This is a genomic window from Candidatus Njordibacter sp. Uisw_056, assembly GCF_047730085.1.
Taxonomy (GTDB): Bacteria; Pseudomonadota; Gammaproteobacteria; order Pseudomonadales; family Balneatricaceae; genus Njordibacter.
Genome location: NZ_CP159830.1, coordinates 987,501 through 1,045,040, shown reverse-complemented (window position 1 = coordinate 1,045,040; position 57,540 = coordinate 987,501). Strand labels below are relative to the sequence as shown.

Below are 57,540 nucleotides of genomic sequence, written 5' to 3'. Positions count from 1 at the left end.
GTTTGTGGATAATGAATATGGCAGTCTACAAACCCCGGCACCATGAGGTATTGACTGCAATCTTCTACCCTAGACACTTGTTTAGGGGTTAACTCTTTAACCATAGAGTCATAGTCTCCCATTTTGTGCACTAGGCCATGTTTAATCCAAAGTAAGGCATCCAACTGATAATCAACGGCGTTGGCATCCTTATCTGGTTCCCCTAAGCAATGTAACAATGGGCCACGCATTAAACGCTCAGACATACTCTAAACTCTCTTTAGTGAGGTTAGCAGAGCCACCTATAGTTGCCGTTTTATCACTCGTCAGTTTAGAATTTTGATATAAATCCATCACCTTAGCTGCAATAGCAATGGCCACTTCCATGGGTTGTTTACCCCTAATACCTTCTTTACCCATAGGGCAGTTCAAGTGATCAATATCCTCTTTAGAGTAGCCTTTAACGGCTAACCTTTGGCGAAACTTACGTCCCTTGGTGGCTGAACCGATGACACCCAAATAACTTGCATCTGCGCGGTTAAGCACTGCTTGAGTAAGGGCTAAATCTAACCCATGGTGATGGGTCATAATGAGGTAGCAACTTCCTGCCAAGCAATCCACTAGATGATCCTGTGGGTGTTCTTCATGCACACCCACCACACCCGAGGGCAGTTGTTTAGGCAACATATCGTAACGGCCATCAACCCACGTTACTTGAACAGGCAATTGCGCCAGCAATGGCACCAATGCCCGACCAACATGACCCGCTCCAAAAACAACCACAGGCAGTTTAATGGTGCTAAATATTTCGAACATAAGGCTTACCTTGCCACCACAACATTGGCCTAAGCTTGCACCAAGAGGGTAATCAATCATTTGTGTCTTGCCCCCATGGGACAGCATCTGGCGGGCTTGAGCAATCGCTTTATATTCTAGGTGCCCCCCACCGATAGAATCGAACTGGTTATTTTCAGTGACTATAATTTTACTCCCTACCCCTCGAGGCGATGAACCCTGCAAAGCAACAATACTCACCATTACATAGGCTTGGTTTTGTTGTTCACACTGCCACTGTGCAGCAAGCCATGTTTTCATGATGCTTCTACCACTATATTAGGTTTAATCGAATTAGCTGCTTTAAGTGCCCATAATACTCGCTCTGGCGTGGCTGGCGCATCCAACTGGGGATTCACCTGTTCCCCACCAGCAGCCCATACTGCATCGCGCAATGCAGACCACACAGAAATACCATGCATAAAGGGGGGTTCTCCCACAGCTTTAGAGTGAAAAATTGTGGCCTCATGGTTTTTACTGTCTTGCAACAAGGCCACATTAAACTGTTTAGGCGTATCACCAACGGCAGGTATTTTGTAACTTGCACCACCGTTGGTTTGTAGACGACCATCTTGCCCCCATACCAACTCTTCGGTTGTCAGCCAACCCATGCCCTGAATAAAACCACCCTCTACTTGACCTAGATCGATGGCCGGGTTAATGCTTTCACCAACATCATGCAGAATATCAACCCTAGGTATCGTATAAGTACCCGTAAAGGTATCCACTTTTACCTCGCTCACCGAAGCACCGCAGGAGTAGTAGAAGAACGGGTTACCTTTGGCCTGTTCGCGGTCGTAATGAATTTTTGGAGTGCGGTAATAGCCCGTGGCAGACATGGAGATCCGCGCCATATAGGCCTCTTGCGTTAACTGCGCAAAGGAGATGCTATGGTTGGGCCATGAAACATGACCGTCTTCAAATACCACATTTTCAGCATCAACCTGATGGGTGTCTACAATATGATCAATTAATCGTTGCTTAATGGCAAGTGCCGCATTACGGGCAGCCTGGCCGTTAAGGTCTGTGCCACTTGAAGCTGCAGTAGGCGAAGTGTTGGGCACCTTATCAGTGCGGGTTGAAGTCACTTCTATATGCTCTAAGGGTAGCCCTAACTCAGATGCAACAATCTGTGCAATCTTAGTATATAAACCTTGGCCCATTTCTGTTCCACCATGGCTTACTTGCACAGTGCCATCGGTATAGATATGTACTAGGGCACCGGCTTGGTTAAGGAACATCGCAGTAAAGGATATACCAAATTTCACAGGCGTTAAGGCGAGGCCTTTGATGTAACGGCCACCATTTTTTATGGACGCTTGATTGTCTTTTTTTATGGCTTCCCTACGAGCCCAATAGTCACTGGAATGGACTAATTCATCAATAATTCGAGTTAGATCCACACCCTTTACTGTCTGGTGATAGGGTGTAATGTTACGCTGATCTGAACCATATAAATTAGCTTGCCTTATTACCAAGGGGTCTTTACCAAGACGACGAGCAATGTCATCTAGCATCTGTTCTGCTAGCATCATTCCTTGAGGCCCACCAAACCCGCGGTATGCGGTATTTGAGGCTGTATTTTGAAACCAACGATGGCCTGTGATCGTTGCTGCTGGCAAGTAATAAGCATTATCAGTGTGGAACATGGCTCTGTCCACAATCGCATCAGATAAGTCTGCACTACAACCACACAAACCATGGAGATCCGCATTTAATGCAGTAATTTTCCCCTCTGAATCAAACCCTACCTGTGCTTGGTTTACAAAGGGATGACGCTTACCTGTGAGGGCCATATCATCACTTCGAGCAAGGCGCAGTTTAACCGCTTTTTGGTTACGCACGGCTAACAAGGCGGCAAGGCAAGCCCATTGTGCGGCTTGAGTTTCTTTACCACCAAAACCACCACCCATTCGGCGCATATCTACGACAACCTTGTGCATTGGCAAGGCTAATACTTCAGCCACTAACTTTTGCACTTCGCTAGGGTGCTGACTAGAACTGTGGACCAATACACCACCATTATCTTGGGGAATAGCAAGGGCCACCTGCCCTTCTAGGTAAAAGTGTTCTTGGCCACCGACGTGTTGCTCTATACTCAAAGTATTAATTGATTCGCTTAACGCTAGAGCACTATCACCCTTCACTAAGCTATGACTCGGGCGAACTTGCTTTTCAGCTGCTTGGGCTTGCTCCAAGGTTAATAAAGGCGGCGTCTGTTCTATATCCGCTTGGCCTAAGAGGGCAGCTCTGCGGGCAGCATCGCGGCTAGTTGCAGCAACGGCAAATAGAGGCTGGCCAAAGTAGTTGATCTGTTCTTCTACTAATAAAGGGTCTCCCTTAAAAACTGGGCCAATGTCTACATGGCCTGGTATGTCTTTTGCAGTAATAACGTCAACCACGCCATCTGCTGCGGTAACAGCCATTAAATCCTGACGTTTAAGCAGGCCACATGCTACATTGGCCATGCCTACATAAGCGTGTAAACACCCTTCTGGTGCTGCGATGTCATCGATATACAGTGCTTTGCCTGTGAGGTGCAGTCGGGCGCTTTCATGGGGAGTGGGCTTACCCATCACACTGGTATTGGGATGAGTTATATTAGTTGCGTTTTGATGCTTAATATCTGGTAGTTTTCTCATCTCATAGCCTCCTTTAAGAAGCCCTGAATGAGGTTAGCAGTCACTTGCTGACGGTAGGCAGCACTGGCTCTCATATCGTCAATGGGTTGATAGTCTCGGGCAAGCCATAAGGGAACTTGAGCAACAAGTTCCTGTGTTAAAGGTTGACCTAACAATTGGCTTTGAGTCTCATTAGCCATTTTTGGGATGGCGGCCATACCACCACAGGCAATATTAATCTGCGCAATAGCACCATGCGTCAAGGTGATACTCATGGCAACACACGTGGCAGAAATATCATCTTCGGCGCGTTTACTCACTTTCTCCACCGATACCTGTTGACGACTAAGAGGCAAAGGCAATACGACACTGTGAATAAATTCACCAATCTTTAAAGCGGTTTTCTTATAACCTAAGTTAAACTCGCTCAACGAAATAGTGCGTTGGTTTAAACCACACTGAAGGATTAATTTCGCACCCATTACTAGTAATAACGGTGGTATGTCAGCAATAGGAGAACTGTTAGCAATATTACCGACTAAAGTGGCACGGTTACGAACTTGACGGGAAGCAAAGCGTCCCAATAAATCACTCATGGCTGGCAATAGTGCCTGACAGAATGTTTCTACCTCACTTAGCCTCACCCCTGCACCAATATAAATATGGTGGTCGCGCTGTTCAATTGACTGGAGCTCTTTAACGCCAGTTACATCTATTAAACGCTCAATAGACTGAAGGCCATGGGTAATGCCTAGCGCCAAGTCCGTAGACCCTGCTACCAATCGTGTTTTTGGAAAGGCCTCATAGGCTAGGGCTAATTCTTCAAGGCTAGACGGCGCCATATAGGCTTGTGTACGCGTGTCGCGGGCATGAGATTGGGACGCAATACTTTTCAAGTGAGCAAGGCAGTGGTCATAGCCACCCATTTGATTAAACAGAGGATCCATTGTTCGATCCATCGGTGCTAATCGGTCAGCAGCTAGAAGAATAGGCAAATAACCAGTACAGCGGCATAAATTGCCTGATAATGCGAGCTCAACACCATGACGATGTTGCGCAAAAGCTTCAGGCGTAGTTAATTGATTGGCTGGTGTATTGAGCCACCAAACCACTAGTGACATTACGAACCCTGGGCTACAAAAACCACACTGGCTAGAGTGGCATTCCACCATGGCGCGTTGCACAGGATGTAGGTTAGAGTCCTGCAAAACATCAAGGGTGATCACGTGGCAGCCATGGAGGCTGGCCAAGAGTGCAATACAAGCGTTCACACTACGGTACACCGCCTCTCCATGCTCTAGCTCTCCCACAATAACTGTGCAAGCGCCACAGTCTCCTACGGCACAGCCTTCTTTAGTCGCTGTTAAGTGCTGAGACTCTCTTAACCATTGCAATAGGGTGATGTCTGCCGCTGGATCTACTATCTCAATAGCCATTTTGTTTAATAATAGGTGCATTCGCGCTACTCTAAGCTGTAATATACTGTACTAGGGGGTCATCTTCTCAATACCTGTCCACTTAGTCAACTTTTCATTTGACCCTGGATCATGGGTGATATACATTAGCATTATAGCAACTAATCTAGTCACTCATGGCACATCTTATGACCGAAAGCATTTTGAGAGGACCATATAAACCTGGCCGTATAAGGGAACAAAGCCGAGAATTAATTTTGCAAGCTGCCGAAGCAGAATTCGCCTGCCACGGTTTTCGTGGTGCAACTATGCAGCGCATCGCTGAGTCTGCTCAAGTGCCCAAGGCTAACATTCATTATTACTTTTCTAACAAACTGGGCCTTTATGGTGCAGTGTTGGAAAACACGCTCAACCTGTGGGACGCCATATTCAACGAGCTTGCTAGCCACGATGAACCAGCAGACGTACTGAGTTGCTATATTGACGCCAAAATGGATTTTTCCCGTACTCACCCTACGGCCTCACGTTTATTTGCCAAGGAAATGATAAGTGGCGCACCCCACCTAAGCGCATACCTGCAGCAAGATTATCGCCTGTGGTTTAAACAACGCATGAGTATTTTTGAAAGTTGGGTAGCCCAAGGAAAAATGGATGACGTAGAACCAGCCCATGTAATTTTTATGATCTGGGCAAGCACCCAATACTATGCCGACTTTGAGCCACAAATTCTCATTGCTACTCAGACACCAAGGTTAACAGAGCAGTCCTTCACCTCAGCAGCTGACTCTATTAAGCACATCATACTTAAAGGGTGTGGCATCTGTTAAAAGCACACACCCATTAAAAGTATCACTGCGGCTTAATCGCTTTCACCGCTCTCCATGTACTGACGATCGATACCAACTTGAGGCTTTTCATGCAACACACGCTCAAACGACTGTAAACGTTTATGAACAGAAATCAATTCAACAATAGTAGGCCAAGAATTGATCAAATACTGGAACGAGTTACTAACCTGTCCAAACGCCGTCAATATCTGCTGTAAAATACCAAAGGTAATGGTGCCAGCAACGATCGTTGGAATGAGGATAATGTAAGCAAATAAATTGTCTGCCTGTAAGTAAAAACTCCGAGCAACGTTAAAGTACATGTAATGAAAATATAGCCGAAAGTAATTTTTACGCACGTTACCAAACAACTCAGTTAACGTTAATGGCTGCGCACGGTCTTCGTGGTCCTCTCCATAGACCAACTCTTTACGATAGGCTGCTTCAACACGCTGATTGCGAAACTCTAACCCAGGCAGCTTAATACCCACAAACGCCATGAGCATGGTGCCAAAGATCGACCAAAAAATAGCCGCATAAAATAATGGTGAAGCAATAACACCAATAATAGGCAGTTCTGTAACATATTGAGACAGCGACCAGAGTACTGGTAAAAAGGCCACCAAAGTCATAAAGGCATCAACTAAAGACACACCCAAACCTTCCATAATGCCGGCAAAACGCATGGTATCTTCCTGCACTCGCTGCGCCGCACCTTCTACCTGCCTTAACTGAGCCCACCTAGAGGCATAAAATTGGTTCATCGCCATACGCCAGCGAAAGATATAGTGGCTAACAAAGAACCGGGTCATTACAAAAACAATAACCGCCAAAAATGCAATTTGACCAAAGATAATAATAAGGTCGTACAACTGTGTGGCTGTCACGCTGCCTGGTTCTGCAAGTGCGGCCTGAATGCTATCAAAAAATGGTCGCCTCCACGTGTTGATGGCCACTGACACCTGCACCGAAAAATAGGTGCTAAACAAGATAAGAGCCGTGCCAAAAATTGACCACAGCTGCCATTCGTGAGGCGAGATACGCATCCACACTAGGCCAAAGGCCATTAGGGTAGTGAAGTAATAAAGATAAAACCAGAGAAAGTCTGCGCTCACAAAATGGCCCAAACCAAGCACTGGTTCCGCGTCTTCTCCTGGTAGCTCAAAACCTAACAAGGTTCCCAACTGATCTCCCCAGCCATACCAAACACCAATACATAAACTTGCCCACACGATGAGCGTAATAAAAAACCATCGAGGATTAGGGAAAAAAGATTGAAACATAAGAGCCGCCTACAGAACGTTTTAAATGAGATAGATCTCGGTAACCTAAGATTAGACAATTGTACAAAAAATATCTACCTAAGAGTAAACTTGACATGTGAGTAAATTGGTGGAAAGATGCGGTTCGCATGCTTGGTATACCATAATACAAGCACAGTTTTTTGATTGTACGCATAGCTTACGGAGTCTTTGTTATGAAATTTTCTTTATTTGTCCATATGGAAAGATCAGACCCAACTAAGCCCCATAAAGAACTATTTGACGAGTTAGTCGAACTCACACTGATGGTGGAAGAGGCAGGGTTTGAAACTGTGTGGATCGGTGAACACCACATGATGGAGTTTACTATATGCCCAAACCCCCTTAACTTTATGGCCTATCTGGCCCCTATTACCAAGACGATTCGCTTAGGCTTAGGCACTATTGTTGCCCCATTTTGGAACCCTGTTCGTCTTGCTAGTGAAGCGTCACTTGTAGATATGATGAGTAATGGCAGGCTTGACTTCGGCATTGCTCGCGGTGCCTATCAATCTGAATTCGATCGTATGACGGACAAAATGACCGCGAAAGAAGGAGGCGGTCCATTGCGCGAAATGATTCCTGCATTGCAAAAACTCTGGACTGGTGACTACGCCCATGATGGTGAACACTATTCCTTCCCTACTTCTACGGCTATTCCACGTGTTACACAGAAGCCGTTTCCACCAATGTGGGTGGCTGCACGAGAGCAAGAGTCTCATGATTATGCGGTGGAAAGTGACTGTAATGTTATGATCACACCGCTTATCGCTGGTGATGCATCCATAGAACTGGCTTGCGAACGTTTTAAACAAGCCTGTATTAATCACCCAGACAAACCCAAACCACAGCTTTTGGCTTTACGTCACACATGGGTGCATGAAGAAGATGAAGATTGGCATAAAGGAGCTCAAGCCCTGCGCAACTGGTACGCTTATTTTTATGCATGGTTTAAAAATGACCAAGTTCCTGTGGACGGATTTATAAACCCCTTAACAGACACCCAAATGGATGAACTGCCTGGTTTTGGTTTAGATGACTTACATAAAAATCTACTCATTGGCACCCCTTCAGAAGTGACAAAGCGAATTAAGCATTATGAATCTTTGGGTGTGACTCAATTTAGTTTCTGGACCGATAACGGCCTGCCCCATAGTGAAAAGAAAAAATCTCTAAAGTTGTTTATAGACAAAGTTATGCCTAATTTTAATTAACAGCAACACGTCATTTGAATGAAGCGTTAACGCTCGATTTAGTCAGGAATAAAATATGCATTTTGAAGTACGTAAAGTGGTTACCAGCATTGAAGAGATCCGCATTGAAGGTGGTAAATCCACTTCCACACCTATTAAAATGGTAGGCGTAGCTTATGTCATTAAAAACCCATGGGCAGGCCAAGGTTTTGTAGAAAATCTCCGCCCAGAAATTACTTCTGGGTGCTCTGAACTAGGTAAGGAGATGGTAGCTGCCATGTTATCTCACTTCCCCAATGGAGGCGCGATTGAGGCCTACGGCAAAGCGGCTGTGGTTGGCCTAAATGGTGAAATTGAGCACGCCTCTGGCATTATTCACACCTTACGTTTTGGTAACCACTACCGAGATGCCGTTAACGCAAAAAGCTTTTTAAGCTTCACCAATAAACGCGGGCCCGCGGGAACCTCTATTCAAATTCCCATGATGCACAAAGATGATGCTGGTTTTCGATCCCACTACATCACTTTAGAAATGCACATTGAAGACGCTCCAGCCGCTGATGAAATTATTATAGTACTGGGTGGCTCAGATGGTGGACGCGCTCACCCGCGTATTGGCAACCGCTATATTGATATGGAAGAAATTGCAACAGAAAAAACTGCACATCAAACCCAAGCCTAATGTCTTTATTTTGCCCATTAGGCACCCACTACCAAGCATTTGGTAAGCCAAGGCTTGGGAAAAGCAGTGTAGTATTTATCCATGGCGTAGGTTTAGACTTAAGCCTGTGGCAAAGCCAAGTAGATGCGTTAAAAGCTGAACACCATATAATTACCTATGACATGCTTGGCCACGGATTAAGCCCTCATGCACAAACAGACATTGGCCTAAGCACCCTTGCTAAGCAACTAGACAACTTGTTGGATTACTTAAAGCTTAAGCGGGTGCATTTGATCGGCTTTTCCCTAGGGGGCCTTGTAGCAGGAGTATTTGCCACTCAATATATCCATCGATTGCACAGCCTAACCATCATGAGTTCAGTATTTGATCGTAATGAAAGTTTGCGTAAAGCCATTTTAAAAAGAGTGAATGAAGTAGAACAATATGGACCCAGTGCCAATATAGATCAGGCCCTAACCCGTTGGTTTAGCCCACTATATACTAAAAAAAATTCATCCTACATCGCGCAACTGAGGGCCTGCGTGTTAGCTAACCACAAAACAAGCTATAGCCTTTGTTATCGTTTATTTGGTGAAGGTGATAATGCCATGCAAGGTCATTTAAACAAAATCACTTGCCCTACATTAGTCACTACTGGCGAACTAGACCCTGGTTCCACCCCAGCAATGAGCCACGCTTTAGCACGTCAGATAAGCTTAGCCAAAGTGTTTATTTTACCCAATGCGAGGCACATGATGCCGGTAGAGAAAGCCCAAGAAGTCAACAAACTATTGCAACAATTTATTAGTACTAGCTAACTAGTAGTAACGCACCAAAGTAAATTAAGGAGAACCCTATGGCCCTTCGCCACTATCAGATGTTTATCAATGGTCAATGGGTTGATGCCCTAAGTGGTGACCGTTTTGACAGCTTAAACCCTGCTAATGCAAAACCATGGGCTAGTTTTCCACACGCGCAAGATGCAGATGTAAATGCCGCTGTTCAGGCGGCACATAATGCTTTTGAAAACCCTGCCTGGCGTAACTTACACGCTACTGCTAGAGGTAAGCTATTGCGCAAACTGGGAGATTTAATTGCTGCCAACAAGGAACAATTGGCACAATTGGAAACCAATGATAACGGTAAACTCATCCGTGAAACCATGGGCCAAATTGGCTACATGCCAGAATTTTTTTACTACTACGCAGGCCAAGCAGACAAACTTGAAGGCCAGACTTTACCGTTAGACAAAGCCGATATGTTTGCCTATACCCGCCACGAACCATTGGGTGTAGTTGCCGCTATTATCCCATGGAACTCGCCTATGTACTTAACCGCGGTTAAGCTTGCACCAGCACTGGCCGCAGGTAACACTGTGGTACTTAAGCCTTCTGAACATGCTTCAGCCACCATTGTTGAGTTAATGCATTTGGTTAAGCAAGCCGGTTTCCCAGAGGGTGTCGTAAATGTAGTGACTGGTTTTGGTGCTGATACTGGTGCAGCGTTAACTAAGCACCCCCTTGTAAGGCGCATTGCTTTTACTGGTGGTGCCCAGGGTGCCAGAGCTGTGGTTAAAAATAGCGCAGAAAACCTAGCTCAACTAAGCTTAGAACTTGGTGGGAAATCACCCAACATCATCTTTGAAGACGCTGACATTGGCAGTGCAGTGAATGGTGTTATTGCTGGCATCTTCGCCGCTAGCGGCCAAAGTTGCGTAGCTGGCAGCCGTTTGTTAGTTCAGGATGGAGTATATGATGAATTTTTAGCAGCCCTTAAAACCCGGGTTGCTAGTATTATTATTGGCGACCCAATGGACCCAAATTCTGAAATGGGGCCTATGGCCACTCAATCACAATTAGCTTTAGTTGAACGAATGGTTGCCTCAGCTTTAGCAGAGGGTGCGGAACTCGTTCATGGAGGTGAGCGCGCCTGTATAACTAGCGATGGCTGGTATTACCACCCCACTATCTTGGCAGTAGAGAGCAATCAATGTAGCATCATGCAAGAGGAAGTTTTTGGTCCAGTAGCCAGCATCATTCGTTTTCAGGATGAATCAGAAGCCTTAGCCTTAGCCAATGACAGTGAATTTGGTTTAGCAGCTGGCATTTGGACCCGAGATAATGGCCGAGTTCATCGCATGAGTAAAGCCGTACAAGCTGGCATCATTTGGGTTAATACTTACCGAGCAGTTTCACCAATGGGGGCGATCGGTGGTTTTAAAGCAAGCGGATATGGCCGTGAAAGTGGCATCGATGCGGTAAAAGATTATACCCAACTAAAAACTGTTTGGATTAATACCTCTAACGAGCCTATGTCTGACCCTTTTATCATGCGTTGACCCATAGCCCTAAAAATTTAGCCCGTATATAAACCTAAACAAACTATCAAAACGTTTAATATAGGGTACATTTTAATATAACATACAGCTCGTTAGGCACAATGCCACAGAGCTAACCACATAACTACATTGCTATTACTAATTATAGGAACCACATCATGCAACTAACCAATCCTGCGCTATTTCGTCAGCAAGCTTATATTAATGGTACTTGGTTAGATGCCGATTCCAACGCAACAATTGAGGTGACTAACCCTGCTAATGGCGACGTGGTAGGTAGCATTCCAGATATGAATGCTGCAGAAACTGCTCGAGCCATTGAGGCTGCTCGTGTTGCTATGATTAGCTGGCGTAAGCAAACTGCCAAGCAACGTGCGGTTATTTTGCGCCGTTGGTTTGACCTCATTATGGCTAACCAAAATGACCTTGGTAAAATCATGACCTTAGAGCAAGGTAAGCCATTAAATGAAGCGAAAGGCGAAATTGCGTACGCTGCCAGTTTTATAGAATGGTTTGCCGAAGAGGGTAAACGTACTTATGGTGACGTTATCCCTACCCATAAGGCAGATGCTCGTATTATTGTCACTAAAGAGCCCATAGGTGTTGTTGCGGCTATTACACCTTGGAATTTTCCCACCGCTATGATTACTCGTAAGTGTGGCCCAGCATTAGCGGCAGGTTGTGGATTTGTGGTGCGCCCAGCATCTGAGACCCCTTTTTCTGCTTTAGCGTTAGCCGTGCTAGCAGAAGAAGCCGGCATTCCAGCTGGCGTATTTAATGTCATTACTGGCCAACCTCGCCCAATTGGCGCCGAACTCACCAGTAACCCCACTGTTCGTAAACTCACTTTTACTGGTTCTACGGCTGTGGGCAAATTGTTGATGCAACAATGTGCTCCCACGTTGAAGAAAGTATCCCTTGAGCTAGGGGGGAATGCACCGTTTATCGTGTTTAACGATGCCGACCTTGATGCTGCTGTAACTGGCGCTATCGCTGGCAAATATCGCAATGCAGGGCAAACCTGTGTTTGTGTTAACCGCTTTATTGTACAAGAAGGTGTGTACGACGCATTTATTGCTAAGCTTGCAGAAAAAGTAGCCGAACTTAAAGTAGGTAATGGGATGGATGAGGGCGTCACTCAGGGCCCTATGATTAACCAGGGCGCTATTGATAAAGTAAACGCACATATTAAAGATGCTTTGAGCAAAGGTGGTGAGCTGATATGTGGTGGAGATAGTCATGCCTTAGGGGGTACTTTCTTTACCCCCACCATTATTGGCAATGCCACCACACACATGAAAGTGGCTACTGAGGAAACCTTTGGCCCCTTAGCCCCCATTTTTAAGTTTAAAGATGAAGAACATGCTATAGCCTTGGCTAATGACACTGAATTTGGCTTAGCCGCCTACTTTTACACCCGTGATATTGGCCGTGTATGGCGCGTAGGTGAAGCTTTAGAGTATGGCATCGTAGGTATTAATGAAGGCATCATTTCCACAGAAGTGGCTCCTTTTGGCGGCATAAAACAATCAGGCATCGGCCGCGAAGGGTCGCATTATGGTATTGAAGACTTTCTAGAAATTAAATACATGTTAATGGGTGGCTTGTAATAACTTTTTAGGCTGGAAAAAGGATTAATTGATGTCAGATTCAAAACACAGGTCAGAAAAATTTGAAGCCGGCTTAAAAACCCGTAAAGCTGTGCTGGGAGATGCCTATGTGGATGCCTCTATTGCTGCAGCTGACGACTTTACATGGCCCTTGCAGGAGCTTGTTACTGAGTACTGCTGGGACAGCATCTGGAACCGTGACGGGTTACCCCGTAAAACTCGCAGTTTGGTAAATTTGGGGATGATTACGGCGTTAAACCGGCCCCATGAGCTAAAAATCCACATCCGTGGGGCTTTCAACAATGGCTGCACCCAAGATGAAATCCGTGAAGTACTATTACAAAGCGCTATTTATTGTGGTGTACCCGCTTCTATTGATGCTTTTCGGTGTGCCCGTGAAGTATTAGCAGAAATGGCTGCAGAGTCTTAATTAATGATCAATGATCTTTCTAACCTCAAAGTTACTCGTAACACCATAACTTTGCGCCAAATCGTATTAGATAAGCTACGAAATGCCATCATTAGCGCTCAGTTTAAACCGGGCCAAAGGTTGGTAGAAAGAGAACTGTGCAAGGCACTAGATGTAAGCCGGACATCTGTGAGAGAAGCGTTACGACACCTAGAGTCAGAAGGGTTAGTTCAATACGCCGGCCAACGTGGGCCAAGTGTCACTGTGCTAGACGCACAGGACATAAAAAACATTTATGAGTTGCGCGCTGCTCTGGAGGGTTTGGCAGGTGAGTTATTTTGTGAGCGTGCAAGCAACGACCAGATTAACTCACTACAAGAAACTACTGATGCATTAAAAAAGGCCTTTGACCACGCTAAAGTGAGTGAAATTTTGGCCTGTACTAAAGATTTTTATGCGCAACTACTCGAAGGTAGTGGCAATGACGAACTTGACACCAGCCTTAACCGCCTTTTAGCTCGTATCATGGTGTTGCGAGCGGGAACCATATCCCAACAAGGACGTTGGCAAAACAGCCTTAAAGAAATGCAGGCTATCATGCAGGCTATCTCCTACCGCGATGGTGAAGCGGCAAGAAAGGCTTGTGTTGCCCACGTACAAGCCGCTGGAGCCATTGCTCTTGGGCAAATTGATTAGCTTCAATAGTTGATCAAAAGGCTTGAAGGTTGAGCTTTTAGGCCAGGGCTTGCACCACACAGAAGCTGAGCGCTGTGTAGCAATTTTAGCAGATAGCAGCATAAATAACCTTGTGCCGGATGATGCATGGCACAGTATCTTGAAGCCACTCTTAGCCCAAATAAAAGCCAACAACACCGAGGCTGGACTCATCGCTGCTATCACTGCTATCACTGCTTGTGGCGACCTACTCGCAGAGCATGTGCCATCAACCCATGATCAAGACGAACTAACTAATCACCTTATAACCTAGTGAGCTAAACAAACTGGACCACACTAGTGTGTGGGTCTCGGCTTTGTTTAGCTTGGTTTAATTCCTCTAAGTAATCATCCCAGTGCTGTTGTTGATTAATACTAAGGTCATGGAGGTAATTCCACGTATACAAACCTGAATCATGACCATCATCAAATTCAAGTTTAACCGCATAATGGCCTACGCCCTCAATACCCACTAACTTAACTCTGCTCTTACCCACCTGCAGCACTGCTTGGTCTGGGCTATGGCCCCTCACTTCTGCACTGGGTGAGGAAATACGCAGGTATTCTGCAGATAAAGTGTAACTAACCTCACCAGCAGTTTCTGCATAGCTAAGTTCTAGAGTGTTACTACTTTTATGAAGTTTAATTTTAGTTGGGTTCACAGTATGGGTCTCAGTTAACGTTTACGGCGTATTAAGTCGCGAACAATGAATCGGTTGGGATCTAAACCCCAGGCTACACATTGTGCCACAGGCAGGCTTTGATTGGCCATCTGGCTGGCTAATATCTCTGCACTTAAGGGCGCAGTAATTAGGCCCTTAGAGCCATGGCCTGCATTAATATATAGCCCTGCTAAATAAGGCATCTCTTCAGCAAACTTATAATTAGCATCTTGGCGCAATTTTGCAAAGCGATCTAATACTTTGGACTCATCAGCCAGCTGCCCTACCAGTGGCAGGTAATCTGGGGTTACCGCCCTAAAACTCACTCTACCACCGGCAATGGAGTTTGAGCCAAGCTTTTTGTGCCTTGGCAGCACTTCGCTTAAACGACTCAAGTTGTCAGTATGATCTTGCGCCGATAAGGCCATGTCCACTGTGTGCAAATTATAGCTGGCTCCCACTGCAAATACGCCTTGCTGGGCTGGTGTCACATAGCCTTCGCCACACACTACAAGCGCCGGGCTTTGCCCTAATTCTTTATCAGCTGCAATATAGCTTACTTGACCACGAATAGATTTTAACGAGATGGACTGTTTGGCTAATAAGTCCTTAGCACCGTTGGCGTTGGCAATCACGACAGCGTCAAACTCATAGTCGCCTGAATAAGCACCTGCTAAGGTAAGGTGCCAAACGTGATTTTGGGTTTGCTGCATGCCCACCACATCTGTAGCGAGCCACACATTGGCACCACTTTGATCACACAAGGATTCACACCAATCTACAGGAGAAACCCAGCCGCTGTGAGGGAAATACAAACCACCTGCACTCAAGGGCTGCTGTGCTAGTTCTTCTGCAGCGTCTTGTTCTAGCCACTGTAACCAAGACAAAGGATATCCGCGCTGCATTACTGCCTGCATTTGAGCCACTTGCTTAGCGTTAGTCGCTAACTGTAACAAACCACAGGCTTGCCAATATTTGGCATCTAAACACCGCTTTAGCTGCCCCATGCTGTGCTGCAGCCCCTGTTGGTGAAACTGCCCTGCTATGGTGGCATTGTCTGGTAGTTTGGCATAGAGCATACCTTGCCGGTTACCTGAAGCGCCACTAGCTAACGCCTGGCCTCGCTCGATAAGCGTTACATCAAAACCTCGCTGAGATAAGCTGTATGCAGTAGCTGTGCCACTAATCCCCGCACCAATGACCGCTACTTTGCTCTTTTGCGTAACGCCCAGAGTGGGTCTTTGCCATGGTGGTATATACCCATTATTGGTGGCTATTTCTAAGTCACCAAGACACACATCAAACTTACCTTGCACCTGAGCTCGCGCGTGTTGGGACTCCGCTTGCACCAAAATTAGCTTAACCTTGCCAAAGTCTAGCTGATGAAAACCTTTAATAGCACTTGGGTATTGCTTTTGTAACTTTAAGCTCAGGCTTTTTAATTGAGGCCAGCTTCTGTGCAACTGTTTAATGTCCCCTAGACACAGAGGCTGCTCAGAAATGGCAAGATAGCTTAGTGTTGATGTTAGCCCGCAGTGTTTGCCAGCCTGCAGCCAAAGTTTCCATGTGAGAAGAAAATCTAAGCCCGCACCAAAATTTTTATCTAAAACCTCAACCGTAGGCTTTGCACCACACATACCTGTATCACCTAATGCTGCGGCGTTTAGAGATAAAGTGTTGTTGCTTAGAAATATCCTAGACTCTGCAAAAACAGCTTCAAGCTTATTCAGTCGTTGATCTACTTCAAGTGGGCTTTTTTGCAGTTTGGCCACTAAACTAGCCGCAACTTCAGGGGTTGCGGCTAGACTTTGAGGATCAGAAAATGCCTTTTTAGCGTAACTAGTTTTCATACCTCACAATTATTGAGTAAGGTTATAAGCTTTATAGAGGAAGACTGGTTTAGACGGCCAATCACGATACATACCGTTAGTTTTAGTGGGTACTTGGGTAATCTTGTCAACAATGTCCATGCCCTTTATTACTTTTCCAAACACCGCATAGCCAGCACTGGATGAGCTTTTATCTAAGAATGGGTTATCTTTGTGGTTAATAAAAAACTGCGCCGTGGCACTGTCTGGATTACTAGTACGGGCCATCGCAATAGTGCCCCGCATGTTAGACAAACCATTATTTGCTTCATTGACAATGGCACTGATAGTACCCGATTTAGCGTCTCCATTGGCGACAAAACCGCCACCTTGCACCATGAATCCTGGGATCACCCTATGAAAAATAGTTGCATCATAGTAACCACTATCTACGTAATATAAAAAATTCTTTACACTAATTGGAGCAGCTTGTTGATCTAATTCAATAACAATACGACCGTGAATAGTTTCCAACTCAACCTGAGGGTTTTCTGCCCATGCAGTAAAACTTAGGCTGAGGGCGAATAGCGCCGTTAATAGTTGCTTCATAGATTTATCCTTGTGCCGGAAAGGCTTGTTTAAACGGCTTAACCGTTACGTGAGCGTATACTCCTGCTGCAACATAGGGATCTGCTGCAACCCATGCTTGCGCAGCTTCAAGATCAGTAAATTCAGCCACCACTAAACTTCCCGTAAAGCCTTCTTCAGAAGTGTGAGGATGAGGACCCGCTAGGGTTAACCGATTCTGTGAATCTAACTCCTTCAGCCGTTCTACATGGGCTGGACGAGCCTCTAGTCGTGCGCTTAAGCTATGTTCTACATCTTGGGCGATAATGGCAAACAACATAATTAATCCTCTATTTCACTGTCTTTAGGCATAAAGCGAGACATGTACAAACCTTGAGCAAGAATGAACACAAACGTCATACCAAGCATGCCAAAGAGTTTAAAATCGACCCACGTGGACTCACTGTAATTAAACGCCACATATAAATTGACACTTCCCATAGTGGCAAAAAAAACCACCCAGGCTAAGTTTAACTGGCGCCAAATACGCCTAGGCAACTCTACGCCCTTTTCCATTAACCGCTGTACCACCGTCTTTTTGCCTATAAATTGGCTGCCCAAAAAGCCCAAACCAAATAACCAGTTCACAATGGTAGGTTTCCACTTAATAAACTGGCCATCTTGTAACGCTACGGTTAGCCCCCCAAGCACCACCACCAACACTAGGGTGATTAGCTGCATTTTCTCTACTTTCTTTGTGGCCCACCAGGTGTAAGCCATTTGCAACAATGTTGCAGGAATTAATACCGCAGTGGCTAGGATTAAGTCATTGGTTAATTTGTAAACAATAAAAAAAATGACGATGGGTAAAAAGTCGACCAGTAATTTCATGAATAGGGGTTCTCTTTATGCACTAGGACCATGTGACTGACTAGCCCAAATGCATAGAATGTTAGGTTAATTAAGCCAGACCATTGTACCATGCAGTTATACGGACTTCTCTTTTTCTATGCTTATGACCATACATACATTTAACTGTATCGACGCCCACACGTGTGGCAACCCTGTTCGCTTAGTTGCTAAAGGTGGGCCTCAGCTCAGTGGCATCACTATGAGTGAAAAGAGGCAAGATTTTTTACAAAACCATGATTGGGTCCGTACCTCATTAATGTTTGAACCCCGCGGCCACGCTATGATGTCTGGCGCTATACTTTACCCACCAAGCAATCCAACACATGATGGTGCCATTTTATTCATTGAAACCAGTGGCTGCTTGCCAATGTGCGGTCATGGCACTATAGGCACGGTAACTGCGGCCTTACAGGAAGGTTTGTGGATACCAAAAACTCAAGGTCAACTAACCTTAGAGGTACCTGCAGGGGTCATACGCATTGAATATAAACAAGGTACTGATGGCTTAATAGACTCTGTACGAATCTTCAATGTGGCGAGTTATTTAGCCCATGAGGGCCTAGTGATAGAGTGCCCAGAATTAGGTGAACTTAAAATAGATGTGGCGTACGGCGGCAACTACTACGCAATCATCGATCCACAAAAAAACTTTGCTGGGCTAGATCAGTTTTCTGCAGCCCAAATTCTACGTTACAGCCCATTAATTAGGGCCGCCATTAATAAGCTAGCCACCTGTGTGCACCCAGAAAACCCAAGCGTTAATGGCATTAGCCATGTAATGTGGACGGGAAAGCCATCCAAACAAGGTTCTAGTGGTGCTAATGCAGTGTTTTATGGCACTGGCGCCATAGATCGATCACCCTGTGGCACTGGCACCAGTGCCCGCATGGCGCAGTTACATGCTAAAGGTTCACTAAAAGAGGGTGAGGCGTTTGTCCACGAAAGCATTATTGGCAGCCAGTTTATTGGCCACGTTGAATCAACCACTCTTGTAGGTTCCTACCGTGGCATCATGCCAAGCATCCAAGGCTGGGCTAAAGTTACAGGCTACAACACCATTATTGTTGATCCAAGGGACCCATATGCCCACGGATTTGAAGTTAACTAGGAAGCAACAACATGGATTTAGAAACATTAAACAAACACTATCCTGTTAGTACAGAAATTAAAGTGAAATGGGGCGAAATGGATGCCTTTCAGCACCTAAACAACACTGTCTATATTCGCTACATCGAAGATGGCCGCATTGATTTGTTGGAAAAGCTAGGCATGAGCAGCGACATGAAAAGCTTCAATATTGGGCCCATACTGGCGTCCATCCAGTGTGACTACTTAGCACCTGTTACCTACCCTGACACCATTATTGTATTTAGCACGGTGACACAAACCGGGGTAAAAAAAATTGAACTAGAACACAAGTTATGGAGCATTCAGCAGAATTGCTTAGTCGCAAAGGGGTTAGGTATAGGCGTTTACTATGACTATAAGGCCCTCAAAAGCTGTGCTATTCCAAGCTTTATTGCAGATAAATTAGCTGCGCTAACGGCTATTTAGAAACATGGCACTGTCACTGCATAACTACAACATTGTCAGGGTGAATGACAAGGGCAATATTGTTAATTGTACCGTCATTAAAATGTGTAAGGATTACGCTGTCATTAAGTTAGATGGTAAAACGTATAAGGTACCCTACGGCATAATGGATGAAGTGGTTGGCCATGAACTACTCATGCCCGAATAAACCCCTTAGATAATATTCCTCTTTAGTGATAAGGGGTTACAATATCATCTCAGCATTTTTACTAGTTCGAGTCGCCATTTTGTGCTCTCTTAGGTACGTATACAAACCTGATCCAATAATAATCACAGACCCAACAAGAGTGAGCATATCAACGCTTTCATTAAAAATAAATATGCCAACTAACAACGAAAAAAGCAGCCTTGAATACCTAAAAGACGCTACGATAGAGGCATTTCCAACACGCACCGCCGAAACAATAGCGTAATAGCCTGAAATACTAAAAACGATAGTACAGCCAAAATAAACTAACTCTTTGCCTGCGATAGGGACCATAACTTGAGGGCTAACCAGCACACAGATGGCCCCCGCAACAATGAGAGACGCAAAAGCTTGAAAAGAAATCACTGAAGATTCAACTTGAGCAGGAATAACACGGGTCACTAAATCTCTAACAGCCACACCTAAAACGGCAACCAGAACCCACAATACTGATGGATTAAACCCACCAAAGCCTGGCCTTATAATTAATAGCACACCAATAAAACCCACAAGCACAGCCAACCATCGGCGCCACCCAACGCGCTCGCCTAAGAAAAGAGCGGCGCCCATGGTAATGGTTAATGGCGTTACTTGAAATACTGCCGCGACTGTTGATATAGGCACAAGCGACAAAGACGTGACAAAAGCTACGGCAGCAACGGCCTCTGCAAGCATTCGGGTTAGTGTTGCTCGTGTCCATAGGTTACGAGCTAACAAGCTATGCCCATTTATAATAGCCACCAAAGCAAAAAATACACAACTACACAGGCCAATAATAATGAGAATTTGACCAATAGAAATAGTGCTAGAAAGCTGCTTAATAAATGCATCTTCTATAGTAAATCCCGCCATCGCAGCGAGCATTAATACTATTCCTTTGCGGTTATCTATACTGCTATTCAAGTTTGCAACCCCAGTCGTTAAAATTAACTTTTTATGCAAGCTATAGTGCCTTGTGGCGCGTAACATTACTGTTTTAAACGGTAACCCGTCTTAAAGATCCAAGAGATTAATGCTAAACAAATACCCATAAATAACGTAATCATACCTAGGCTAACCCCTACACTTACATCAGAAATTTCGTAAAAACTCCACCGAAAACCACTAATCAAGTACACCACAGGGTTAAACATCGTCACTGTTTGCCACGCACTGGGCAGCATATCAATGGAGTAGAATGCACCGCCTAAAAAAACCATTGGTGTGACCACTAAAAGTGGGATTAGCTGCAACTTTTCAAAACCATCAGCCCAGATCCCAATCAAAAAACCGAACAAGCTAAAGGTAATGGTGGTGAGGACTAAAAACGCTAACATCCAAAATGGGTGAGCAATTTCAATCGGCACAAAAAATCCTGCTGTTGCCAAGGTAATTAGGCCAATGAGCAGGGACTTAGTGGCTGCAGCACCCACATACCCCGCGGTCGCTTCCCAAAAGGACATCGGTGAAGAAAGCACTTCATAAATGGTGCCAGAGAAACGTGGGAAGTAGATACCAAAAGAGGCGTTAGATAGGCTTTGGGTCATGATGGATAACATGATTAAACCCGGCACAATAAAGGCGCCGTAGCTAATGCCACCTACAGACTCTATGCGCGAGCCTATGGCACCGCCAAATACTACAAAGTAAAGTACCGTGGAAAGAACAGGTGACACCACGCTTTGGGTAATCGTCCGCTTGGTTCGGGACATTTCAAAAGAATAGATGGCCCACATACCTCTTAAATTCATGCTGCGTCCTCAACTAGGTCTACAAATATTTCTTCTAAGCTGCTTTGTTGTGTATGTATGTCTTTCACACCTAAACCAGCACTGGCAACCGATTGCAATAAACCTGCAATATCCACTTCTGGGGTATCTTTGTCATAGTGGTAAACAATGCTAAGGCTATCCTCATTGAGCATAAATCCTCGCTCTGCAAGCTCTGTTGGAAGCGCATCAAGGCGCTCCATCAATTCAACTTTAAGTTGCTTTTGCCCCATGCGAGACATCAGCAATTTTTTGTCTTCTACCAGCAGTAATTTACCCCCACTGATCACCCCAATGCGGTCGGCGATAGCCTCTGCTTCTTCAATGTAATGGGTGGTCAAAACGATGGTAACGCCTTGATTACGCAATTCATCTACCATGCGCCACATGTCTTGACGAAGGCTAACATCTACACCCGCGGTAGGCTCATCTAAGAACAATACCTGAGGCTCGTGAACGAGGGCCTTACCAATTAATAAACGGCGTTTCATGCCGCCCGATAGTGTCATGATACGGTCGTCTTTTTTATCCCATAAGGACAAATCTTTTAAAACCTTTTCAACCATCTGTGGATTCTTTGGCAAGCCAAATAAGCCGCGTGAGAAGGTGAGGTTATTCCAAGGTGTCTCAAAGGCATCAGTAGTGAGCTCTTGTGGGACCAAGCCGATTAGACTGCGGGTTTGCCGATAGTTTTTAATAATGTCAAAACCACCTACAGTCACAGCGCCTGACGACGGATTTACAATGCCACAAATGATGGAAATAAGGGTTGTTTTACCCGCACCATTGGGGCCCAACAAAGCTAAAATCTCACCTTTATTAACCTTCAAATTTATATCATCCAAGGCCACAAAGCCACTGGCATACTGTTTGCGTAAGTTGGTGATTTCAATCATGTGAATATCCTGATAACAGTGCTTTTTTTGTGAGTGTCAATATAACCACTTTGGGTGATTTTGGCCAATAAAAAACCGGCTACAAGAGCCGGTTTTTTAGTAAGCATGGTTAGCTTGGGAAATGCATTACATCATGCCGCCCATGCCACCACCCATGCCACCCATATCAGGCATGCCACCAGCACCAGAATCATCTGACGGTGCGTCAGCAATCATACATTCTGTGGTAAGCATCATGCCAGCAACAGAAGCTGCTGCTTGAAGGGCTGTGCGAGTTACTTTGGCAGGATCCAAGATGCCCATTTCAATCATGTCGCCATAATCACCTGTGCTAGCGTTGTAACCATAGTTACCAGAACCGGACTTAACCTTGTCTACTACAACAGAGGCTTCATCACCAGAGTTGGTAGCGATTTGGCGCATAGGAGATTCCATTGCCTTAAGGGCAACTTTAATGCCTACAGTTTGGTCTGGGTTAGCCCCTTCTAACCCTGCGATACCTTGCAGAGCACGAACTAGAGCAACACCGCCGCCAGGCACTACGCCTTCTTCAACAGCAGCACGAGTTGAATGCAATGCGTCTTCTACGCGGGCTTTCTTCTCTTTCATTTCTACTTCAGTAGCAGCACCAACCTTGATTACGGCAACGCCGCCTGCAAGCTTAGCTACACGCTCTTGAAGTTTCTCACGATCATAGTCTGAAGAGGTGTCAGCAATTTGTGCACGGATAGCAGTAACACGACCTTCAATAGAAGACGCTTCACCAATACCGTCAATGATGATGGTATTTTCTTTAGACATAGTCACACGCTTAGCTTGGCCTAGCTGCTCTAAAGTAGCAGTCTCTAGAGACAAACCAATTTCTTCAGAAATAACAGTTGCACCAGTAAGCACAGCAATATCTTCTAGCATTGCCTTACGACGATCGCCAAAACCAGGTGCCTTGACAGCACATACTTTAACAATACCGCGCATGTTGTTCACAACCAAGGTCGCTAATGCTTCGCCTTCAACATCTTCAGCAACGATCAATAGTGGACGACCCGCTTTTGCAACAGCTTCCAAAATTGGTAGCAGGTCACGGATGTTGGAAATCTTCTTGTCCACTAGTAAAAGGAAAGGAGTTTCCAATTCAGCAGTCATGTTGTCTTGGTTGTTAACGAAGTAAGGAGATAGGTAACCGCGGTCAAACTGCATGCCTTCTACAACATCTAGTTCGTCCTGAAGAGAAGTGCCTTCCTCTACAGTAATAACGCCTTCCTTACCCACTTTCTCCATCGCTTCAGCGATAATCATACCAACCGTGCTATCAGAGTTAGCAGAGATAGTACCTACTTGGGCAATCGCGTTGGTATCTGCACAAGGTGTAGCCATCGCTTCAAGTTGGGCTACTACAGCAGCCGACGCTTTGTCGATACCGCGCTTAAGGTCCATTGGGTTCATGCCAGCTGCAACAGCCTTAAGGCCTTCGTTTAGGATCGCTTGAGCTAAAACAGTTGCAGTTGTTGTACCGTCACCCGCAACATCGTTAGCTTGGGAAGCAACTTCCTTCACCATTTGTGCGCCCATGTTTTCGAACTTATCGGCCAATTCGATTTCCTTAGCAACAGACACACCATCTTTAGTGATGGTAGGTGAGCCAAAGGCTTTGTCTAGCACAACGTTACGGCCTTTAGGGCCCAAGGTTACTTTTACGGCATCGGCTAGAATGTTTACGCCGTTTACCATACGGCTACGAGCCGAATCTCCAAATCTTACTTCTTTAGCTGCCATGTGAAAAATTCCTGTATCAAATATAGTGTTAAGTTAGGCTTCGAGAACGCCGTAAATTTCGCTTTCGCTAACGATAAGCACTTCTTCACCGTTGATCTTAGCGGTACTGTTGCCAGCATATGGACCAAACAAGACAGTGTCGCCAACCTTAACGCTCATTGCTTGTAATTCGCCATTGGTCGTAACACGGCCAGGGCCTACTGCCAATACTTCACCTTGATTTGGCTTTTCTGCAGCACTACCAGGTAGTACGATACCACCAGCACTGGTTGCTTCTTCTTCCTGACGACGAATTACAACGCGATCGTGTAAAGGACGGATGCTCATTACGTTTGCACTCCTAAAGTGTGTGTGTTTCTGGCTACGCCAGAATTATTGTTAATATTGAACCCATAGATATGGGGTGAAGTGTACTTTTCAATAGCAAATGCAAAATAAAGTTCAGATAACTAGGGTTTATTCTAGCTTATCCCGTGGTTGCGTATTGTGAGGTGCTTCAAACTCTCCATCTATTATACTTTCGTCGTTGGTAGAGCCTGCGCCAAAGCCATTTTGGCCAAAACCCTGAGTACCAAAACTACCACCAGCAACGTTGGCGCTGGCGAATGACTTAAACCGGCCCATTAAACGTGATGCAAAAAACTGTCGCGTAACAGGCACCAATAGTAAAAACCCAATGCCATCGGTCACGAACCCCGGCGTTAAAAGTAAAGCACCGCCAACGGCGAGTAAAATTCCTTCTAATATCTCTTTAGCTGGAATCTGACCTGACTGGATACGCCAATTAGCTCTGGTTAGCGTTGCTAAACCCTGATGACGTAATAGGTTAATTCCAATAAAGGCGGTAATCAAAACCAAGGCAATGGTCCATAAAGCCCCAATTTCTTGGCCTACTTGAATAAGCACCAGCATTTCAATAATGGGTACCGCAATAAAAAGGGCGAAAAGAAAACGCATAATAATGTAATCTTAGTTAATGTAACTGTGTCTAGTATATACGGCCATATTATAACAATGAAAGTCCCCCACGAACAACGCAAAGACCAACAACGATTAGCGCGCCAGCAGCTATACCAGACTATTGCTGCCATTCCATCAGGTAAAGTAGCAAGCTATGGCCAACTGGCCACCCTTGCTGGGCAAACTGGCGCTGCACGCTGGGTAGGTTGGTGTTTGCGACATTTACCTAAAGACTCAAGCTTACCTTGGCATCGCATTATTACTGCCAGCGGTAAGTTAGCCTTTCCACCAGCTACGGAAAGTTACCTGCGCCAGCGTGAAAAGCTTGAAAAAGAGGGAGTGCAATTACATAACCACAAGGTGTCTATGAAACGATTTCAATGGCAAACACATGACAACACACCTTTTTAAGGACTGTGAGACTGCGCTAAGTGATGCAAACAAATGCGTTTACATCACTTTAATTTAGTGCAACTATGCGGCATGTTTTGCGTTAAAAAATACTAGCTTTTTTAGTGAGCCTTAAAATGAATGATGTGCTTTTAAAAGAGCAACACGTGTGCGTAGATTTAACGGACATGTTCCGCCCCGCCCTTCACTTTAGTTGGGGTGGCACTATTTGGCATCACCTTATTGCAATTGGCACAGGCAGGGTTATAAAAGACATAGGCTTGGCTATGCAGCAAGCACGATATCTAGGCAAAAAGGTCAGGCCAAACACTCCGTGAAGAATTTTTCTAAAAAGAAACATACCGCAAACTTTTTTGCCTTAGCATGGCTGCTTTTATTAGGCAGCGTATGGGGCAGCACTATCGTCGTTACCAAACATGTGGTTTCTACAGGTTATCAGCCCTTGGGGTTGATTTTTTGGCAACTGGCATCGGGAGCTTTATTGCTTAGCATTATTTCTATTTTTCAGAAAACACAGCTACCCATGACCTGGGCCCACATCCGCTTCTACACTATTGTGGCTTTGGTTGGTACCATTGTTCCAAACACGTTTACCTACATAGCAGCTGCACATTTACCCGCTGGGTTATTGGCCATCGGTATCGCTACGGTACCTATGTTCGCGCTCATTGTCGCTTTACTGATCAGAAGTGAACGGTTCAACAGAATTCGTATGCTGGGCATTCTTTTAGGCGCTGTAGCCATTGCATTAATCCTTGGCCCAAAAGCAGACTTTAGCAGCCAAGGTGTTGGCCTATTTATGTTATTGGCTCTTATTGCACCATTATTTTATGGTGTTGAAGGTCATTACCTAGCCCATAAAACGCCTACTAATATCGACGCCCTAACTACCTTACGTGGTGCTTCTATTATTGGTCTGGTCATTTGCACTCCCATAACCTTGGCTACTGGGTCATGGGTAGATTTAAGTCAAGCTTGGACCTCTGTTGAGTGGGCTATTTTAGCAAACAGCCTGTTACACGTGGTCGCTTACACTGGCTACATTGGGTTAGTGGGCAGAACCGGTGCGGTATTTGCTAGCCAAGTGGCTTATATCGTTACCTTATCAGGCGTATTCCTTGGCATGATAGCACTAGGCGAGCGCCATACCCCCCTTATCTGGCTAGCTCTTAGTTTTATGCTCATTGGCTTAGTGCTAGTGCAGCCTAAAAACTCATCCAGCACACGTTAATTTACCCCATTAGTATTTGAATCATACCCAGTTTATCAAGTAAAATAGGGTTTTATTTTAACCCTAGTAAGGGGCTTGCACAGTTAAAATGCAAAAGCCCCCTAAGCTCCGGATTTACGTTTCGGCTCGCTAAGGAATTATTATGACTCAAGATCAGTCGCAAATCGTTGTTTGTGCCCTTTATAAATTTGTCATCCTAGAAAGATTTCAAGATCTGCGCCAGCCGTTACTTAACGTCATGGAGTACAACAACATTCGTGGCACCTTGTTACTTGCCTCAGAAGGTATCAACGGCACTGTGGCCGGCAAGCGCAGGGGTATAGAGGCACTGATGACTTGGTTTGAGAAAGATGGGCGCCTGAGTAATATTGTGACTAAAGAATCCTTTGAGGCTGACAATCCGTTTTATCGTACTAAAGTAAAACTAAAGAAAGAAATAGTCACCATGGGGGTTGAAGGCATCGACCCTAAACAGGTCGTAGGCACTTACGTTAAACCTAAGGACTGGAACGCCCTTATTTCTGACCCAGACGTCGTATTAGTAGATACACGTAATGACTACGAAGTAAAAGTGGGTAGTTTTAAAGGTGCACTAAACCCAGACACCACTAACTTTCGTGAATTCCCACAGTATGTGAGTGACCACCTGGACCCAAAAATAAACAAAAAAGTAGCCATGTTCTGTACTGGCGGTATCCGCTGCGAAAAGTCTACAGCCTACTTAAAGGAACAGGGGTTTGAAGAGGTGTATCACCTGCAAGGTGGCATTTTAAAATACCTTGAAGAAGTGCCTGAAGAAGACACCATGTGGCAGGGAGAATGTTTTGTATTTGATAATCGCGTTACGGTAAACCACCAGCTGGAAAAAGGTCAATACGACCAATGCCACGCGTGTCGCTTACCGATTACTAAAGAAGAGCAAACCAGCGATAAATACCTAGAGGGCATCAGCTGCCCAAACTGCTTTGACAAACACACCCCAGACCAACGCCAGCGCTATAAAGAACGCCAGCACCAGATGGAACTAGCCCAACAACGTGGTGAATCCCACATAGGTGCTGATGCCATGGAGACAATCGCCCATCGCCGCAAGGCTAAAGCGCAAGGCAAACAAGCACAGCGTAAATCCTAGTTATACTGCTACAGGTCTAAGGCGACTTATAGGCCGCTCATCAATAATAATATGAATGACCGCAGTCACTAAGGCAATGGCAGCGGCGGCCCACCAAACGTTATCGTAACTGCCTGTTGTGTCATACAAATACCCCCCTAACCAAACCCCTAAAAACGAGCCTAGTTGATGATTTAAGAAAACAATGCCGTAGAGGGTGCCCATGTGCCTTAAACCAAACATTTGCGCCACGAGGCCAGACGTAGGCGGCACTGTAGCCAGCCATAAAAACCCGGTGACAATAGAGAATAGATAAACTGAGGTGGTGGTGATCGGGGTTAACATAAAGCCTGCTATAGCCAACGCCCGCAATAGATAAATAATACCTAACAGGTTTTTCTTAGAGTATTTGCCAGACCAAGAGCCAAATAACAAACATCCAAATATATTAAATAAGCCAATTAACGATAAACTAATAACAGCCACTTTGGCATCAAATCCATTATCAGACAAATAAGCAGGCATGTGCACCGTAATAAATGCTAATTGAAAACCACAGACAAAAAAACCTGCAATAAGCAACCAATAGTGCACATGACCACCCGCTTCTTTAAGGGCTTCAGATAAGCTTTGATCGTGTTCTTGGCTAACCACTGCAGACTGCTGCCCATCGTTACGAAAAGGCCTAGCCAAGAGCAGCATACTCAAAGAACCCCCTGCTAAAATGAGCAGAGTAATTTGCCACCCATACGCAGCGATGAATTCTTGCGCTACGGGAATCACTAATAATTGGCCAAAAGAGCCTGCAGCAGTGCCCAAACCTAAGGCCAAGCCGCGTTTCTCTTCACTCACCATTCTGGCTAAAGCAGGTAAAATAACACCAAAGCCTGTGCCTGCAACACCCATACCCACCAGAATACCCGCACCCATATGCAGGCCCCAATAACTATCGGCTGTGGCGGTAATATACAGACCTAATGCATAAGCAATAGAACCCATATAAATGGTTTTAGATGTGCCAAAACGATCTGCCATGGCCCCTGCAATGGGCTGAAACAATCCCCAACATAAATTTTGTAGTGCCAAAGAAAGTGCAAACACTTCACGTCCATAGCCAAAATCACTGGAGATAGGCGCCACAAAGAAACCAAATGATGCGCGCATACCAAAATTTATAGCCAACAATACGCAGGCACTCACTACAACAAAGCTCAATAATTTTACTGGTTTAGACATTTCTGCATAATTCCATTTGGTAACCTAGGTGCATGGGTATAAACCCAAAATGGTGACTAATCTCTAAAGTTATTAAACTGCAAAGGCAAGTCAAACTCACCTTCACGCAGGCTTGCTATGGCTTCTTGCAGATCATCACGTTTTTTACCGGTCACTCTTACTTGGTCGCCCTGCACCTGACTTTGTACTTTTAGTTTTTTCTCTTTTAAAAACTTCACTACTTTTTTAGCCAGTTCTTTATCTAAACCTGTGCGCATCATGACTACCTGTCGGCTTTTCATATTGGTAGTTTCTGGGTCTTTAACGTCTAAACAGCGGATATCTACACCACGTTTGATCAGCTTTTCATGCAAGATGGGCAACATTTGCTGTAATTGAAACTCTACATCAGCGTGCATAGTGACAAGATCTTCACCTTGTTCAAAACGAGCATTAGTGCCTTTAAAGTCATAACGCGTAGTTACTTCACGGTTAGCTTGGTCTAAGGCATTAGATACTTCATGACTGTCGAGCTCGGAAACCACATCAAAAGATGGCATTAGTAAATTCCTTTGTTAAAATAGCGGATCAATGTAAATAGTAATAGTGTAACCCATGACTCGTCTATCATCCTACCCTTGGCACATTTGTGGTGTCGGTGCCATCGGCAGCCTTTGGGCCAGCGCTTTAATTGCCCGTGGATCAAAAGTCACTTTGTTATTAAGGGATGCAGACCAACTGACACAATACCAAGCCGCAGGTGGCATAAACCTGTTGGAAGATGATCAAAAGGTTCATACCCAGCCCAACGCACTGATCCCAGACACGCCACCCCATGAACCCATTAAACACATGCTAGTGTGCTGTAAATCTTACGCTACTATAGGTGCAGTATTGCCCTGGCGGAAACACTTGGTAGATGATGCCCAAATCCTATTGTTACAAAATGGCATGGGTAGTGCCCAAGCCTTACAACGGGTGATGCCAAACGCCAACATATATTATGCAACAACTACTGATGGCGCATGGCGCATGAGTCCTTTTAATGTCGTCCGTGCAGGCATTGGTGAAACCTTTATAGGGTGTTTTAGTGACCATTTACTTGAGGCAGAAATACCATCTCCTATTCAAAGATTGCTAAAAACCAGCAAAAATAGTCACTCCCTCAAAAATAACCCCCTCACCCCCATTCTTAATATTTCATGGCATACCGATATTCGCACCCCTATGTGGCACAAGTTAGCTGTTAATAGTGTAATTAATGCCCTCACCGCCATATACCAATGCACTAACGGCGAGCTTATTAAGCACCCCCAAGGTAGGCCACGCCTGGAGCAGTTATGTATAGAAACCCAAGATGTTATGGCCCGTGTTGGCATAGTGCCCTTGGCACAGGGGTTACTCAACACAGCAGTGCGGATTTTGCAGCAAACAGCCCTTAATAAGTCTTCTATGCTGCAAGACTGCCAAGCAGGCCGTCCAACAGAAATTGCATCAATTAATGGCTACATTATTGCCCAGGGCGCCTTATATCACTTACCTTGCGCAGGGCATAAACAGGTTTGCGAAGATTTACAGCAGGCATGCGCCTTGCCAACAAAATCACCCAAAAACTAAACCAACTCGGGCAAAAAAGCCTTTAAGTGCTGACACCAGGCGTTGACACCAGGCGTTGACATTCAGGGTGCTATTAGCCGATGATAACGATATTAGTAACCCTAAGACATCACCATTGATGGTTTAGTTTAGGTTATATTGCGTAAATTAATCCACTGCATGCAGTGGCTAGGAAACATAAATGAACAAGGAAGTATCAAATTCTATTGACCCTGTTTTTGACGATGAAATAGACGTCAAAGACATTTTAATCCCACTTTGGCAGGCAAAATACCGCATTGTGTTGTTTGGTATCATTTGTTTATCCTTGGTTCTCATTTATTTATTGGGCGGTATCGCTGTTGATAAAACTAAGCAGGCCAGCCTTCAGGTGCATTTCAACTTTCAAGGTGTTGAAGACGGACGCTTTCCAAACGGCGAAAAATTTTCACCCCAAGAACTTATTTCCGGATCAGTATTGTCTGAAGTTTATGGCAACATTAGTAGTCCAGAGTTCACTTACCCTGAGCTAGTTGAGGCAATCCATTTAAAGTCAGGGTTTAATGGTGAAGGTGAACTAAAATCCGTAGTCACCCAGCTATTATCAAAGGAAAAAGGCTTAACAACCGCAGCATATAGCGAAGCAGTTTCTGGGTATACAAACGAGGTACTGGCTCAATCTAAAAAGAATGTCATCCTTACCATAGACCTGAATTTATTTAATGGGAATCTTAAAAAAGCAAGTGACCTGTTAACCAGCATACCAAAAGTATGGGCTACAAAAGCTATTGTAGACCGTGGTGTTTTAATGGTTTCGGCTCCCACAGTTACTCGGCTAGATAGGCGTATTCTTTCGGGTGAATTACTTATTCAAGTCAACGTGTTAGGGGACACTCTTAGCCTATTGTCTAACGCTGTTCGGGACCTGTCCAACTCTCTAGACAACCAATCCATTAAAGATCCAGCGTCAGGCATGTCAATCACAGACTTATCATATAAGCTAAATTTGGAAGACAAGTACCGGGTTTCAATCTTAAAAGAGCTTGTTGTGAAGAATGGTGTAGGCGTCAAGAATGAGGCTTGGTATAGAGGGTTCAGGCAAGCTCGCTTAGGAAAGCTAGAACGCGAACGAGCTAGCCTTGACCGCATGGTCGGTGTTTATGAACAGGCGTTGATTGAGTTTAATCAGCAAAGCAACAACCCTACTGGGAATTATGAAAACACTGCAAGCCAACCAGGAACCACTGTTCAGTATGGTGAGGGCGTAATTAATAGTCTTTTGACCTTAGGCTCAAAAATGTCTGATCCAGAGTATAGAAAAGAGCTATTAGGGAAAAAAATAGATATTTCAGTTAAATTACAAGACATAATTACTGAAATTGACTTTTATGGTTCTAAAGCAAACCATTCTACAAACAGCATATCAGCTGATGAGATTAACGGGTTAATTACCCAATCCTACAACGAACTTGAAGCCATTCACTTAGCACTTTTGGGCATTCTTCAGGTGTCTAATCTAAGCAGTTTGGATGACAGGGGTGAGTTGTTTGACCTTGTTGGCAGTGTGAAGGAAAGCGTGTCTAGCAACTTGACCCAAAAAGTGGGGCTAAAGGCTATATTGGCATTTATTTTAGGATGTATGATTGGTGTGGTGGTGGTATTTATTAGGCGGGTTGTTCGCTAATTCCAACACAGTGAGTACCACGTCGGTGTTGTTTAACTTGGCTACTTAGATGAGACCAGTTTAAACAGCACACATAGATAGCCCTCTACCTAGACATAAGGTGGGTAGTGGGTCATGAAAATGCCTTGAGTCACTGCACTAGCAACATTCTTCGTCGTTAAAAATGACCGTATTTTCTTCTACACCAAGCAGATCAATTCGTTTTAATCTATTTGCGAAGATTTATGGCGCATATATGCAAGTTAAACCTTGCTCTTAAATAGGTCACTCCCCGTATAATAAGGTCTTATTCGCTACTAATGGCTAGCTTACTATGTTGGTTGTTCGCCCTATTGGTCCACAAGACCAAGATGCCTTATATCAAATTGCGGTCGATTCTGGTGTAGGTTTTACCTCCTTACCCATTAACCGTGATGTTTTAAACGCAAAAATTGCCCACTCTGTGGCGTCTTTTGCCAAACCCGTGAGTCAACCCTATGACGAAGGTTACTTATTTGTCCTAGAAGATACCCTAACGGGTGAGGTGATCGGCACTACTGCTGTGGAAGCCAGTGTAGGCACTCGCACACCTTTTTACCATTATCACCGCCAAACTGTAGTCCATGCGTCACCTACCCTAGACGTACATAACAAAATGGAAGTGCTTACGTTGTGCAACCATTATACGGGTTGCGCCGAAGTGTGCACCTTGTTCTTACAAGAAGCACACCGCTGTGGCACCAACGGGCGCCTTTTGTCGAAAAGTCGTTTTTTGTTTATGGCTCAATTTGCTGAGCGATTTGGCACCAAAGTGATCGCAGAAATGCGGGGTGTTAATGATACCAGTGGTAACTCCCCTTTTTGGCATTGGTTAGGCACGCACTTTTTCTCTATGGAGTTTAAGCAGGCTGATTACCTAGTCGGCCTGGGTAACAAGGTATTTATTGCAGAGCTGATGCCTAAATACCCTCTTTACGTAAATCTACTTAGCCCTGAGGCCCAGGCAGTTATTAGCCATGTCCATGAAAAGACTCGGCCTGCTCTTCGATTATTAGAAAAAGAAGGTTTTCAGGATATGGGTTACGTGGATATTTTTGATGCAGGCCCAACAGTAGAAGCCCAGCTAAGAGATATAAGCTCGGTTAAAAACAGCGAAGTGCTACCCACTAAAATAGCCCAACCTAAACATGACGCAGAGTTGTTTTTAGTCAGTAACACAAAGCTAACAAATTTTCGCAGTAGTATTGTACCCGTATCGTTTGACGATCAGGGCAACGCAATTATTAGCCAAGAAACTGCTCGAGGCCTTGAGTTGCATCACCAAGACCTTTGCCGTTTAGTAGCCGTAAAGGCTTACTACAAAACTTTACAACGCCTGTAACTTTTAAAGGGAATATGTATGACTGTTGGTACTAAATCTGGTGGCGAACTAGTGGTCGATGCCCTAGAGGCCCACGGCGTTAAGCAACTATTTTGCGTGCCCGGCGAAAGCTACTTAGAAGTGCTGGATGCCCTGCACGACAGCACTATTAACGTGACTAGCGCTCGCCAAGAAGGTGGTGCTGCGATGATGGCAGAAGCGTGGGGCAAACTCCACGGAACGCCTGGTGTTTGTTTTGTCACAAGGGGCCCAGGTGCCACCAACGCCAGTGCTGGCATCCACGTGGCGCAGCAAGATTCCACACCCATGATTTTATTTATTGGTCAAATTAATAGTAAATTACGCCATCGAGAAGCATTTCAAGAAGTAGATTATGGCCAATTTTTGGGGTCTATGGCTAAGTGGGTTGCAGAAATAGATTCTGCAGATCGCATTACCGAAATGGTAAGCCGGGCATGGTCTATAGCCACCAGTGGTCGCCCAGGCCCAGTGGTACTAGTGTTGCCAGAAGACACTTTGGCTGGCACAGCAGAGAGCTTGGCCATTAGGCCTTTTAATACTTTAGAGACCTACCCTAGCCAGGACGATTTAAAGCGTATGGCTGAAATGACTGAGCATGCTGCAAACCCTATTTTAATATTAGGTGGTAGTCGTTGGTGCTCAGATTCAGTGGCAAAGGTAGAGGCCTTTGCAGAACGGTTTAAGGTGCCAGTGGCATGTTCATTTCGCCGCCAAATGTTGTTTAATCATCATCACCCCAACTACGCTGGCGACGTTGGTCTAGGCATAAACCCTAAGTTAAGTGCGGCTATAGCTAATGCAGACTTGGTTATTTTAATGGGCAGCCGCTTCTCAGAAGTACCCTCACAAAATTACCAACTGCTAGGGGTACAGGGGGCTAAACAACAGCTCATTCATATCCATGCCTGTGCAGAGGAATTGGGGCGGGTCTATCGTGCAGACCTTGCCATTCATGCCAGCCCTAAAGCATTAGCACAAGGCCTCGTTGAACTAACGGTTAGCCAAACGATAACGCAACGCCGCATAGATCACCTAATGCGTTGTCATAGCAACTACCAAGGCTGGTCTACCCTCCCAACTCAGACACACCCAGGTGAAGTACAAATGCCGGCTATCATGGCGCATCTTGCGGTAACTTTGCCATCTAATACAATTATAACCAACGGTGCAGGTAACTACGCCACGTGGATTCACCGCTTTTGGAAGTTTTCTGAATATGGCACCCAACTAGCACCAACAAGCGGTTCGATGGGCTATGGTTTACCTGCAGCTGTTGCGGCAAAAATAGCTTGCCCCAACACCCCTGTAGTGGCGTTTGCTGGTGACGGCTGTTTCCAAATGACCATGCAAGAATTTGGTACTGCAGTGCAAGAGCGCGCTGCTATTATTGTATTGGTGATCGACAATGGTATGTATGGCACTATTCGTATGCACCAAGAACGCCATTTTCCAAACCGCGTAAGCGCTACAGATTTAGTCAACCCAGACTTTTGCACACTAGCACAGGCCTATGATGCCTTTGCTGCCAAGGTTACAAAAAGTGCGCAGTTTCCTCAAGCTTTGAGTGAGGCCATGGCTGCTAAAAAGCCTGCTCTTATTCATATAAAGTTGGATCCGCAAGCCCTAACGCCAGATCAGACCCTCAATCAAATTCGTGACGACGCATTCGGTCTATAAATCATCAATTTAGTCATCTAATCGCGACTAAATTTGGGTAAAGGCTACTACCGGTAATACAACTCGGCTATGATGTACGAAATTTTACAACTTACCGGGAGCCTTTTATGGCCGAACTATCTTTAAGCCGCTCAAAGCGCATCATCAATGCTACTCTTGCCAAGGGTAAAGAACTTGGGTTTAAGCCATTATCTGTTGTGGTATTAGACTCAGGTGGCCATGTAAAGGCCTTTGAACGCCAAGATGGCGCTTCACCAGGTCGCTTTGCAATCGCCCAAGCCAAAGCTTACGGTGCTGTTATGCTTGGTATGCCTGGCAGTGCTCAAATGGCTAGGGCCGAAGCTCAACCTTACTTTATTGTTACCGCAAACGCTGCGTTAGATGGAAAAATGATTCCTGTTCCTGGTGGCGTGCTAATCCAAAACGAACGTGGCCAAATTATGGGTGCCTTGGGTGTCACTGGCGATACTTCAGATAACGATTTAACCGCTGCAGTTGCAGGTATTGAAAGTGTAGGCCTAGTGGCCAAAGGCTAACTATGGCATCATAAGTGCTCTAAAATGTCTATAAAAGCTCACCGATGACTCAACTCCTTCAAGCTTCAAAAGAACAGATGCAAACTTGGCGTCGTCACCTGCATCAGCACCCTGAAACTGAGTTCTCAGTTTTTGATACGGCTGCTTTTGTAATACAAAAACTCATTGAGTTTGGTCTTGTCGTGCATGAAGGTGTTGGCCAGATAGGTATCGTTGCTGAATTACGCAAGGGCACCTCTAGTAAGGCCATTGGATTAAGAGCCGACATGGATGCATTAGCCATTCAAGAGCTTAACGAGTTTTCTCATAGATCTCTTAATGATGGACGCATGCACGCCTGTGGTCATGACGGTCATACGACTATGTTGTTGGGTGCTGCCCAAGAATTGGCTCAACATGGAACGTTTGACGGTACAGTTTATTTTATATTCCAGCCCGATGAAGAACACGGCGCAGGCGCCCAAGCCATGATAGACGATGGGTTATTCGAACGTTTCCCCATGCAAGCCATTTATGGCCTTCATAACATGCCCGGCATGGCTGCGGGCCACATGTCGATGAATTCGGGTGGGGTAATGGCAAGTGAAGACAATTTTAAAATTGTCATTAAAGGCCGTGGCGGTCACGCTTCACAACCCCACCACCACATTGACCCGCTCGTTATTGGTGCCGAAATTTTGCTGGGGCTACAGACTATTGTTTCTCGCAGTATAAACCCAGAGCAACAAGCCGTAGTCTCCGCAACCGAGTTCATTACTGATGGTGCGGTTAATGTTATTCCAAGTACAGTTACCATCACAGGCGATTGCCGCAGTTTCTCTGAAGAGGTGCAAGATATTATTGAAGCTCGCATGGGGCAGCTGGTAGCAGGCATCTGTCAGGCCCACGGTGCTGAGCATGAATACACCTACGAGCGCGTATTCTGGGCCACCATTAACACAGCGAAGGAAACCCAAGCCGCAGGCAAAGCGGCGCTCTCTTTGCTGGGTGAAAAGTCGGTTGATTTAGCCTGCCGCCCTAAAACCATTTCTGAAGATTTTTCCAGTATGCTGCGCGTTAAAGATGGCTGCTACGCTTTTATAGGTAATGGCATTGATAGCGTAGGGGGCTGTATGTTACACAACCCCCACTATGATTTTAATGACGACATTCTAGAAACTGGCACGGCTTACTGGGTGACTTTAGTACAGCAAGAGTTAAATGCCGAAGCGGGTGTGGTGTGAATCGAAGAATGCCACCATTAAATGCGCTGAAAGCATTTGAGGCTGCCGCTCGGCATTTAAGCTTTACTGCCGCATCTGCAGAACTTAATGTAACCCAAGCAGCCATTAGTCACCAAGTTAGAACTCTAGAAAATTACCTGGGTTTAAACCTATTTAATCGTGCTCATCAGCGCCTAGCACTGACCAACGCAGGTAAGGCTTATTTACCTATGTTAACCACGTCGTTCGACTTAATAGGACAAGGTTACAAGGAAATTATTACTGATAAAACATCGACGCATCTTAATATTAAAGCCCCTTCGTCATTTTCCGTACAGTGGCTACTCCCAAGAATAGCGGATTACCAAAAGCAACACCCCAGTATTGATGTGCATTTGTCAGCCCAAGATAACGACATTGGTTTTTTCCCTGATGCCTTTGATATTGAAATTCGGTATTTACTGGAACCTTGCCTCAAAAGCGACAGTACGTTGCTATTTGCAGAAGAAATATTTCCAGTTTGCAGCCCAGAGTTGTTGGCAGGCCCCGAGCCTTTGTTGCAACCATCCGACTTAGCCAATCACAAATTATTGCACATTAACTTTTACCCAGAGGACTGGGCCATGTGGTTAGCCCATGCTGGCGTTATAGGTGTTAACTCTGAGTTAGGTCATCGTTTTGATCAGTCTATGCTCACTTTAAAATCGGCTATCCATGGGTCTGGCATTGCCCTGGCTAGGTCCCCTATCGTCAATCACAAACTTGCCAATGGCTCTTTAGTAGAACCTTTTAACATCCGTTTAACCAGCCAAGGTGGCTATTGGCTCACTACCAAATCTGACCTAACCACCTGTCCCCATGTGGCCGATTTTAAGCACTGGTTATTGCAACAGTGCCATATAAGTTAAACCACCAGTAGCCATGCTCCACGCTAACGTGGTTGCGTATTGCGATCTTTGGGCAAGCGCTCAGATGGACCATTTTCATGGAAAAGCCATCCCGTTAAACTTCGGTCTTCATTGCGCATATGCCAGTTAAGCATCTTTTGCGCATAAGTTAGGGTCACCCCAATGTAATCTGGGTGTTGGGCTAAGTTATTGAGTTCACCTGGGTCATTTTGTAGGTCAAACAACAGTGCGGGTAGCTGATTAAAGTGCACGTACTTATAATTATAGTCACGAATCACTGCTAAAGAACACTCATCTAAGGAAAGCCCAAAATGATGCTCGGGGTTGCCTTGTAATACATCACCAAAGTCATATTCCCAATGCACGCAAGTACGCCAAGCAAACTCAGACGTAGACTCAAGAAATGGCCTGAGACTAAAGCCATCACATTGCACCGGCGGTGTGGCGCCTAAAAGATCTAGTATGGTGGGCATTAGATCAATATTCTCACTAAACTTTGAGACCTGTGTACCGCGACTTTCATCCCATTTTGAACCTGGTGCACGAATAATCAAAGGAATGTGATAAGACTGGTCAAAAAAGCCTAATTTGCTTAATAGGTAATGGTCACCCAGCTGCTCTCCATGATCAGAGCTAAATACAATTAAAGTACTTTCCAATAAATTGCGCTTGGTTAAAAAATCTAATAAACGCCCCATTTGTGCGTCTACCTCGCTCATCATACCGTAGTAAGTGGCCTTAAGTTGCTGCAGGTCTTCGTCATTAATAGTGGGCAACAAAGACTCACCATAACTTGGCTGTTGGGCTAATTTTTCGTCAATTAAAAACTTAACATAAGGGTGTTGAGCCTGCTCCTGAGCCAGGCTATAGTGCCTTATTGGTGGCTCTGTCTGTGCAGGTTGATACATACTATGGTAAGGCTCAGGCACTAAAAATGGTGGATGAGGACGCAACCAAGACAGGTGTATGAAAAAGGCGTTACCCTCTTTCGAATCGATGTATTGCATTACTTTTTCATTAAGAAAGGCAGTTTCTGTGTGTTCAGCACCGTATGGTGCAGGCAGGTAACCTACGCCCCGCTTATCTTCCTTATGTTGATCATCAAACTGACGATAAACCTCACCACATAGATCATCTTCTGGGGTCGAGTAGCCTTTATCGGCTAACCACTGTACCCAAGCAAGTGGCGCTTCAGTTAACCCTTGCCCTAAGCTGTAACCGGGCAGTACCGTTTCATAGCTTGTAAGTCGGGGATCATTTTCGCCTAAGTCGCGTGGGTCAAGGGCAGTATCTGTATAACCAAATAAAACGGGGTCGAAACCACATTGCCGAGCTTCCTGGGCTATATTGGTGAACCGCCGATCCAGCGGAGTGCCATTATTGCAAACCCGATGATTTTTTAAATACATACCGGTATGTATTGATGCACGGGAGGGACTGCAAGGGGTAGATTGGGCATAATGTTGAGAAAATAGCACCCCAGACGCTGCTAATTTGTCTAGGTTAGGTGTTTTGACTACCGCATGACCCAAGGCCGAAAGACAACTTCCCCGCCATTGGTCAGCAGTAATAAACAATACGTTTTTAATCATGTTTAGTTGCACTCTAGATTGATGACCCTTAATGACGCAAAATATAAACCACAGTGTGTTATTGCGTAATCAAAAATTAATAATACTCATGATGAAATATACTAATAGGCACATAATTAGGCCCCTAAAACGGGCCTTTAATCGGCTTTTCTGCCACATATTACCTATTCTAATTTGAACCATAAGATATTTACGTTTGACCCTTCAAGAAAAAAAACAGACCCTATTACCAATTTATTAATAATGCGTCGTCAGTTGGCCAGCTACAATGATAAACCGTTTCTTAACTACTATTGAACAGGCTTTACAACAATCTAGGGAGACTATTAAACGCTATTATCGTCAACGCATTATAGTGGAGTCTAAAGCGGATGCCAGCCCAGTTACCGAAGCAGATCGTACTGTAGAAAGCCAAATTCGCCAAATTATCAGCCAACGTCACCCCGATCATGGGATTATTGGCGAAGAACACGGCTCCAAGCAAAATTTAGCTGCTTATAAGTGGGTCATAGACCCTATTGATGGTACTAAAAGTTTCATTTCAGGCATGCCAACTTTTGGCACTTTAATAGGCCTCACCCACCATAACCGGCCTAAATTAGGGGTGATTGACATGCCTATTCTTGATGAATGTTGGGTCGGCATTATGGGTGAAAAAACCACCCATAATGGAAAAACCTGTCACGTCTCACATGTTAAACAGTTGGCACAAGCCACTCTTTATTGCACGGAGCCTGAAATGTTTGATACGCCCCAGTTAGATAAATTTGAACAATTGAGTCGTTTAGTTTACCTGCGTCGTTTTGGTGGTGACTGCTATAGCTATGGTTTACTGGCTTCTGGGCAAATTGATTTGGTGGTGGAAGGCTCGTTACACTACTACGACATCATGGCGCTGATTCCTGTGGTAGAGGGAGCGGGTGGCGTTATTACAGACTGGCAAGGCAACATGTTAGAAGAGGGCTGGGATGGTCTTGTTGTAGCTGCAGCGACGCCTGAACTGCATCAAGCGGCCTTACATTTACTTAACTCGCATTAATTTTAACGACAGGCCCTTAGAGCCTGCATCTCACTTATTAAATCAATTCTTCCCAGCGATGACATGCCACATCATGTTCCTCCCCAATATTTTCTAGTTGAGGTTCGTCGCGCCGACAAATATCTATGGCTTGGGGACACCGGGTTTGAAACTTGCACCCAGGTGGCGGGTTAGTGGGTGATGGAATCTCCCCTTCTAATTTTTGGGCCAGGCTCTTTGCGTCTGGATCAAGAGAAGGAATAGCAGACAACAAGGCTTTAGTGTATGGATGGCGAGGGTTGTTAAATAATTCACGGGTAGGTGCTGTTTCTACCAACCGACCAAAATACATCACTGCCACGTGGTCACAGATGTGTGCAACAACACTAAGGTCATGGCTAATAAATAAAAATGTTAAGCCCATCTCCTGTTGAATCTCTTTCAACAAATTGAGCACATCCGCCTGAATAGACACGTCAAGTGCCGCAACACTTTCATCAGCAACCACAAATTTAGGTTCTGACACCAAAGCCCGTGCAATTGAGATGCGCTGCCTTTGTCCGCCAGAAAAAGCATGGGGAAACCGGCGCAAGTGTTCAAGGTTTAAGCGGCATTTGGTTGCAATTTCTCGCACTCTTCGGTCAGTTTCTTCCCTTGATGACGTCAGCTTCATAATTTCGAGGGGTTCTGCAATAATATCCCTTACGGTCATACGCGGGCTCAATGCTGCATAAGGGTCTTGGAATATTAATTGTGACCGAGTTCGGTAGTCTTTGAGTTCTTTAGCATCCATATTGGATAAGCTATAGTTAACTTCACCATCATTGAAATTAACAATACCACTGGTAATGGGCGCAGCTTTGAGCATCGCTCTGCCCAAGGTAGTTTTACCTGAACCCGACTCACCCACTAAACCAAAAAAGCTCCCTTTGGTGATGTTTAGAGTGACATTTTCAACTGCTCGCACAACGGGCTTTGGGCCAAACAGCTTACCTCCACTAATAGGGTAGTGAACAGACACATCGGTAGCAGAAATTAACGTATCTTGCTTCATTTTGAGGCTCCTTGCTGATCTTGCTGGTAGATGTGGCAAGCCACCATGTGGTCATGGGAAATAGGCGTAAACTTAGGCACATCAACGCTACACTGAGGACCCAAAAAGCTGCTGCAACGAGTACTAAAAACACAGCCATCTGGGCGTTCCAAGGGCGATGGTATATCTCCTGGAATAGGTGTTAATGGAGAATCTAGATCATCTAATCGAGGTAACGCCTTAATTAAACCCTGAGTATAGGGGTGAGACGGATTGCCAATAACCTGGCGCACAGGGCCTTTTTCAACCACTCGGCCAAGGTACATCACCGCAACCGTATCTGCAGTTTGGGCAATAACACCTAAATCGTGGGTAATAAACACAATGCCCATACCAAAATCTTTCACTAGATCCTTCATTAGATCTATGACTTGTGCCTGGATAGTCACATCTAGCGCTGTGGTCGGTTCGTCAGCAATGAGTAGCTTAGGGTTGGTAGATAGTGCCATGGCAATCATTGCCCTTTGGCGCATACCGCCAGACAACTCAAATGCATATTGCTTAAATCGGGTACTAGCATCAGAAATACCCACTCTATCAAGCATTTCTATAGACACTTCTTGTGCCTTAAGGGCACTCATACTTGTGTGGATCAATAACTGCTCCACCATTTGAGCACCAATAGTAATGGCTGGCGCAAAACTTGCCATGGGTTCTTGAAAAATCATGGAGATAGCACCGCCACGCACCACCTGTAATTCTTTGGCTGTCTGCAAGGACATGATGTCTACTGGGCCATTAGCCAAATGCAAAGTGATTTTACTATCTCCCCCATAGATCGAGTTACTCGCATTGAGTTTCATTAGGGCCTTAGCAGTCACTGATTTGCCAGAACCACTTTCGCCTACTAAACCCATAATTTCACCAGCTTCTAGGCTAAATGAAACATTATCAACAGCAGTTATACGACCTTCATCCGTATCGAAATCAAGGGTGAGGTTTTCTACATCAAGTAAACGGGTCATTTGTTAGTATCCGCGTAAGGGTCAGCAGCATCTCGTAAGCCATCACCAACAAAGACGAATGCTAGCACCAAAACAATAAAGAATATGACTGGAATAAAATACCACTGGTAGTTCAATAAGACGTCAGCACTAGTGACGTTTTGCAGCATTACCCCTAAGGAATTCACAGGATCTTTCAAACCCAGCCCAATAAAACTAAGCGCTGTTTCTGACAAGATCATATAGGGAAACGAAATGACCAAATCAACAATGATGTAACTGGTGAAACTGGGCAACAGGTGTCGTCGAATCACATGACTTGGCGAGGCTCCACACAGCTGTGCTGCCAGAACGTACTCTTGGTTTCGTTCGCTTAACAGGTGGGTACGGATGCGTCGTGCCAATGTTGTCCAACCAATCAGCCCAAGCACAAGTGAGATAAAGAAGAACCTTTCTTCAGAACTCCACGTGTCGGGGATAAATGCAGCCAATGCCATAAACAACGGAATGTTGGGAATGGTTCTTACCGTATCTGTTACCATTTGCAGAACAGAATCTATTTTCCCACCGTAGTACCCTGACACTCCACCAATAACCAAAGCCAAGAAAAACGCAATCAACACGCCTATTGTGCCCACTGCCATGGAGGTATTAATCGCCGTTAGCGTTCGAGAATATATATCCTTGCCTGTAGAATCCGTGCCAAAAATATGCACCATACCCTTATCCACACCAAACAAGTGCCGATCAAATTTTATTCCAAGGAAGGTGTACTCCATACCTCTGCTAAAAAAGGTCAGATAACGTCTGTCCTCTAGTTCAACTTTCTCTTCGCTCACCCAGCGAAAGTTAGTCTTGAATGAGCGGGATCGCTCATAGGTATAGACAAACGGCCTTACGGAGCAGCCATTATCATCACAAAAGGAAGGCACTTGAGGTGCACCGTTGAGGTAGCCCTTATCTCGGCCTGCAATGGTGGCATCATAAGGCGTCAAAAAAGGTGAAAATATACCAGAGAGAATCAGGATGATTAACACCCATGCGCCGGCCAAAGCAGATTTATTACGTTTAAATCTTTGCCAGATCAGCTGCCCTTGAGATGCGGTGAAATAGGCTTCTTTGAGCTGTTGATTGGTGGACGAGGCTGTATTTGTAATATTAGTCATGTCCATTATCCTACAATACTGCGGCGAATACGCGGATCAGTCAGCGCAAGAATGATGTCGGTCACAAAGTTGAGCGCCACAATACTCGCCGTCAACATAAAAATGATAGCCCCAGCAAGTTGTTGGTCGTTTGAGCGAGCCAGTGCCTCAATTAACAGAGAACCAGCCTCTGTGAGAGTTAGAATCAAGGCGACAATAGGCAACTCATTAAAGATACGGTTAAGGTCAAATCCTACCGAGTTAATAATAGGGCTCAGCGCATGCCGGGCTGGGTAGCGCATTAATAATCGACGGCCAGAAACCCCTCGCGCCGCTGCTGCAGTCACATAAAGCTTACCAATTTCATCTGACATTAAAGCCCGCACGGTTTGAATTGCAAATGCCGTTGCCGACCAACCAAGGATAAAGATGGGCAGCCAGGCATGGCCTAAAAAGTCCATCACACGATCTGTGGACCAGGCGGCATCTCGGTATTCCTTAGAAAATAACCCCGTCAAACTATCACCAAAGTAAACCGTAGAAAACAACATAATCATCAAGGCCAACAAAAAGTTAGGCAATGCCAAACCCAAGTAACTAACCAGACGTAAAGAGTTATTCAAAACCGCATTTTTAGACGTTGCGGCAATGATTCCAACAGGAATCGCAATGAGGTAAGCAAGCAATAAAGCAGATAGGCAAAGGCCAAGGCTCAGCCAAAATTTTTGCCCCAAAAGTTGTGCAATATCGACGCGGAGGATACAGCTATTGCCATATTCACCTTGAAAGGCGTTGATAATCCATGAGCCCCAGCGTTGAACATAGGGTTGATCTAGGCCTAAGCGTACACGCTCTATTTGGATATCTTCCGGTGTAATCACGGATCCTTGAGAGTTCTTAAATGCTACATACCGTTCGGCACAATCGCCTGGAACAAGTTCCATCAGAGTGAAGACTATAAATGACACCATCACAAGAGTGAGGATGGCTAGCATAGCTCTGACAGCGAAAAATTTGGAGAATTGCAACATGTTGGATTGTATCCCCGGAGAATTCGTTCGAGCTATGTTAGCTCGTTTATAAAAAAGCCGCGGGCAGAATAGACTACCCGCGGGGGTGTTATTTCAAAGTAACCGGGTTACTCGTCTAACCACCACTGTGTCGCACGGTACGGATAGGTCCGGTAGTACGCATAGGACTGAGTTTTGAAGTCAGCAAAGTTCTTCAGCTTATTACTGTGATAGATCGGTGCAACTGCTTTCACTGTACCAATGAACAGCAGGTTATCTACCACTGTATCAACCAAAGCTTTACCAATTGCGTTAGACTCGTCAGAGCCAGCAATTGCAGACTGGAAGGCATCAATACCCGCCATTGAGTCATAGACCCACTGAGGTGGTTTCACACCCGAAGCACCATCTGTATCAACATACTGCCCCCACAACATGCCTGATGTGTGGTTAAAGTAGTTGTCGAATGGTGGTTGAAACAGCTCCGAAATACCTAGGATAACAGCAAGTGGCTGACCCTTCGCGTAATAGGTAACATCAAGGCTGTTCGAAGACGCAGCAGAACGATACTCATCCGTTGTCACTTCTTTCACCGTATTGTTGATACCCACGTCACGCCAGTTTTGACCCGCAACCTCAACCAACTTGAGAGATCCACCCTGGGTAGCAATTTGCATATTCAGCACCAGCGTATCACCATTTGGCAATTCACGCATGCCATCACCATCTACGTCAAGCATACCCATTTCATCCAACAGAGCATTAGCCATATCTGGATCAAACTGTGCGTAAGATTGCTCAGTTTCTGCACTGATGAAACTAGGTGAAGGCGCGAATGCAGTATACTGCTGAGGTGCACCAAGACCGAAGTAGACCACTTCATTGATCTCCGCACGGTTCATTGCAACTGACATCGCCTGACGGAAACGGATATCACCAAACACTTTCCGTTTTTCCATATCTGCCGACGTCACATTGAACGAGAAGGTACTCATGGCAATTTCAGGTCTTAGGTCAACTGTGAAGTTGCCTTTTTCCTGGTTTTCAAGAAGTAGGGGCGCGTAATCTAAGTTCAGCGACTGAGCCTTATAGTCAACTTCGGAGTTAACTAGCTTCAAAAGACGAACTTCCCGCTCACCCACAAACAACTCATCCTGCTCATTGATGTATGGCAGCTGATTGCCCGCAGTATCAACCTGGAAGAAATAAGGATTAGCCACTAAGTGACGCCCTTCGGTATTTTCCCGGGTGATAATATGGCTTTCCAGAGTTGGCACTGTATCCGCAGGCAGACCTGCAACTAGATCAGGATGGGCCAGCATAGGTGTCGGAGTGTCCATCCAATCAGAGTTACCATAGTAACCTTTTATGGCAGCATAGCCGTTTTCAAAGCCATAGGACTGCGCAAGCGCGTCTGCACCAGAATTTACGTCTGGATGGAACTGACCAAGAAAGTGTTTAGGCTGAAAGCCCTGTGCATAGTGGTTGGCAAAGTGCGATAGCAAACCCGGTTTTGGGCTTGGGAGGTTAAATTGAATTGTTGTCGGGTTAACCACGACAAGGTCCATAACTTCACCACCAACAAGAACGTAATCCTTGGGTTTTTCACGAACGTTGCTGTCCGTAGCGATGTTGTCATACCAGAACTTAACATCTTCGGCAGTGAACGGTGCGCCGTCCGACCACTTGTGACCGTCGCGCAAGAAGAACGTCAACTGGGTGAAATCACTGTTCCATTGCCAACCTTTGGCAATCATCGGAACGATCGTTGTCAAATCGTCAGAATACCGCACCAGGTTGACATGGCGGGTTGACATAAAGTCAGAAGTGCCTGATTCCGTCGCGTTCGATAGCGCATCTAGCGTTCCACCGTAAGAACCAATGGAATCGTAAGGAGCTACTACCAATGGTTCTGAAGGCAGTCGCTTAGATAGTGGAGGCAATGAGCCATTACCCCTAATACGGGCATTGAGTGCAGCCGCTTGTGGATTACCATTAAAGGACATGGTACAGCTGCCGATTGATTCGAATTCAACTAACTCATATTGCTGCGGAAAAGCACCTTGGCCAATACCCATGGGATCAGCCACAGTGACAGGCGGGCAACTGGCCGCAGTTGCAGCACTACTCACTACTAAAGCAAGCAAGGTAGCTACAGGATAAATGAAAGTCTTCATAGTTATTCCTCTACACGTTATTATTATAAAAAGTCATTAAGCCAAGTTATGTTCGGCATTAATGTGACAAGTTTATTGTGCCAAAACAATATGACAGCAATATGTCAAAGTAGCAATAAGGGATTGTTAACAACCCATCAAAGTTGAAATGCCATTAATATAGTGCTGGCATTGCCTGCTTACTTGATACCTTTTAGGCGCATCCTGCGCCCCTGGTTAGGTTGCCAGTCATCTTTCGTACAGTCCATAATTTAATTGAACGAATACAAAACTGCAATTGGAATTTAATAATATCTCTGATGAATTAAACTAATCAGTATTCCAATACATCGAGGTTTCAACTGCCTCTATAAATTTATCTATGTCACTTGGCCATACGTCGCCTATGGTGCCAATGCGAAAACAGTCTGCTTGAGACACCTTACCTGGGTAGATCACAAAGCCTTTTTCCTTGAGCACTTCATAAAAGGTATTAAAGTTATAATTAGGGTGTTGAGGGTTATGAAACGAGGTGATGATAGACGATTGCAGTTTGGCATCTAACAAGGGTTTAAACCCTAAGCGCAGCATCCCCGTGACTAAGGTGGTTTGGTTTTCACTGTAACGGTGTTGTCTTGCGGCAATCCCTCCTTCTCCATCGAGCTCTTTTAGAGCTTCCGCGAAGGCTCGCACTACATGCGTAGGTGAGGTAAAACGCCACTTGCCTTGATTATCTTCCATGCATCGCCATTGGTCGTATAAATCTAAGCTAACAGAACGTGATAGACCCTTTATGGCAGTCATACTTGTATAGTTAGCGAGTACAAAACCAAACCCGGGAACACCTTGAATACACTTGTTGGCGCTGCTAACCAAGAAATCAATGTGTAGCTCTGCCATGTCGATAGCGGTACCACCAAAGCTACTCATAGCATCAACAATGTATACCTTATTATGTTTTTGAGTAACTTCGCCTATGGCTTTGAGCGGATTAAGCATGCCCGTGGTCGTTTCACAGTGAACCATAGCCACATGACTAATCTGTGGATCTTCTCGTAAAACTTTGTCCAGTGCCTGTGGGTCTGCATCAGCTAATTCGCCACTGTCGATTACCACTGTGCTAATGCCTAATTTATTAGCAATTTGATCAATTCTACGTCCGTACTCACCATTAACTAAAACCACTAGCTTTCCATCTACAGGGATCACAGAGCCAATAGTTGACTCCACGCTAAAGGTACCACTGCCCTGCATCAAGGTGGCTGTATAGCCAGGCTGAGACGTCGCTAAGTTGACCAATTGGTTACGGATCTGCTGCACTATTTGATTGTAATCCTTGTCCCAAGTACACCAATCTCGCAGCATTTGCCGCTTTACCCTGTGGGTCGTAGACAGTGGCCCCGGGGTTAACAACAAATATGGATTTACAACTTTATTAAGGTCTGTACCCTGCATAAATAGACTCCAAACTAGGCCAACAACGGCTTAGTAATTTGATCACCAAGGTAATGAATAGGTTTTTAGGTTGGTGTAGCTCTTCATGGCTTCGATCACACCTTCTTTGTAACCCATGCCAGAGTCTTTAATACCGCCAAATGGCGACATTTCTATGCGGTAACCTGGCACCTCCCAAATATTGACGGTGCCGGTATCAAGCTCTTCAATAAACCGCTGAATATAGTCCCAGCGATTGGTGCACACACCGTCTGACAAACCAAACGCTGTTGAGTTGGCCACTGCGATAGCTTCATCAATATCTTTTACTCGAATCACTGGGATGGGTGGCCCAAAGGTTTCTTCTTGCACTAACTCACAGGTATAGGGCACATTGTCCAACACAGTAGGCGAGTACAGAGCACCTTGCCTATCGTTACCGTAAAGCAACTGTGCACCCTTATCGACGGCATCAAGAACCCTTTTTTGAAACAACTTAGCTGAGGCTTCGCTGATTACAGTGCCAAGATCTGTGTCGGGATCCATGGGGTCACCATATTTTATTTTGCGCGCTTTTTGCACTAATAGTGACACAAACTCATCAGCTACTGAGTCGATACAAATAATACGTTTAACCGCAGTGCAGCGTTGTCCTGAGTTTTTTGTCGCTCCCGCTACAGCAAGCTCAGCCGCTTTATCTAAGTCTGCATCTTCCATAACAATCAAAGGTGAATTGCCACCTAGTTCGAGCACATGGCGCTTGTACCCAGCTGTTTTAGCAATGTGTTTACCCACAGGAACACCGCCAGTAAAGGTAATTAGTTCTATGTGCTCGTTGGTAATCATTTCGTCACCAATATCTTCTGGTAGGCCTGTAACCATGGATAACATTTCTACTGGCAAACCCGCTTCATAAAGAATATCGGCCAACAACAAAGGCGTCAAAGGCGTTAGTTCTGTGGGTTTACACACGACACAGTTATTGGTTGCAATGGCTGGTGCAATCTTATGCGCCACCATATTAAGTGGATGGTTAAATGGTGTAATGGCAGAAATGACTCTTAACGGCTGACGCAAAGTGAATATTTTTCGTTTCTTACCATGGGGCGTTAGGTCACACGAAAAAACTTGGCTATCATCCTGAATACACATTTGGCCAGCCAGCATAAACACATCATAAGCCCGCCCTACTTCATACAAAGAGTCTTTTTTGCAGAGCCCAGTTTCAAGTGTGATGAGGTCAGAGATTTCATCTTTTCTGGCATCCAGTGCTACCGCTGTTCGAAATAATATCTGTTGCCGTTCATAGCGTGTCAATTCAGATTTGTAGGCTGCACCTATAGCAAAGGCTTCAGCAACTTGGGCTCTGCTGGCCCTAGGTACCGTTCCAATAACCTGGTTTGTGTATGGGTAATGCACATCTAGGGTTTTACCCGTATCACCAGATACTTTACGACCTGCAATGCGCATGAGTTCCTGGCGTACTTCGGGTAAAGCTCGGTTAATCATATTCATTTTCTTTGGCTCCTAGCCGTGCACATGGTTAAGCACGACATTATATATATCAAAATTACGTAGGCGTTTATCAGCATCGATGCCACTCACAGTTTGGCTAACAATCAAAGGGACGCATTGTTCTGAAATACCTCCATGAGAACGCAAAGGAACATCTAAACCAGATAGATCATGACGCTCAGAAGTGGTGCCTAATACCTTGTTTATACTACTGACAACAATCACATCACCCATTCGGTCAGTCGGCAAACCAAACTTCTCACAGCCTGCGGCATTGTCAAAGGCCCCTTCAATACCCTCCATAGCCTGCAAATGAGCCAATACTTTGGCTCTATGTTCTGGCTTAAGGTAAACCGTAGCAAAGGAGCCCAACGCACCATGGTGCACTACATAAGGATCAGTAATAGGCAATATCACCCTGGTTTCATTAACACCCAACATGGCATCTAATTCAGTTTGTAAATAGATCACATCTGGATCACCGTCTACGCCATGTTTCACATTCATGCCATGATCAGCAGTGAGGGCAATACGAGCACCCAAGGCCTCTAGTTGAGCAAAATAACCATCCATCATTGCATAAAATGCATTAGCGCCATCGCTACCTGGCGCAAATTTATGCTGAATATAATCCGTGGTCGACAAATACATAATGTCTGGCCGCATAGTGTCCATTAACTTCACACCTGCGGCAAAAATAAATTCAGACAAGTCAGCACTGTAGACCGAGGGAACTGGCTTACCCACAAGCTCAACAACGCCATCAATACCATGATCGGAAAGTGTTGCTAAGTCGGCCTTTTCTGAAGAAAAACAGACCCCAGTGCCATCACCAAATGTTAGGCCATGGCCTAACATTTTGCGTAACTTATCTTTAGCAGTGACGATAGCCACCTTCGCTCCAGCGTGTTGAAAGGCACTAAACAAGGTTCCTACACGGAGCAGGTGTGGCTCATTCATCATCACTTCACGATCATTTTCTGAGTCGTAATAAAAGTTGCCACAGATGCCATGCACAGAAGGTTCCACACCCGTGGCAATTGACATGTTGTTGGGGTTGGTAAAGCTTGGCACCACACAATCGCAACGTAAGTCTGATCCTTGACTATTAATTATTTTTTCTGTCCAAGGCATTACCCCTGCCTTAACCGCTTCTTCAATATAGGCGGGTTCTGACCCATCAATACATACCGCTACCACAGGCCTATCAGGCCATTTATAAACACGACCATTTACTTCAATTTGTTGTCTAGTTGTCATGAACTTTTCTCTATAAAATAATCTTAAAACATAAACTCAGGATTTTGGCTATTCCAAACAGTGTAAAAGACAGGCAATATAAAGATCAAATCGATATTTTGTATAATTAATATAGGTATTGTCTATCAATTATTCTCACTTAAAAGCTTTTCATGCAGTTGCAACTCAAGGCAGCTTTACCAAAGCAGCAGCCAGCCTGCATCTAACCCAACCTACCTTGTCAGACCACGTGAGCGCTTTAGAAGAACGTTACGCTGTTAAATTATTCAAACGCCATGGCAGGGGTGTTATTCTCACTGCTATGGGGCGTTCGCTGCTGGAGCTCACACGGCGACAATACGCCATGGAAGTGGAAACCAAACAATTATTGTCTAGCTCTCAAGGCATGTTAAGTGGGCAATTACGTATTGCTGCAGACAGCCCTTTTTTAATAATGCCCTTGGTAAAAGAATTTTCGAGTCAGCATCCAGGCATTAGATTGGGTATGAATTTTGGCAATACCCAATGGGTTATTAAACAGCTGCTTGAAGGTCAGGTAGATATTGGCATTATGCCGGAACCTGGCCATGATGCGCGTTTGATCTCCATTCCCTTTCGCAAAGATGACATTATTTTTTTTGTCGGCAAAGGCCACCCTTGGGCAAAACGTCGCAATGTAGCACTCGCTGAAATTGAAGATCAACGACTTATTATTCGTGAGGCAGGTTCTTATACGCGTTTATTGTTTGAACAAGAGTTACATCGCCAAACAATTGTCAGCCAACACGTATTGGAAATTGGCAGCAGCGAGGGCCTGCGTGAGGCTGTGGCACTTGGGCTAGGTGTGGGCATTATACAAGCAGGCGAATTAACCTTAGACAACCGCATACAACCGGTGTTTATCCGCGATACTAAACTGCAAGTAATAGAGCATTTGGTGTGCTTAAAAGAAGCTAAAATGGTTCCTATTATTAAGGCATTTATCGATAAAATAACACCACTATAAGTTAGCATTGGGACAAATACTATGATGCTAGGTAATGTCTTAATTAGTCATTAATTAGGCCTTAGTGCCACCCAAGCTAAACCTTACCGCCCAAGGTTAAGGTCACTTGATCAGCTGCTGCCTTCACCTTAAACCCAATCACTGCCACCTGTAGTGGGTTAAATCGCACACTAGGTCCCGATACAGAAATACCTCCTACAAGGTCACCCTGCGCATTGCGGATTGCGGCACCTACGCAGCTCATGCCTTCATAACGCTCTTCTTGATCATAAGACCAGCCTCTATTGGCTGTAGCTTTGAGGTCGGCATAAAGTTCTGCGGGAGTAGATAGGGTCTGAGGTGTATATTGAGGTAGCCCTGCACTTTGTAATAATAACTCCAGCTTACGTTTTGGCATTTGTGCTAACAAGGCTTTACCAATGCCTGAAGCATGCATTAAGGCTCGCGTGCCTGCACTAAAAAAAGCTCTAACTGGGTTTATCGTTTCTACTTGCGCCACAAATACCACTTCCGCTTTATCCATTACGGCTAAGTTAGCGGTCTCACCTGTGGCTTGCATTAAGTTGCGCAGTGGCTCACGCGCTGCGTCAAGAAAATTAGTTCTGGTCAAGTAGGCGCTACCCACACGAAACGCTTCAATACCCACTTGCCAAAGTTGGGTGTTCTCATCGAAGTCCACAAAGTCATGTTGCTGCAGTGTCATTAGCAAACGATGGGCGCTAGACGCTGGCATACCAACCTGCACAGCCAAGTCACTTAAACTCACAGCACTATTTTGCGCTAATGCTTGCAGCAAAAATATACCTCTCTCTAAGGCTTGAACTGTTAATACATTAGCCAGTGAGGGTTCTGATCTTGGCCGCCCACGACCACGCTTAACTTCAATCACACTTATCTCCTATGTAAATACTAGAGTCGAGGCCTTTACCAGACCCAAGCCTGTGAGCCACATACTGTGCACACCTTACTAAATAAACAATAAACAAAGCAAAATTAATTTTCCATTTTTAATAAAAAATATAAAATGAAATAATTTAATTACCTATTTTTCAATAACTTAATTGTATTAAAGGCGTTATGGATTTATTTTCCAAAAAAATTGTTTAATCCAATAGTTATAGTCAAAATGGAGGTCCAATAAAAGTCAAAGAGGACGTTAATATGCAACATCAAAATCCCATATTTATTCCTGGCCCAACTAACACCCCTGATGTGTTAAAAGCTGCGATGAACATCAGTAACTTTGATCACCGTGCCCCAGACTTTGCAGATGACTATATCCCATTACTTAACGACCTGAAAAAAGTGTTTAACACTGAAATAGGCCAAGTGCTGATCTTTTCTGCTACTGGAACTGGTGGCTGGGAAGGTGCTATAAGCAATACACTGAGTGCAGGAGACAAGGTTCTCATCGCCCGTTATGGCATGTTCAGCCAACGTTGGATTGACCTATGCCAGCGCTTTGGCTTAGATGTTGAGGTAATTGAGTGTGAATGGGGAACAGGTGCCCCCGTTGACGAGTTCGCCCGTCGTTTAAACGCCGACCAACAAGGTGACATCAAAGCGGTGTTAGTCACTCACAATGAAACAGCTACTGCGGTGAAAAGTGATGTACATGGGGTACGCCAAGCTATCGATAATGCCAACCATAGCGCTTTGTTAATGGTAGACGCTGTAAGTTCGCTAGCCAGCATGGACTTCCAAATGGATGCTTGGGGTGTAGATATTGCAATTACTGGCGCCCAAAAGGGCTTTATGCTGAACACTGGTCTTGCCATCGTAGGGGTAAGTCCTAAAGCCATGGCAGCCACACATACGGCAACCTTACCACGCTGTTTCTTTGATTTTAACGACATGGCTAATGCCAATAAAATTGGTAGCTACCCTTACACACCGCCAGTACAGCTATTTAATGGATTGAGAGCTAGCGTTAGCCTATTACTTAACGAAGGCATGTCTAACGTATACGCCCGCCACCATCGCATTGCAGAAGGGGTGAGAGCCGCCGTTAAGGCATGGGGGCTAGACCTATGTGCCCAAAGCCCGGAACTTTATTCTGACACTGTAACAGCCATTATGGTGCCTAAAGGCAAAGATTCTAATTTAATTACCCAGCATGCCTATAACGCTTATGGGGTATCTTTTGGCGGCGGCTTAGGAGAAATGGCTGGCAAGCTTTTCCGTATAGGTCACTTAGGCGCAATGACCGATGTGATGGCATTGTCTGGTATCGCCACCGCAGAGATGGTGATGGTAGACCTGGGATATGACATTGTATTAGGTTCTGGAGTTGCAGCGGCGCAGAGCGTTTATCAGCGTGGCGTGAATTAACCCAGCTACTAATAGTAACCAGGTCTGTGATTAGAGTGGCTGTCCTAAGCAGCTACTCTAATCACAGACTTGTTATTTTAATTAGTTTTAGCTAATATTAAAAATTAGATACAACTGATGAGATAACGAATGGCTTACACTGAAAAATTTCAAACCCTGTCAGATCAGGCAATGGCTCGCGTTGACGCAGTGGAACCTAGCCAGGTTGATACACTCGTTGGTGCAGGGGCTATTTTACTCGACATCCGTGACCAAGAAGAACACGAAAAATCCAACATTATCGGTTCAATCAACCTCAGTCGAGGTCGGTTAGAAATGAACATTGAAGGCATCATTCCCAACTTAAACACCACTATCATTTGTTATTGCAACGCTAATAACCGAGGCGCGTTATCTGCAGCCGCCTTGCGAGACATGGGTTATAATAACGCGATGTTTATTAGCGGTGGCAGAATGGCCTATCGCGCTTTAACGAAGGAATCATAAGTTTATGTGGGATCAACGTTACGCAAATAAAGACTACTTATTTGGCACTGAACCTAATGAGTTCTTGCAGGACAATGTTGCCCTACTTCGCAGTAAAAAGGTTTTGTGTCTAGCTGATGGAGAAGGCAGGAACTCTGTTTACTTGGCAGGTTTAGGCTACGATGTTACAGCGGTAGATAGCTCTAAAGTAGGTTTAGAAAAAGCCCAACAACTTGCCAAAGCTAAAGGTGTAACAATTACTACTGTGCACGCAGATTTAGCAGACTATGACTTAGGCACAGAGCAGTGGAATGGCATTGTTTCCATTTTTTGCCATCTACCCCCTCAACTACGCCAGGAGCTCCACAAAAAAATATACCCAGCCCTAATCACTGGCGGCGTTTTGCTGCTAGAGGCTTACACTCCCAAACAACTTGAACTTAAAACAGGTGGCCCTCCAGTGGCCGCGCTGACAATGCAAAGTGCGCAGCTCATTACTGAGCTTATCCCCTTGCGTCTTGACCTTAACCAAGAAATGATTCGTGATGTGTATGAGGGTAGTGGCCATACTGGTAAGGGAGCAGTCGTCCAAGTAATTGGTGTGCGTTAAATCGTTATGCGTCTGAAACACACACCTAATTAATTATTTACTTTTCTACGCGCAATAAAAAACCCCTAGTCTGATTAAGGCTAGGGGTTTTTTAGTACTGAATGAGGTGCTTGGCGATGACCTACTCTCACATGGGGAAACCCCACACTACCATCGGCGCTAAAACGTTTCACTTCTGAGTTCGGAATGGGGTCAGGTGGTTCCATCTCGCTATGGTCGCCAAGCAATAAAAAGGTGAATGAAGATCGTTAAATCGCCATCCTTGAATTTGTGATATGTCTTCGTTTAGGTATTACACAACTTGCGCTTACCGAGGGCTTACCCATCGTACTTCTATCGTAAACTTAATTGTTTGTACTTCATAATCACACACTCTCATGCGTTCATATTAGCTTGTACAACGCTTTTGGCGTTATATGGTCAAGCCTCACGAGCAATTAGTATTGGTTAGCTCAACACGTTACCGCGCTTACACACCCAACCTATCAACGTCCTAGTCTTGAACGGCTCTTTAGGGAGTTAAACTCCTGTGAGATCTCATCTTGAAGGGGGCTTCCCGCTTAGATGCTTTCAGCGGTTATCCTGTCCGAACGTAGCTACCCGGCAATGCCACTGGCGTGACAACCGGAACACCAGAGGTTCGTTCACTCCGGTCCTCTCGTACTAGGAGCAACTCTTCTCAAATCTCAAACGTCCACGGCAGATAGGGACCGAACTGTCTCACGACGTTCTAAACCCAGCTCGCGTACCACTTTAAATGGCGAACAGCCATACCCTTGGGACCGGCTTCAGCCCCAGGATGTGATGAGCCGACATCGAGGTGCCAAACACCGCCGTCGATGTGAACTCTTGGGCGGTATCAGCCTGTTATCCCCGGAGTACCTTTTATCCGTTGAGCGATGGCCCTTCCATTCAGAACCACCGGATCACTATGACCTACTTTCGTATCTGCTCGACGCGTCTGTCTCGCAGTTAAGCATGCTTATGCCATTGCACTAACCTCATGATTTCCGACCATGATTAGCATACCTTCGTGCTCCTCCGTTACTCTTTGGGAGGAGACCGCCCCAGTCAAACTACCCACCACACAGTGTCCTCGATCCGGATTACGGACCTGAGTTAGAACCTCAAACATACCAGGGTGGTATTTCAAGTTTGGCTCCACGATGACTAGCGTCACCGCTTCAAAGCCTCCCACCTATCCTACACAAATAGGTTCAAAGTTCACTGTGAAGCTATAGTAAAGGTTCACGGGGTCTTTCCGTCTAGCCGCGGATACACTGCATCTTAACAGCGATTTCAATTTCACTGAGTCTCGGGTGGAGACAGTGTGGCCGTCGTTACGCCATTCGTGCAGGTCGGAACTTACCCGACAAGGAATTTCGCTACCTTAGGACCGTTATAGTTACGGCCGCCGTTTACCGGGGCTTCGATCAAAAGCTTCGCTTGCGCTAACCTCATCAATTAACCTTCCGGCACCGGGCAGGCGTCACACCGTATACGTCCACTTTCGTGTTTGCACAGTGCTGTGTTTTTAATAAACAGTCGCAGCCACCTGGTATCTTCGGCCGCCATCAGCTTAGGGAGCAAGTCCCATCACCAACAGCGGCGTACCTTCTCCCGAAGTTACGGTACCATTTTGCCTAGTTCCTTCACCCGAGTTCTCTCAAGCGCCTTGGTATTCTCTACCTGACCACCTGTGTCGGTTTGGGGTACGGTCACTCAATATCTGATGCTTAGAAGCTTTTCCTGGAAGCATGGCATCAACCACTTCAGTCCTAATGGACCTCGTCATCACGCCTCAGCCTTAAAGAATCCCGGATTTTCCTAAGATTCAAGCCTACACGCTTAAACGCGGACAACCAACGCCGCGCTGGACTAGCCTTCTCCGTCCCTCCTTCGCAATATTGAGTGGTGCAGGAATATTAACCTGCTTTCCATCGACTACGCTCTTCAGCCTCGCCTTAGGTGCCGACTCACCCTACCCTGATTAGCATTGGATAGGAAACCTTGGTCTTCCGG

Annotated in this window: 56 protein-coding genes and 2 rRNA genes (2 of these 58 running past the window's edge); 28 read left to right on the top strand and 30 right to left on the bottom strand. The window is 45.2% G+C overall.

Translation table 11 applies throughout. The features are described 5' to 3' along the window. The 4 genes in view from guaD to xdhA are tightly spaced (each overlapping or abutting the next) and all read right to left on the bottom strand, a layout consistent with a single transcriptional unit that may run on beyond the window. Positions 1-245 carry the start of a guanine deaminase gene (gene guaD, locus ABXT60_RS05140; protein ID WP_443631673.1) on the bottom strand. The gene continues 1,045 nt to the left of window position 1, outside the view, so only the first 245 of its 1,290 coding nucleotides appear in the window; it begins with the start codon at positions 243-245; its stop codon lies off the left edge, out of view. Beyond that, positions 238-1,074: a xanthine dehydrogenase accessory protein XdhC gene (gene xdhC, locus ABXT60_RS05135; protein WP_443631672.1), complete on the bottom strand. Its 837-nt coding sequence runs from the start codon at positions 1,072-1,074 to the stop codon at positions 238-240. The genes guaD and xdhC overlap by 8 nt, the downstream gene beginning before the upstream one ends. Then, positions 1,071-3,455, bottom strand: a complete 2,385-nt coding sequence (xdhB, locus tag ABXT60_RS05130) for a xanthine dehydrogenase molybdopterin binding subunit (RefSeq protein WP_443631671.1) — start codon at positions 3,453-3,455, stop codon at positions 1,071-1,073. Before xdhB ends, xdhC begins: the two co-directional genes overlap by 4 nt. After that, on the bottom strand, positions 3,452-4,891 hold the full coding sequence (gene xdhA, locus ABXT60_RS05125) for a xanthine dehydrogenase small subunit (RefSeq protein WP_443631670.1): 1,440 nt from the start codon (positions 4,889-4,891) through the stop codon (positions 3,452-3,454). Before xdhA ends, xdhB begins: the two co-directional genes overlap by 4 nt. Positions 4,892-5,037: 146 nt before the next feature. On the opposite strand from xdhA, the gene ABXT60_RS05120 reads away from it, so the two are divergent. Continuing rightward, positions 5,038-5,676 carry a TetR/AcrR family transcriptional regulator gene (locus ABXT60_RS05120; protein WP_443631669.1) on the top strand — a complete coding sequence of 213 codons (639 nt, stop codon included), beginning with the start codon at positions 5,038-5,040 and terminating at the stop codon, positions 5,674-5,676. A gap of 32 nt (positions 5,677-5,708) precedes the next feature. Here the strand turns inward: ABXT60_RS05120 and sbmA are convergent, their stop codons facing one another. Then, positions 5,709-6,959 carry a peptide antibiotic transporter SbmA gene (sbmA, locus tag ABXT60_RS05115; protein WP_443631668.1) on the bottom strand — a complete coding sequence of 417 codons (1,251 nt, stop codon included), beginning with the start codon at positions 6,957-6,959 and terminating at the stop codon, positions 5,709-5,711. A gap of 194 nt (positions 6,960-7,153) precedes the next feature. Here sbmA and ABXT60_RS05110 point away from each other — a divergent pair, with 194 nt between their 5' ends. The 8 genes from ABXT60_RS05110 (at position 7,154) to ABXT60_RS05075 (ending at position 14,176) form a co-directional block, all read left to right on the top strand. Then, the gene (locus tag ABXT60_RS05110; RefSeq protein WP_443631667.1) at positions 7,154-8,191 is read left to right on the top strand and encodes an LLM class flavin-dependent oxidoreductase; all 1,038 of its coding nucleotides are present in this window, start codon (positions 7,154-7,156) and stop codon (positions 8,189-8,191) included. Between the two features lie 55 nt (positions 8,192-8,246). After that, positions 8,247-8,852 carry an amino acid synthesis family protein gene (locus ABXT60_RS05105; protein ID WP_443631666.1) on the top strand — a complete coding sequence of 202 codons (606 nt, stop codon included), beginning with the start codon at positions 8,247-8,249 and terminating at the stop codon, positions 8,850-8,852. After that, a complete protein-coding gene (locus ABXT60_RS05100) occupies positions 8,852-9,649 on the top strand; it encodes an alpha/beta fold hydrolase (protein ID WP_443631665.1) in 798 nt (265 codons plus the stop codon). Before ABXT60_RS05105 ends, ABXT60_RS05100 begins: the two co-directional genes overlap by 1 nt. Positions 9,650-9,687: 38 nt before the next feature. Next, complete coding sequence (locus tag ABXT60_RS05095) at positions 9,688-11,169, top strand: aldehyde dehydrogenase (protein ID WP_443631664.1); 1,482 nt, start codon at positions 9,688-9,690, stop codon at positions 11,167-11,169. Positions 11,170-11,327: 158 nt separating this feature from the next. Beyond that, positions 11,328-12,779, top strand: coding sequence for an NAD-dependent succinate-semialdehyde dehydrogenase (locus ABXT60_RS05090; RefSeq protein WP_443631663.1), 1,452 nt, complete (start codon positions 11,328-11,330; stop codon positions 12,777-12,779). Positions 12,780-12,810: 31 nt separating this feature from the next. Then, on the top strand, positions 12,811-13,209 hold the full coding sequence (pcaC, locus tag ABXT60_RS05085) for a 4-carboxymuconolactone decarboxylase (RefSeq protein WP_046485165.1): 399 nt from the start codon (positions 12,811-12,813) through the stop codon (positions 13,207-13,209). Between the two features lie 3 nt (positions 13,210-13,212). Then, a complete protein-coding gene (locus ABXT60_RS05080) occupies positions 13,213-13,884 on the top strand; it encodes a GntR family transcriptional regulator (protein WP_443631662.1) in 672 nt (223 codons plus the stop codon). Positions 13,885-13,933: 49 nt separating this feature from the next. Next, on the top strand, positions 13,934-14,176 hold the full coding sequence (locus ABXT60_RS05075) for a hypothetical protein (protein WP_443631661.1): 243 nt from the start codon (positions 13,934-13,936) through the stop codon (positions 14,174-14,176). 4 nt (positions 14,177-14,180) lie between these two features. On the opposite strand, the gene ABXT60_RS05070 is transcribed toward ABXT60_RS05075, so the two are convergent. From ABXT60_RS05070 to ABXT60_RS05050, 5 genes are read right to left on the bottom strand one after another with little or no spacing between them, the layout of a single operon-like run. After that, positions 14,181-14,564 (bottom strand): gamma-butyrobetaine hydroxylase-like domain-containing protein, encoded by a 384-nt coding sequence (locus tag ABXT60_RS05070; RefSeq protein WP_443631660.1) that lies wholly within the window; start codon positions 14,562-14,564, stop codon positions 14,181-14,183. A 14-nt stretch (positions 14,565-14,578) separates the two neighbouring features. Further along, the gene (gene mnmC / locus ABXT60_RS05065) at positions 14,579-16,414 is read right to left on the bottom strand and encodes an FAD-dependent 5-carboxymethylaminomethyl-2-thiouridine(34) oxidoreductase MnmC (RefSeq protein ID WP_443631659.1); all 1,836 of its coding nucleotides are present in this window, start codon (positions 16,412-16,414) and stop codon (positions 14,579-14,581) included. Positions 16,415-16,423: 9 nt separating this feature from the next. Next, positions 16,424-16,981: a peptidylprolyl isomerase gene (locus ABXT60_RS05060; RefSeq protein ID WP_443631658.1), complete on the bottom strand. Its 558-nt coding sequence runs from the start codon at positions 16,979-16,981 to the stop codon at positions 16,424-16,426. A gap of 4 nt (positions 16,982-16,985) precedes the next feature. Further along, positions 16,986-17,279, bottom strand: coding sequence for a YciI family protein (locus tag ABXT60_RS05055; RefSeq protein ID WP_443631657.1), 294 nt, complete (start codon positions 17,277-17,279; stop codon positions 16,986-16,988). 2 nt (positions 17,280-17,281) lie between these two features. Further along, positions 17,282-17,830: a septation protein A gene (locus ABXT60_RS05050; RefSeq protein WP_443631656.1), complete on the bottom strand. Its 549-nt coding sequence runs from the start codon at positions 17,828-17,830 to the stop codon at positions 17,282-17,284. A gap of 118 nt (positions 17,831-17,948) precedes the next feature. On the opposite strand from ABXT60_RS05050, the gene ABXT60_RS05045 reads away from it, so the two are divergent. Genes ABXT60_RS05045 through ABXT60_RS05035 form a run of 3 tightly spaced genes read left to right on the top strand, consistent with a single transcriptional unit; the run spans position 17,949 to position 19,592 of the window. Beyond that, the gene (locus ABXT60_RS05045; RefSeq protein ID WP_443631655.1) at positions 17,949-18,959 is read left to right on the top strand and encodes a 4-hydroxyproline epimerase; all 1,011 of its coding nucleotides are present in this window, start codon (positions 17,949-17,951) and stop codon (positions 18,957-18,959) included. Between the two features lie 11 nt (positions 18,960-18,970). After that, the gene (locus ABXT60_RS05040; protein ID WP_443631654.1) at positions 18,971-19,405 is read left to right on the top strand and encodes an acyl-CoA thioesterase; all 435 of its coding nucleotides are present in this window, start codon (positions 18,971-18,973) and stop codon (positions 19,403-19,405) included. A gap of 4 nt (positions 19,406-19,409) precedes the next feature. Further along, entirely contained in the window at positions 19,410-19,592 is a 183-nt protein-coding gene (locus ABXT60_RS05035; protein ID WP_046486036.1) for a hypothetical protein, read from the top strand. A 36-nt stretch (positions 19,593-19,628) separates the two neighbouring features. Here the strand turns inward: ABXT60_RS05035 and ABXT60_RS05030 are convergent, their stop codons facing one another. The 6 genes from ABXT60_RS05030 to ABXT60_RS05005 form a co-directional block, all read right to left on the bottom strand. Continuing rightward, entirely contained in the window at positions 19,629-20,600 is a 972-nt protein-coding gene (locus ABXT60_RS05030; protein WP_443631653.1) for a DMT family transporter, read from the bottom strand. After that, on the bottom strand, positions 20,600-21,361 hold the full coding sequence (locus ABXT60_RS05025; RefSeq protein WP_443631652.1) for an ABC transporter permease: 762 nt from the start codon (positions 21,359-21,361) through the stop codon (positions 20,600-20,602). Before ABXT60_RS05025 ends, ABXT60_RS05030 begins: the two co-directional genes overlap by 1 nt. Next, complete coding sequence (locus ABXT60_RS05020) at positions 21,358-22,275, bottom strand: ABC transporter ATP-binding protein (RefSeq protein ID WP_443631651.1); 918 nt, start codon at positions 22,273-22,275, stop codon at positions 21,358-21,360. The genes ABXT60_RS05025 and ABXT60_RS05020 overlap by 4 nt, the downstream gene beginning before the upstream one ends. Positions 22,276-22,401: 126 nt before the next feature. Then, entirely contained in the window at positions 22,402-24,048 is a 1,647-nt protein-coding gene (gene groL / locus ABXT60_RS05015) for a chaperonin GroEL (protein WP_046486028.1), read from the bottom strand. Between the two features lie 33 nt (positions 24,049-24,081). Further along, entirely contained in the window at positions 24,082-24,375 is a 294-nt protein-coding gene (locus ABXT60_RS05010; RefSeq protein WP_046486026.1) for a co-chaperone GroES, read from the bottom strand. Positions 24,376-24,504: 129 nt separating this feature from the next. After that, the gene (locus ABXT60_RS05005) at positions 24,505-25,005 is read right to left on the bottom strand and encodes an FxsA family protein (protein ID WP_443631650.1); all 501 of its coding nucleotides are present in this window, start codon (positions 25,003-25,005) and stop codon (positions 24,505-24,507) included. A 57-nt stretch (positions 25,006-25,062) separates the two neighbouring features. On the opposite strand from ABXT60_RS05005, the gene ABXT60_RS05000 reads away from it, so the two are divergent. The 4 genes from ABXT60_RS05000 (at position 25,063) to trhO (ending at position 27,782) form a co-directional block, all read left to right on the top strand. After that, positions 25,063-25,419 carry an MGMT family protein gene (locus ABXT60_RS05000; RefSeq protein WP_443631649.1) on the top strand — a complete coding sequence of 119 codons (357 nt, stop codon included), beginning with the start codon at positions 25,063-25,065 and terminating at the stop codon, positions 25,417-25,419. A 116-nt stretch (positions 25,420-25,535) separates the two neighbouring features. Beyond that, a complete protein-coding gene (locus ABXT60_RS04995) occupies positions 25,536-25,736 on the top strand; it encodes a hypothetical protein (protein WP_443631648.1) in 201 nt (66 codons plus the stop codon). Continuing rightward, positions 25,733-26,650: a DMT family transporter gene (locus ABXT60_RS04990; RefSeq protein WP_443631647.1), complete on the top strand. Its 918-nt coding sequence runs from the start codon at positions 25,733-25,735 to the stop codon at positions 26,648-26,650. The genes ABXT60_RS04995 and ABXT60_RS04990 overlap by 4 nt, the downstream gene beginning before the upstream one ends. A 142-nt stretch (positions 26,651-26,792) precedes the next feature. Further along, complete coding sequence (trhO, locus tag ABXT60_RS04985; RefSeq protein ID WP_443631646.1) at positions 26,793-27,782, top strand: oxygen-dependent tRNA uridine(34) hydroxylase TrhO; 990 nt, start codon at positions 26,793-26,795, stop codon at positions 27,780-27,782. On the opposite strand, the gene ABXT60_RS04980 is transcribed toward trhO, so the two are convergent. Then, entirely contained in the window at positions 27,783-28,997 is a 1,215-nt protein-coding gene (locus ABXT60_RS04980; protein WP_443631645.1) for an MFS transporter, read from the bottom strand. It lies immediately after the preceding gene. Positions 28,998-29,053: 56 nt separating this feature from the next. After that, positions 29,054-29,536, bottom strand: a complete 483-nt coding sequence (locus ABXT60_RS04975; protein WP_443631644.1) for a YajQ family cyclic di-GMP-binding protein — start codon at positions 29,534-29,536, stop codon at positions 29,054-29,056. A 55-nt stretch (positions 29,537-29,591) separates the two neighbouring features. Between ABXT60_RS04975 and ABXT60_RS04970 the strand changes: the two genes are divergently transcribed. The 7 genes from ABXT60_RS04970 to gcvA all read left to right on the top strand — a co-directional run bounded on the left by ABXT60_RS04970 (position 29,592) and on the right by gcvA (position 37,960). Continuing rightward, entirely contained in the window at positions 29,592-30,593 is a 1,002-nt protein-coding gene (locus ABXT60_RS04970) for a ketopantoate reductase family protein (RefSeq protein ID WP_443631643.1), read from the top strand. 181 nt (positions 30,594-30,774) lie between these two features. Continuing rightward, positions 30,775-32,256, top strand: coding sequence for a hypothetical protein (locus ABXT60_RS04965; protein ID WP_443631642.1), 1,482 nt, complete (start codon positions 30,775-30,777; stop codon positions 32,254-32,256). A 313-nt stretch (positions 32,257-32,569) separates the two neighbouring features. Next, positions 32,570-33,616, top strand: a complete 1,047-nt coding sequence (gene astA / locus ABXT60_RS04960; RefSeq protein ID WP_443631641.1) for an arginine N-succinyltransferase — start codon at positions 32,570-32,572, stop codon at positions 33,614-33,616. 18 nt (positions 33,617-33,634) lie between these two features. Next, positions 33,635-35,314 (top strand): thiamine pyrophosphate-binding protein, encoded by a 1,680-nt coding sequence (locus tag ABXT60_RS04955; RefSeq protein ID WP_443631640.1) that lies wholly within the window; start codon positions 33,635-33,637, stop codon positions 35,312-35,314. A gap of 107 nt (positions 35,315-35,421) precedes the next feature. Continuing rightward, entirely contained in the window at positions 35,422-35,850 is a 429-nt protein-coding gene (locus ABXT60_RS04950; protein ID WP_443631639.1) for a GlcG/HbpS family heme-binding protein, read from the top strand. A 44-nt stretch (positions 35,851-35,894) separates the two neighbouring features. Beyond that, positions 35,895-37,073: a M20 aminoacylase family protein gene (locus tag ABXT60_RS04945; RefSeq protein WP_443631638.1), complete on the top strand. Its 1,179-nt coding sequence runs from the start codon at positions 35,895-35,897 to the stop codon at positions 37,071-37,073. 8 nt (positions 37,074-37,081) lie between these two features. Beyond that, positions 37,082-37,960: a transcriptional regulator GcvA gene (gene gcvA, locus ABXT60_RS04940; RefSeq protein WP_443631637.1), complete on the top strand. Its 879-nt coding sequence runs from the start codon at positions 37,082-37,084 to the stop codon at positions 37,958-37,960. Between the two features lie 23 nt (positions 37,961-37,983). Here gcvA and ABXT60_RS04935 read toward each other — a convergent pair whose 3' ends face one another. Beyond that, a complete protein-coding gene (locus ABXT60_RS04935) occupies positions 37,984-39,552 on the bottom strand; it encodes an alkaline phosphatase family protein (RefSeq protein WP_443631636.1) in 1,569 nt (522 codons plus the stop codon). A gap of 268 nt (positions 39,553-39,820) precedes the next feature. Between ABXT60_RS04935 and hisN the strand changes: the two genes are divergently transcribed. After that, positions 39,821-40,591 carry a histidinol-phosphatase gene (hisN, locus tag ABXT60_RS04930; RefSeq protein ID WP_443631635.1) on the top strand — a complete coding sequence of 257 codons (771 nt, stop codon included), beginning with the start codon at positions 39,821-39,823 and terminating at the stop codon, positions 40,589-40,591. Positions 40,592-40,628: 37 nt separating this feature from the next. Here the strand turns inward: hisN and ABXT60_RS04925 are convergent, their stop codons facing one another. The 8 genes from ABXT60_RS04925 to phnA form a co-directional block, all read right to left on the bottom strand. Next, positions 40,629-41,624, bottom strand: coding sequence for an ABC transporter ATP-binding protein (locus ABXT60_RS04925; protein WP_443631634.1), 996 nt, complete (start codon positions 41,622-41,624; stop codon positions 40,629-40,631). Beyond that, a complete protein-coding gene (locus tag ABXT60_RS04920) occupies positions 41,621-42,628 on the bottom strand; it encodes an ABC transporter ATP-binding protein (RefSeq protein WP_443631633.1) in 1,008 nt (335 codons plus the stop codon). Before ABXT60_RS04920 ends, ABXT60_RS04925 begins: the two co-directional genes overlap by 4 nt. Continuing rightward, the gene (locus tag ABXT60_RS04915) at positions 42,625-43,773 is read right to left on the bottom strand and encodes an ABC transporter permease (RefSeq protein ID WP_443631632.1); all 1,149 of its coding nucleotides are present in this window, start codon (positions 43,771-43,773) and stop codon (positions 42,625-42,627) included. Before ABXT60_RS04915 ends, ABXT60_RS04920 begins: the two co-directional genes overlap by 4 nt. Positions 43,774-43,778: 5 nt before the next feature. After that, entirely contained in the window at positions 43,779-44,783 is a 1,005-nt protein-coding gene (locus ABXT60_RS04910; protein WP_443631631.1) for an ABC transporter permease, read from the bottom strand. Between the two features lie 107 nt (positions 44,784-44,890). After that, complete coding sequence (locus tag ABXT60_RS04905; RefSeq protein ID WP_443631630.1) at positions 44,891-46,939, bottom strand: ABC transporter substrate-binding protein; 2,049 nt, start codon at positions 46,937-46,939, stop codon at positions 44,891-44,893. Between the two features lie 309 nt (positions 46,940-47,248). After that, positions 47,249-48,373, bottom strand: a complete 1,125-nt coding sequence (phnW, locus tag ABXT60_RS04900; RefSeq protein ID WP_443631629.1) for a 2-aminoethylphosphonate--pyruvate transaminase — start codon at positions 48,371-48,373, stop codon at positions 47,249-47,251. Between the two features lie 42 nt (positions 48,374-48,415). Then, on the bottom strand, positions 48,416-49,867 hold the full coding sequence (phnY, locus tag ABXT60_RS04895) for a phosphonoacetaldehyde dehydrogenase (protein WP_443631628.1): 1,452 nt from the start codon (positions 49,865-49,867) through the stop codon (positions 48,416-48,418). A gap of 12 nt (positions 49,868-49,879) precedes the next feature. Next, a complete protein-coding gene (phnA, locus tag ABXT60_RS04890; RefSeq protein ID WP_443631627.1) occupies positions 49,880-51,127 on the bottom strand; it encodes a phosphonoacetate hydrolase in 1,248 nt (415 codons plus the stop codon). A gap of 118 nt (positions 51,128-51,245) precedes the next feature. Here phnA and ABXT60_RS04885 point away from each other — a divergent pair, with 118 nt between their 5' ends. Further along, entirely contained in the window at positions 51,246-52,112 is an 867-nt protein-coding gene (locus ABXT60_RS04885; RefSeq protein ID WP_443631626.1) for a LysR substrate-binding domain-containing protein, read from the top strand. Between the two features lie 76 nt (positions 52,113-52,188). Here ABXT60_RS04885 and ABXT60_RS04880 read toward each other — a convergent pair whose 3' ends face one another. Beyond that, positions 52,189-53,001, bottom strand: coding sequence for an IclR family transcriptional regulator (locus tag ABXT60_RS04880; protein WP_443631625.1), 813 nt, complete (start codon positions 52,999-53,001; stop codon positions 52,189-52,191). 272 nt (positions 53,002-53,273) lie between these two features. Between ABXT60_RS04880 and bhcA the strand changes: the two genes are divergently transcribed. From bhcA to ABXT60_RS04865, 3 genes are all read left to right on the top strand, one after another. After that, complete coding sequence (gene bhcA, locus ABXT60_RS04875) at positions 53,274-54,443, top strand: L-aspartate--glyoxylate aminotransferase BhcA (RefSeq protein WP_443631624.1); 1,170 nt, start codon at positions 53,274-53,276, stop codon at positions 54,441-54,443. A gap of 129 nt (positions 54,444-54,572) precedes the next feature. Beyond that, a complete protein-coding gene (locus ABXT60_RS04870) occupies positions 54,573-54,929 on the top strand; it encodes a rhodanese-like domain-containing protein (protein WP_443631623.1) in 357 nt (118 codons plus the stop codon). A gap of 4 nt (positions 54,930-54,933) precedes the next feature. Further along, positions 54,934-55,518: an SAM-dependent methyltransferase gene (locus ABXT60_RS04865; RefSeq protein ID WP_443631622.1), complete on the top strand. Its 585-nt coding sequence runs from the start codon at positions 54,934-54,936 to the stop codon at positions 55,516-55,518. 108 nt (positions 55,519-55,626) lie between these two features. Here ABXT60_RS04865 and rrf read toward each other — a convergent pair. Together rrf and ABXT60_RS04855 are read right to left on the bottom strand one after the other, a co-directional pair. Beyond that, a 5S ribosomal RNA gene (rrf, locus tag ABXT60_RS04860) occupies positions 55,627-55,742 on the bottom strand. A gap of 192 nt (positions 55,743-55,934) precedes the next feature. Further along, positions 55,935-57,540: ribosomal RNA gene (locus ABXT60_RS04855) — 23S ribosomal RNA — on the bottom strand (it continues 1,283 nt past the right edge of the window).

Excerpts from the sequence above, each read along its gene's own strand:
- xdhC (WP_443631672.1), bottom strand. The coding sequence starts at position 1,074 with ATGAAAACATGGCTTGCTGCACAGTGGCAGTGTGAACAACAAAACCAA.
- xdhB (WP_443631671.1), bottom strand. The coding sequence starts at position 3,455 with ATGAGAAAACTACCAGATATTAAGCATCAAAACGCAACTAATATAACT.
- xdhA (WP_443631670.1), bottom strand. The coding sequence starts at position 4,891 with ATGCACCTATTATTAAACAAAATGGCTATTGAGATAGTAGATCCAGCG.
- ABXT60_RS05120 (WP_443631669.1), top strand. The coding sequence starts at position 5,038 with ATGACCGAAAGCATTTTGAGAGGACCATATAAACCTGGCCGTATAAGG.
- sbmA (WP_443631668.1), bottom strand. The coding sequence starts at position 6,959 with ATGTTTCAATCTTTTTTCCCTAATCCTCGATGGTTTTTTATTACGCTC.
- ABXT60_RS05110 (WP_443631667.1), top strand. The coding sequence starts at position 7,154 with ATGAAATTTTCTTTATTTGTCCATATGGAAAGATCAGACCCAACTAAG.
- ABXT60_RS05105 (WP_443631666.1), top strand. The coding sequence starts at position 8,247 with ATGCATTTTGAAGTACGTAAAGTGGTTACCAGCATTGAAGAGATCCGC.
- ABXT60_RS05100 (WP_443631665.1), top strand. The coding sequence starts at position 8,852 with ATGTCTTTATTTTGCCCATTAGGCACCCACTACCAAGCATTTGGTAAG.
- ABXT60_RS05095 (WP_443631664.1), top strand. The coding sequence starts at position 9,688 with ATGGCCCTTCGCCACTATCAGATGTTTATCAATGGTCAATGGGTTGAT.
- ABXT60_RS05090 (WP_443631663.1), top strand. The coding sequence starts at position 11,328 with ATGCAACTAACCAATCCTGCGCTATTTCGTCAGCAAGCTTATATTAAT.
- pcaC (WP_046485165.1), top strand. The coding sequence starts at position 12,811 with ATGTCAGATTCAAAACACAGGTCAGAAAAATTTGAAGCCGGCTTAAAA.
- ABXT60_RS05080 (WP_443631662.1), top strand. The coding sequence starts at position 13,213 with ATGATCAATGATCTTTCTAACCTCAAAGTTACTCGTAACACCATAACT.
- mnmC (WP_443631659.1), bottom strand. The coding sequence starts at position 16,414 with ATGAAAACTAGTTACGCTAAAAAGGCATTTTCTGATCCTCAAAGTCTA.
- ABXT60_RS05060 (WP_443631658.1), bottom strand. The coding sequence starts at position 16,981 with ATGAAGCAACTATTAACGGCGCTATTCGCCCTCAGCCTAAGTTTTACT.
- ABXT60_RS05055 (WP_443631657.1), bottom strand. The coding sequence starts at position 17,279 with ATGTTGTTTGCCATTATCGCCCAAGATGTAGAACATAGCTTAAGCGCA.
- ABXT60_RS05050 (WP_443631656.1), bottom strand. The coding sequence starts at position 17,830 with ATGAAATTACTGGTCGACTTTTTACCCATCGTCATTTTTTTTATTGTT.
- ABXT60_RS05045 (WP_443631655.1), top strand. The coding sequence starts at position 17,949 with ATGCTTATGACCATACATACATTTAACTGTATCGACGCCCACACGTGT.
- ABXT60_RS05040 (WP_443631654.1), top strand. The coding sequence starts at position 18,971 with ATGGATTTAGAAACATTAAACAAACACTATCCTGTTAGTACAGAAATT.
- ABXT60_RS05035 (WP_046486036.1), top strand. The coding sequence starts at position 19,410 with ATGGCACTGTCACTGCATAACTACAACATTGTCAGGGTGAATGACAAG.
- ABXT60_RS05030 (WP_443631653.1), bottom strand. The coding sequence starts at position 20,600 with ATGTTACGCGCCACAAGGCACTATAGCTTGCATAAAAAGTTAATTTTA.
- ABXT60_RS05025 (WP_443631652.1), bottom strand. The coding sequence starts at position 21,361 with ATGAATTTAAGAGGTATGTGGGCCATCTATTCTTTTGAAATGTCCCGA.
- ABXT60_RS05020 (WP_443631651.1), bottom strand. The coding sequence starts at position 22,275 with ATGATTGAAATCACCAACTTACGCAAACAGTATGCCAGTGGCTTTGTG.
- groL (WP_046486028.1), bottom strand. The coding sequence starts at position 24,048 with ATGGCAGCTAAAGAAGTAAGATTTGGAGATTCGGCTCGTAGCCGTATG.
- ABXT60_RS05010 (WP_046486026.1), bottom strand. The coding sequence starts at position 24,375 with ATGAGCATCCGTCCTTTACACGATCGCGTTGTAATTCGTCGTCAGGAA.
- ABXT60_RS05005 (WP_443631650.1), bottom strand. The coding sequence starts at position 25,005 with ATGCGTTTTCTTTTCGCCCTTTTTATTGCGGTACCCATTATTGAAATG.
- ABXT60_RS05000 (WP_443631649.1), top strand. The coding sequence starts at position 25,063 with ATGAAAGTCCCCCACGAACAACGCAAAGACCAACAACGATTAGCGCGC.
- ABXT60_RS04995 (WP_443631648.1), top strand. The coding sequence starts at position 25,536 with ATGAATGATGTGCTTTTAAAAGAGCAACACGTGTGCGTAGATTTAACG.
- trhO (WP_443631646.1), top strand. The coding sequence starts at position 26,793 with ATGACTCAAGATCAGTCGCAAATCGTTGTTTGTGCCCTTTATAAATTT.
- ABXT60_RS04980 (WP_443631645.1), bottom strand. The coding sequence starts at position 28,997 with ATGTCTAAACCAGTAAAATTATTGAGCTTTGTTGTAGTGAGTGCCTGC.
- ABXT60_RS04975 (WP_443631644.1), bottom strand. The coding sequence starts at position 29,536 with ATGCCATCTTTTGATGTGGTTTCCGAGCTCGACAGTCATGAAGTATCT.
- ABXT60_RS04970 (WP_443631643.1), top strand. The coding sequence starts at position 29,592 with ATGACTCGTCTATCATCCTACCCTTGGCACATTTGTGGTGTCGGTGCC.
- ABXT60_RS04965 (WP_443631642.1), top strand. The coding sequence starts at position 30,775 with ATGAACAAGGAAGTATCAAATTCTATTGACCCTGTTTTTGACGATGAA.
- astA (WP_443631641.1), top strand. The coding sequence starts at position 32,570 with ATGTTGGTTGTTCGCCCTATTGGTCCACAAGACCAAGATGCCTTATAT.
- ABXT60_RS04955 (WP_443631640.1), top strand. The coding sequence starts at position 33,635 with ATGACTGTTGGTACTAAATCTGGTGGCGAACTAGTGGTCGATGCCCTA.
- ABXT60_RS04950 (WP_443631639.1), top strand. The coding sequence starts at position 35,422 with ATGGCCGAACTATCTTTAAGCCGCTCAAAGCGCATCATCAATGCTACT.
- ABXT60_RS04945 (WP_443631638.1), top strand. The coding sequence starts at position 35,895 with ATGACTCAACTCCTTCAAGCTTCAAAAGAACAGATGCAAACTTGGCGT.
- gcvA (WP_443631637.1), top strand. The coding sequence starts at position 37,082 with ATGCCACCATTAAATGCGCTGAAAGCATTTGAGGCTGCCGCTCGGCAT.
- ABXT60_RS04935 (WP_443631636.1), bottom strand. The coding sequence starts at position 39,552 with ATGATTAAAAACGTATTGTTTATTACTGCTGACCAATGGCGGGGAAGT.
- hisN (WP_443631635.1), top strand. The coding sequence starts at position 39,821 with ATGATAAACCGTTTCTTAACTACTATTGAACAGGCTTTACAACAATCT.
- ABXT60_RS04925 (WP_443631634.1), bottom strand. The coding sequence starts at position 41,624 with ATGAAGCAAGATACGTTAATTTCTGCTACCGATGTGTCTGTTCACTAC.
- ABXT60_RS04920 (WP_443631633.1), bottom strand. The coding sequence starts at position 42,628 with ATGACCCGTTTACTTGATGTAGAAAACCTCACCCTTGATTTCGATACG.
- ABXT60_RS04915 (WP_443631632.1), bottom strand. The coding sequence starts at position 43,773 with ATGACTAATATTACAAATACAGCCTCGTCCACCAATCAACAGCTCAAA.
- ABXT60_RS04910 (WP_443631631.1), bottom strand. The coding sequence starts at position 44,783 with ATGTTGCAATTCTCCAAATTTTTCGCTGTCAGAGCTATGCTAGCCATC.
- ABXT60_RS04905 (WP_443631630.1), bottom strand. The coding sequence starts at position 46,939 with ATGAAGACTTTCATTTATCCTGTAGCTACCTTGCTTGCTTTAGTAGTG.
- phnW (WP_443631629.1), bottom strand. The coding sequence starts at position 48,373 with ATGCAGGGTACAGACCTTAATAAAGTTGTAAATCCATATTTGTTGTTA.
- phnY (WP_443631628.1), bottom strand. The coding sequence starts at position 49,867 with ATGAATATGATTAACCGAGCTTTACCCGAAGTACGCCAGGAACTCATG.
- phnA (WP_443631627.1), bottom strand. The coding sequence starts at position 51,127 with ATGACAACTAGACAACAAATTGAAGTAAATGGTCGTGTTTATAAATGG.
- bhcA (WP_443631624.1), top strand. The coding sequence starts at position 53,274 with ATGCAACATCAAAATCCCATATTTATTCCTGGCCCAACTAACACCCCT.
- ABXT60_RS04870 (WP_443631623.1), top strand. The coding sequence starts at position 54,573 with ATGGCTTACACTGAAAAATTTCAAACCCTGTCAGATCAGGCAATGGCT.
- ABXT60_RS04865 (WP_443631622.1), top strand. The coding sequence starts at position 54,934 with ATGTGGGATCAACGTTACGCAAATAAAGACTACTTATTTGGCACTGAA.